Source organism: Streptomyces sp. NPDC001770, from assembly GCF_053596135.1.
The window spans coordinates 229131-284660 of sequence record NZ_JBSFFN010000005.1 but is presented as its reverse complement, the minus strand read 5'-3'; the positions used below and the strand labels follow the sequence as shown (position 1 = coordinate 284660).

The window sequence follows — 55530 nt, the reverse complement described above, 5'->3', positions numbered from 1 at the left end:
GAGGCGTTCACGTCGGACATGATCATGTGGAAGCCATAGTCGATCGCGCACTTCCCCTCGGCCTTCTCGTGCCAGGCGTCGAGTCCGGCCTTGAGCGATCCGCCCCTGGACTGGATGGCGAAGTCCACGATGGTCGTGGTGCCGCCCCAGGCGGCGGCCAGGGTTCCGGTCTCGAAGGTGTCCGAGGCGTACGTGCCGCCGAACGGCATCTCCATGTGGGTGTGGGCGTCCACCCCGCCCGGGATGACGTACTTCCCGGTGGCGTCGATCCTCCGCCCGGTCCAGCCCTCGGCCGTGTCGCTGCCGTGGGCGGCGAGTGCGACGACCCGTCCCCCCTCGATCAGCACATCGGCGTGGATCTCGTCGGACGCGGTGACGACCAGACCGCCGTGGATCACGGTGCGGCTCATATGCCTCTCCTCGCTGTGCCGGGAAGGGACCGGACCCACGGGGACGGGACCCGGTGCGTGGTGAAGAAGGGGGCGGAGGCGACGTGCGGGAGCCGTCTCCTCATCGGGCGGAGGCGACGTGCGGGAGCCGTCTCCGGGCCGGGCGGCGGGTCACGTCACGACCCGCCGCCGTCCGGTCAGCCGGCCGCGCGCAGGGCCTCGCCCAGGATCGACGCGCCCTCCTCCGCCTCGGCGACGGAGAGGGAGAGCGGCGGGGCGATCCGCAGCACGCTGGTGCTGTGCCCGCCGCCCTTGCCGATGAGCAGCCCGCCCTCGCGCGCCGCCTCCAGGACGGCCGCGGCGGCCTCCGGGTTCGCCCGGTCGGTGCCGGGCTCGGCCAGTTCGATCCCGATCATGAGTCCGCGCCCGCGCACCTCGCGTACCGAGGGCACGCGTACGGCGAGGGCCCGCAGGCGTTCGATGAGCAGTCCGCCGACCCGGCGGGCGTTGCCCTGGAGGTCGTGGTCGAGGAGGTACGTGAGGTTGGCCAGGCCGGCCGCCATGGTGACGGGTGAACCACCGAACGTGGAGATGGAGTTGGCGTCCAGGCAGTTCATCACCTCGGCGCGGGCCACGACTCCGCCGATGGACATGCCGTTGCCGATGCCCTTGGCGAAGGTGAGGATGTCCGGCGGGCCGTTCTCCGCGTGTGCCTGCCAGCCCCAGAAGTGGTCGCCGGTACGGCCCCAGCCGGTCTGCACCTCGTCGGAGATCCACAGCACGCCGTGCCGGTCGAGCACCTCGCGGAAGGCGGCGTAGAGGCCGTCCGGCGGCGAGGTGAAGCCGCCGACCCCCTGGATCGGCTCGGCGATCAGCGCTGCGGGCCCGCGGGTGTGCCCGAGCAGGTCCTCCAGGTCGCGTACGCACGCGCGGGTGAACTCGGCGTCGGTCAGCTCCGCGTAGGGCCCCCGGGTGCGCACCCCGCCGTGCACGTACAGGGTCTGGAGCGGGGAGAGGCTGGTGGGCGACCAGCCCCTGTTGCCGGTGACGGAGACCGTCGAGAACGATCGGCCGTGGTAGCTGTTGCGCATCGCGAGGATCTGGTTGGACCCCCGGAACGTGGTGGCGAGCAGCAGGGCCGTGTCGTTGGCCTCGGTGCCGGAGGTGGTGAAGAAGACGCGCGCGTCGGGAATGCCCGAGAGGGTGGCGACGCGTTCGGCGAGGTCCACCAACGGGCGGTTGAGGTAGAGCGTGGAGGAGTGGACGATCCGCCCTGCCTGCTCGCTGACCGCCTTCGTCACCTCGGGGAGCGCGTGCGCGGTCATCGTGGTGAGGATGCCGCCGAAGAAGTCCAGGTAGCGGTTGCCGTCCGCGTCCCAGACGTGCCGCCCCTCGCCGTGGGTGATCTCCAGGGGCCGCTCGTAGTAGAGGGTGAGCCAGTCGGGGCTGACGGCGCGGTGGCGCGCGTGGAGGCCGGTCACGGCTCCACCAGCCCGTCATAGGCGTCCGGGCGGCGGTCGCGGTAGAACGCCCACTGGTTGCGGACTTCCTCGATCAGGTCGAAGTCCAGGTCCCTGACGAGGAGTTCCTCCTCCTTGTCACTGGCGACGTCGCCGACGAACCGGCCGCGCGGGTCGACGAAGTAACTGGTGCCGTAGAAGTCGTTGTCGCCGTACTCCTCCCGGCCGACCCGGTTGATCGCGGCGATGAAGTACTCGTTGGCGACGGCCGAGGCGGGCTGCTCCAACTGCCAGAGGTAGCTGGAGAGTCCGCGCGAAGTGGCGGACGGGTTGTACACCAACTGGGCTCCGTTGAGTCCGAGCTGGCGCCACCCTTCAGGGAAGTGCCGGTCGTAGCAGATGTAGACGCCCACCTTGCCGACCGCCGTGTCGAAGACGGGCCAGCCTGCGTTCCCGGGCTTGAAGTAGTACTTCTCCCAGAACCCCTTGACCTGCGGGATGTGGTGCTTGCGGTACTTGCCGAGGTACGAGCCGTCGGCGTCGATCACCGCGGCGGTGTTGTAGTAGAAGCCCGACTGCTCGATCTCGAAGACCGGCACCACGATGACCATGCCGGTCTCGCGGGCCAGGTCCTGCATCCGGGAGACCGTGGGGCCGTCCGGTACGGGTTCCGCCCAGCGGTAGTGCTCCGGCTCCTGCACCTGGCAGAAGTACGGGGCGTTGAAGACCTCCTGGAAACCAATGATCTTCGCCCCCTGCCGGGCGGCCTCGCGCGCGTGCTCCTCATGTTTGGCGATCATGGATTCGGCGTCGCCCGTCCAGGTCGCCTGGACGAGTGCGGCGCGAACGACGTGGGACATGAGCTGCTCCTTCGACGCGACGTCAGAGCCTCTACGCGTTTTCTACGCGGGTGGACACGGAAGGTAGGAGGAGAACGTAAGCCCCTCCCCACGGCGGGGCAAGACCGTCGCCGTGAACCGGCCGAGTCGATCACGTTTCGCGCCCGAGGCGTGCGCAGCCCCGCCGGGACACGCCGGAAGCAGCCCGTACGGGCCCGTACCGGCCGTGCGTGACGGAGCGTCAGACACCGGGGATGCCCGCGACCCGCAGGGCGTGCACCAGGTCCCACTCCCGGGCCGCCGACACCCCGCGGGCCGCCGCGAGCAGTTGCGGCACGAGGTGGGCCGGCCCCGCCCCGGCGATCCGTGCGGCCTCGTGCGGGGACCTGACGCGGACGAAGGCGCCCAGCAACTCCTCCGCCTCCGCCTCGCGGCCCGCCAGGTCCAGCGCGACCGCCGCGTCGGCGATCTCCTCGGCCGTCCGGGAGGCGCCCTGCCGCAGAAGGTGCCCGCAGTCCTCGTCGCGCCCGGCCTCCGCGAGAGCGCCGACCGCCGCCGCCAGCCCGGTGGGCGGCAGCGAGGACATCTCCCACAACAGGGTGGCCCAGTCGGCGTCGAGGCCGGCGAGCCCCAGCGCCACGGCGAGTACCGGCAGCCGCTCGGCCGGCCAGGCGGCCGCCTCGCAGAGCACGGCGTACGCCTCTCCCGTACGCCCCTCCGCGCGCATCGCCAGGAGCAGCGCGACCACGTCGGCCGCCGCCCGCACCGCCGCCAGGTCGGCGGCGGGGGCCGATTGCGGCGTCTCGGCGCTCTCCTCCGCCTCGCGGGAGGCGCCGCCGAAGCGGGCCCCCCGGGGTTTCGGGGCGGACGGCGCGACGGAGGGCAGCAACGGGAGCATCGAGGGTGCGGGCGCGGCCCCGTCGTCGGCCTCCAGACCGGCGAACCGGGCGCCCCTCGGCTTGGCGCGCACGGGCTTCGGCGCGGGGGCGGCGGGTTCGGGGCCGGTGGGGTTTCGCGGTGCGGGCACGGTGGGAGGCGAACCGGCTTGCTTCGTACGGGCGTTCGCCGTACCCCGTTCCCGTACGGCGGGTCCGGCGGCCTCCTCGTACGGGCTCGCCTCCTCCCGGAACCAGTCGCGAGGGGCCGTGATCGCGGCGAGGCGGCTGCGGAGTTCGGCGCACCGCGCGGAGGCGCGCCTGTGGTCGTCCTGGGCCCAGGCGAGCGCCTGCCGGTCGGGCTGTGCGCCGCCCGCCTCCGCGGCGCGCACCCGCCGGGCGGCCTCCTCCCGCTCACGGGCCATTAACTCCAGCCGTTGGTGCAGCTCTTGGCGCCCTCCGGGGCGCCGGTCGTGGGCCGCCGCCGACGCGGCGTAGAGCGAGGCGGCGCGCACGGACTCCTGTTCGGCGCGCTGCGTACCGTAGGAGGCTGCCAGATCCTGGAGGAGTGACTCGACCACGTCCCAGGGCGGGATCTCGACCCCCTCGAAGCAGGCCCGCATCCCGGCGGGATCGCGTCGGGTGAAGACCCCGTACCAACCGCTTCCGGGGTCCAGACGGGCGGCCAGATCCCCCAGGAACCGCGCGAACACGTCCACTTCGACCACTTGCTGATGCACCGTCATCGCCGCCCTCGTCGGCCCTCGGCTGGAGCCCTCCAGTCAGCTCGCATTCGACCGCAGCCGTGTTACGGCGCGGCTACGCCCGTTTTTCAAGCAGGTGGTGTCCGGTGGATCATGGGCGGGGCCGTGACGTCCGGCCTTGCTCCGCCGGGCACCGCCTCGGGAGGCGCCGGAACCGCGAACCGCACGACAGCGCGGCTGCGCGCCCCGGGGCCGGGCACCCCCTCAGAAGGTCACGGCGATTCCGGTGTGGGGCCGCTTTCCGAGCCGTACGACCATGGCCGGCCAGTCGACCAGCCAGAACTTCCAGGTGTACTTGCGGGACAGCGCCTTGCGTACGGTCGCCATGTCCGGCCCCTCGACGAGCCGGGCGGTCCCCTCCGCGCTCGGCGCGCCTTCGGCGACCCGTCCCTTGACGTCGCAGACGGTGACCCGGACCCGGGAGGTGCGGCGCAGCCGCTTCACCTTCCACGAGTCGGAGCGGGTCCAGACGTAGAGCGTCCCGCCGTCGGCCGCGGCCCATACGGGAGTGGCGACGGGGGTGCCGTCCTTGCGGTAGGTGGTCAGGCTGACGTACTCGCTGCGGGCGAAGTCCTGGAGAGTCACGCCCCGAGCCTACGGGCTGCCCGTCGGACCCGAGCGCCGCCCGTCAGGCCCCCAGCGGCAGCAGCTCACCGGCCGGCACGGCCGGCACCTCCCCCACCGCGCCGGACTCCACCGCGCGGGCCTCCACCGCGCGGGCCTCCTCGGCACCGCCCTCCCCGGCACCGCTCTCTTCGGCACCGGCCTCTTCGGCGCAGCCCGCGAGGATCTCGTCCAGGGTCAGCCCGAGGGCGGCGGCGATGGCCGCCACCGTGAAGAAGGCGGGCGTCGGGGCCCGGCCCGTCTCGATCTTGCGGAGGGTTTCGGCGGAAAGGCCGGCGCTCGCCGCGACGGCGACCATGCTGCGCCCACCGCGAGCCTCACGGAGCAGGATGCCGAGCCGCTCGCCGCGGCGGCGCTCTTCGGGTGTCAGGGGCGTACGAACCATGCCGTCATTCTAATACCGCATTGACCGGTATAGTAATTGGCATGGTGCAACTCAAGACGGACAGGTCCATAGCCGCCATGCGCGAGGCCGGCCGGGTCGTGGCACAGATGCTGAGCGCAGCGCGCGAGGCGGCGCGGATCGGTGTGAGCCTGCGCGAGATCGACGCCGTGGCACACGAGGTGCTGCGCGGGGCGGGCGCGGGGTCGCCCTTCCTCCACTACCACCCCCACTTCGCGCCGGTCCCCTTCCCCGCGGTGATCTGCGCGTCGGTGAACGACGCGATCGTGCACGGTGTCCCGGGCGGCTACCGGCTGCGCGACGGGGACCTGGTCAGTATCGACGCGGGCGCGACGCTGGACGGCTGGGCCGGTGACTCCGCGATCAGCTTCACCGTGGGCCGTGCGCGGCCGGCCGACACCCTGTTGATCGACACCGCGTACGCGGCGCTGGACGCGGGGATCGCGGCGGCCGTCGTCGGCAACCGCATCGGCGACATCGCGCACGCGATCGGCACCGTCTGCCGCGCGGCGGGGTACGGCATCCCCGAGGGGTTCGGCGGGCACGGCATCGGCCGGGCCATGCACGAGGACCCCTCCGTTCCGAACGAGGGGCACCCGGGGCGGGGGCTCCCCCTGCGCCACGGGATGGTGCTGGCGATCGAGCCGATGCTGATCGCCGGCGGCGGGGACCACTTCCGGCCGGACCAGGACGGCTGGACGCTCCGGACCACCGACGGCAGCCGGGCCGCCCACGCCGAACACACGGTGGCCATCACCGACGACGGCCCCCGCATCCTGACGGCGCTCTGACCACCGCGGTGGGTGGCCCGTACGAGGCACGGGCCACCCACCGCAGCCGTTGACCGGCGCCGGTCGTCGATCAGCGCCGGCTCTTGATCAGCGTCGCCCGTCGCTCGGCGTCACCACCATCGCCGAGCCGCCGCCCCGGCGTACCGGCTCGGCCGCCGCCAGCCACCGCCCGTCGGGCAGCCGCTCGACCCCGGTGGCCGCACCGATCTCCGGATTCAGCTTGAACACGTGTCCGAGGGACTCCAGTTGGGCTCTCAAAGGGCTGTCCCAGAGTGCGGGTTCGATCTCGGTGGCCGCCGCGTTGCGCTGACTGGCGCGGGGTGCGGCGATGGCGTCGACGAGCGGCAGCCCGCGGTCGAGCCGGCCGGTCAGGGTCTGGAGCACGGTGGTGATGATGGTGGCCCCACCGGGCGATCCGAGCGCCAGCACCGGCTTCCCGTGGTCGAGGACGATCGTCGGCGAGATCGACGAGCGCGGGCGCTTGCCCGGACCGGGCAGGTTCGGGTCGTGCACGGCCGGGTTGGCGGGCGCGAAGGAGAAGTCCGTCAGCTCGTTGTTGAGCAGGAATCCACGTCCGGGCACCGTGATGCCGCTGCCGCCGGTCGACTCGATGGTGAGGGTGTAGGCGACGACGTTGCCCCACTTGTCGGCAGCCGTGAGGTGCGTGGTGTTCTCCCCCTCGTACGTCGTCGGGGCGGCGGCCCCGCCCGTCGCGCAGGGCGTCGGGGAGCTCGGGTCACCGGGGGCCAGCGGGCTGGTCAGCACGGCGTCGTCGCGGATGAGGCAGGCGCGCGAGTCGGCGAACCGCCGGCTGAGCAGTCCGGCCGTGGGCACGTCCTCGAACGCGGGGTCGCCGACCCAGCGCCCCCGGTCCGCGAAGGCGATCCGGCTCGCCTCGATGAACCGGTGCAGGTACTGCGCCTGGCTCGCCTTGGAGAGGTCGGTGGACTCCAGGATGTTGAGGGCCTCGCCGACGCTGGTCCCGCCGGACGAGGAGGGCGCGATGCCGTAGACGTCGAGCCCCCGGTAACCCACCCTGGTCGGCGCCTGCTTCAGCGCCCGGTACGCCTTGAGGTCCTGGGTACTCAGATCCCCGGCCCGGGCGACACGGCCGGACGCCGGGTCGACGGGAGGCCTCCGCACGGTGCGCACGATGTCCTTCGCCAGGTCGCCCCGGTAGAGCTCCTCGACGCCTTCGCGGCCGAGCTTCTCGTACGTACGGGCCAGGTCCGGGTTCTTGAACACCGAGCCGACGAGCGGGAGTTCGCCACCGGGCAGGAAGAGCTTCGCGGTGGCCGGGAAGTCGGCGAACCGCTCCTGGTTCCCCTCGGTCTGGCTGCGGAAGGTGCTGTCCACGACGAACCCGTCACGGGCGAGGCGCTCGGCGGGCTTCAGCAGGGTGCCGAGCGACTTGGTGCCCCAGGTGTCGAGCGCCTTGTCCCAGGTGGCGGGGGTGCCGGGGGTGCCGATGCTGAGACCGCTGGTGACGGCGTCGTTGAAGGCGAGCGGTTTGCCGTCCTCCAGGAAGAGCGAGGAGTCGGCGCTGCGGGGCGCCGTCTCGCGGCCGTCGATGGTCTGCACGGTACGGGACTTGGCGTCGTAGTAGACGAAGTACCCGCCACCGCCGATCCCGGCCGAGTACGGCTCGCTCACGCCGAGCGCGGCGGCCGTCGCCACCGCCGCGTCCACCGCGTTGCCGCCCTTGCGCAGCACCTCGATACCGGCCGCGGTGGCGTCCGCGTCCACGCTGGCCACCGCTCCCCCGTACCCGGCGGCCACCGGCGTCTTGGCCGGTAAGCCGGGCCGCGGCGACGATCCGGCGGGGGCTGCCGCCCCGACGGACGCCACCACGGCGAGCACTGCCAGGACCGATACGTTCCGTCCGACAGGACGACGCATGCGTACCTCCAGTTGACGATCGTCGGCGCAGACTAACCCTGGGCGGACCGGATCGTCAGGACCGCCTCGAACGGTTACCCGGATGCCCGCTACTGCCTGCGGCCGTGCCTGACGACGCACGCGACGGGCCTCTCTCCCGATCCCCGGGCCACGACCGCGCGGTTGACCGGAGCCACGGAGGGATCGGGGGGGGGAGGCTGACGCCGGAAAACGGCTCAGCGCCGTGCGAGCGGGACCTCCGCCCGGGTGTCCTCGCTTCGCGCCAGCACCTGGTCCAGGGCCCAACGGCCCGGCCCCAGAGCCGCGATGAGAAGAAACGCCCAGCAGAACATCGCGGCCGCCTCCCCACCGTTCTCGATGGGCAGAAGCGCGGACGTCTGGTGGACGCTGAAGTAGGCGTACGCCATCGAGCCGGAGCAGATCACCGCTGTTGCCCGGGTGCCGTAGCCCACGAGCACCAGAATGCCTCCGGCTAACTGGATGAGCGCGGCCCACCAGCCGGGCCACTCCCACAGGCGCGGGGACGCGCCGTGGGGGCCGCCGAACACGCCGAACAGGGCCGCCGCTCCATGGCAGGCGAACAGCAACCCTACGACGACGCGGAACAGACCGAGTACACCGTCACGGTTCTTGTCGAGCAGACCCATTGGTTTCCTCACTCTCGTGTGATCCCGGACCGGGACGTCCGTCCGGAAAGGCGGGGGCCGTCGGGTGCGTTCCGACACCCCACGTCCGACGCGGCATGGAAGGGGCGGCGCCGTGACGGGGCTTCGGCACGGCCGGAGCCCCGTCACGGGCCGACGGGCAGGTACAGCGGATGGATCAGTGGATGGACCAGCCGCCGAGTCAGCTGCTGGATCAGCTGGTGGGGAAGTTGTCGGAGGTGCTGATCCGGCTCTTGAGCAGCGTGCCCGACTCGGTCAGCACGCCACTGCTGCTGTAGTCGCTGCCGTCACAGGTGCCGGGCTGGAACGCCGCACTGCTTTCGGGGGCGTCGCTGTAGGTCCAGTTCGCGTAGCCGATCTTCAGCCGGTCGAGCAGGTCCAGCCAGGCCGTGGTGCTCGTCCGGTCCAGCGCGCCGCCACCGGTGGCGCTGACAGTTCCGAACTCCGTCACGAACATCGGGAGTTGGGTGGCCGCCCGGCTCAGCACGGCACGGTAGTTGTCCTTGTGGCTCGCGGCGTAGAAGTGGAACGCGTACATGATGTTGGCGGCATTGACGGGGTTGTTGACGACCTCGCTCTCACTGGAGCCGTCGGAGACGCCCAGCGAGGACCAGCCGCGGGTACCGACGACGACGACCGCGTCCGGGTCGGCGGCCCTGATCACCGGGATGACCTGCTCGGCGTAGCTCTTGATGGCCGTCCAGCTCACACCGTTGGGCTCATTTGCGATCTCGTAGATCACGTTCTTCTTGTTCGCGTTGCGGGCCGCGACGGACGCGAAGAAGGTCTTGGCGCGCGCGAGGTTGTAGTTCGGGTCACCCGGCGTCAGGGTGTGGAAATCGATCATCGCGTACAGGCCACGGGCTTCGGCCATGTCGACGATGCTGTTCACCCGGCTGGTGAAGCCCGCCGGGTCGGTCTCGTAGCCTTCTTCCTGCACGTACATGGCCACGCGCAGCAGGTCCGCCTTCCAGTCCTGCGCCAGCGCGTCCATGGACGCGCCGTTGTAGCACGCGCTGAACCACTGGATGCCGTGCGTGCTCATCCCCCGCAACTGGATGGGGCGGTTGTACTGGTTGCAGAGATTCACGCCGCAGACGTGCACCGGTCCGTTGATGCCCACGGGGGTGCCGGTGCTCGGATCGGGAGTCGGGGTGGGGGTCGGGGTGGGCGTCGGGGTGGGCGTCGGGGTGGGCGTCGGGGTCGGGGTGGGCGTCGGGGTTCCGCCGCCGATCGAGCCCGTGCAGGCGACGCCGTTGAGCGCGAACGCGGTGGGCTTCGGGTTGGCACCCGTGAAGGAACCGGTGAATCCCACGTCGGCCGCCGCGCCGGTGGCCAGCGCGCGGTTCCAGTCGAGGCCGGCGGCGGTGACCGTGGAACCGGACTGCGCCCAGGTGGCGTTCCAGCCCTGGACGAGCTTCTGCCCCGCGTCCGGCAGAGCGAATGTGAGCGTCCACGCGGAGACGGGCTCGCCCAGGTTGGTGATCTTCACGCCGGCCTGGAATCCGCCCTGCCACTGGCTGGCGACCGTGTAGTCGACCTTGCATCCGGCGGCGGCCACCGCCTGAGGGCTGAACAGAGCCGCGAGGCCCAGGACCGTCGCGCAGGTCGCCAGTAGAGCCAGAAGGCGTTTCACAGCATTTCTCCTCGTGCGCAGGGGGTTACGCGATGGGAGCGCTCCCGCAGCGCGCCGCCCCGAAGGCGGTCCATTCCGCCCGATCAGCGGAACCAGTCCTGGAACGGGACCGTGCGGGCGGACCGCTCGTCGCCGTGACAGCGCCTGCGGGCCGATCGCGCCGGTCTCAAGATCTTCGGGGTGCACCGCTGCGGCAGGCGCGCGTGGTCGCGTACCGGAAAGACTGATGTGGGAGCGCTCCCAATCTCGGGGTCGCGCGACGCACCGTCAAGCTCTTGGACACGATTCGCCGCCGCCCGTACCCGCGAAAAGTTTCGGACCAGGCACTCCACCCCACCCCTCGACCATTCCCGTCCGATGGGTTGTCAGGGGCATGGCGCGCTTCTACAGTGCTTGTGAACCTGTTATGGGAGCGCTCCCAAAACGGGCGGTGGGGGGCTCCCGATGCACTGGTTCGCCCTGTCCAGCCACCCCTCGCATGCGGCTGTCCCACGGCCCGGTCGCCGCGAGCACTCGACGCTGTACCCGCTCGGCCCCGCAGCCTCTTGCCCCGGAAAGCCGCCCCGTGACGAGCACAGGAGACAGGCCCCACTCGAAGGCAACCCCCACCAAGGCACTGGAGACTTCCATGGCTCAACGCAAGAATCGACTCGTCGCCCTGATGGCGGCGCTCGCGACACTGCTCGGCGGGATCACCCTGGTCCTCCTGGGCCAGGGCAGCGCGCAGGCGCACGGCGTGGCGATGGCACCGGGGTCGCGGACCTACCTCTGCTGGCTGGACGCCAAGACCAGCACCGGCTCCTTGGACCCGACGAACCCGGCGTGCAAGGCCGCGCTCGCCGAGAGCGGCGCGAACTCGCTGTACAACTGGTTCGCCGTGCTCGACTCCAACGCCGGTGGCCGGGGGGCCGGTTACGTCCCGGACGGAACGCTGTGCAGCGCCGGTAACCGGTCGCCGTACAACTTCACCGGCTACAACGCCGCTCGCTCGGACTGGCCGCGCACGCACCTGACGTCCGGCAGGACGATCGAGGTCGATCACAGCAACTGGGCAGCGCACCCGGGCGAGTTCCGGGTGTACGTGTCCAAGGCCGGCTACTCGCCCAGCACCGAACTGGGCTGGGACGACCTGGAGCTGATCCAGACCGTCGCCAACCCGCCGGCTATTGGATCACCGGGCACGGACGGCGGCCACTACTACTGGAACACGACCCTGCCGTCGGGCCGCTCGGGTGACGCGGTGATGTTCATCCAGTGGGTCCGCTCGGACAGCCAGGAGAACTTCTTCTCCTGCTCCGACATCGTCTTCGACGGCGGCAACGGTGAGGTGACCGGGATCCGCGGCGCGGGCAGCACCCCGACTCCGACCCCGACGCCCACCCCCACTCCCACGCCCACCCCGACGCCCACCCCCACTCCCACGCCCACCCCGACGCCCACGTCGACTCCGACGCCCACCGACCCGCACACCGGTTGCATGGCCGTCTACAGCGTGACCAACTCCTGGAGCGGCGGTTTCCAGGGCTCCGTCGAGGTCATGAACCACGACACGACGGCGCGTGACGGCTGGGCCGTGAAGTGGACGCCCGGCACGGGCACCAAGGTGAGCCAAGTGTGGAACGGTGCGCTGACCACCGGGTCCGACGGCAGTCTGACGGTCAAGAACGTCGACTACAACCGGACCATCCCGGCGGGCGGCAGCGTCACCTTCGGCTTCACGGCGACATCGACCGGCAACAACTTCCCCATCGGCTCGATCGGCTGCGTCAACCCGTAGCCGCTGAAGGAAGCAGCGCCGGTTCCCGCACCACGCGGGGACCGGCGCTGTCGTGCCCGGGCACCGGGGGTCGCAGGCTCACCGGCCCCGGCCCCCGCCCGGACGGATCGTCAGGACCGCCTCGAACAGGCACCGGGATACCCGTTACTATCCCCGGCCATGACCGACGACGTACGCAACATCGTGCTGGGCGTCATGGCCGCAGGGATAAGCGCCGCTCTCGGCTGGCTCGCGCGCACCTACCTCTGGCGCCGCAAACTCCGCCGCAAGCAGGCCTTCTTCGGGCTTCCTGCCAACTCCGAATGCCTGCTGGTCGTCAACCGGGACCCGGGGACGGACGGCGCGGTGCACCGCCACGACGTCTTCGCCCTGCTGGAGCTGTCGGCGATGATCAAGGAGTGCGGGGCGCACGCGCAGATCCTCTCGCACGACACGGCTCGCCAGGGCTTCGGCGAGCGTACGGAGTACTGCGTCGGCGGTCCGGGCTCCAACCGGCGCATGGCCGCACACCTCCAGTCGCTGCTGCCCGGCGTGCGGGTGAACACCGACCGCGAACCGGGCCCGGACCGGGCCTCCTTCCGCATCGGGTCGGAGTACTACCCCATGGAGAACGGCTCCCTGGAACACGTACTGCTGGCCCGTCTGAGCATCGGCCGGGAGGCGCGTCCGGTATTCCTCCTCTGCGGCCAGCGAGCGATCACCAACCAGGCGGCCGCCCGCCATCTCGCCCGCAACTACGAGAAGTTGGCACGCACCTAACGTGATTCGACCTTCTGCCTGCTGCTGAAGGTCGTCAACTCCGAGGCGTACGGCCCCGACATGGTGGAGTTGGTCGCGGACGTGACGCGCGCCGCGCAGACCCCCCTCCCGGCGGCGGCCCCCGCCGCCGCAGCCACCGACTGAGCGGAGCGGGACAGGCCCGCACACACGGCAGGCGGGCCGTCGTCGTGGCCGCACGACGACGGCCCGGTCACACCGCGTCGGAGCGGCGGCATCCCGCAGGCGGAAGGCCTACGGCGAGGGCGTGGCGGAGGCGCTCCCACAGGGGAGTCCGCCTTGACCGCGCCCGGGTCACCACCTCGCCCCGATGAGTCATGTACTCGTCAGGATCGGGACTCGCCGGCCGAAGTCACGTACCTCGTTCCGAGCGTGGTTCTGTTCCTGTCGAAGAGAGCGTGGTCCCGTCCCTGCCGAAGGCGGACTGGCCGAAGTCGGGGATACCGGCAGCGCCCACACGGCGCGAACGGAGAACGGGCCTTCGTCGTGCATCCCCACGACGACGGCCCGTTCTCCGTCAACGGCACCTTCCGGTACTTCGGTTGGGCAACGCCCCCTCTGCCTTCCGGCGGGTCACCGGCGTACAGCTGACCTTCTTCCCGCAGTGGTCGGCCGGGAAATGGCTTCCCGGGCCCGGCGCGCGGGAGGTGATCTCCGGCTGCTGGCCGGCCAGGGTGTCCGAGCTCGGTCCGCCGGACACCGTCAGGGCAACAGGGGTCCAGGTCCGGCCGCGGAAACCTCCACGGCCTCCGTCTTCGGGTTGCGGCGCTGGCGCTTGGCCATCCAGGTGGCGAACCACGAGAGGAGCATGCACATCCCGATGTAGATGGGGGAGATCACCATCACGACCGGGATGAACGGCAGGTCGTAGTCGAGGTTCGAGGCGATGAGCTTACCCGCGTGGAGGAACTCCTCGTAGGTGATCAGGTATCCCAGCGAGGTGTCCTTCAACGCCACCACCAGCTGGCTGATGATGGTCGGCATCATGGCGCGCACCGCCTGGGGCGCGAGCACGGAGGCCGTGACCTGCGTCTTGCGCATCCCCAGCGCGTACGCGGCCTCCCGCTGTCCGCGCTCCACGGAGTTGATGCCCGTACGGAACACCTCGGCGAGCACCGAGCCGTTGTAGAGGGTCAGACCGGCGACCAGGGCGGGCAGCGGCTGGACCTTCAGCGCCACGAAGATGAAGAAGATCATCACCAGTACGGGCATGGCCCGGAAGAACTCGACCAGCACGGTGGCGATCCACCGGACCGGCCGGTGCACGGAGAGCCGTCCGACCGCGAGTACCGCGCCGAGTGCCAGCGAGAGCACCGCCGCGTACCCGAACGCCTTGAGGGTGTTGGCCAGTCCACGCAGCAGCAGCTCCTGGATTCCCTTGTAGGTGAAGGGATTCCACTTGGCGGCGGTGAACTGGCCGGTGTCGAGGAGGAGGTAGACGACCCATCCGACGAGAGCGGCGACCGCGATCGTGGCGGCGATCCCGTAGAGGAGGTGCCGCCTGCGGGCCTCGGGGCCCGGGATGTCGTAGAGGGCGGTGGCGGCGGGCAGGGCGTGGGTGGTCATCGGGCCACCCCCCAGCGCTTCTCCAGCACGGTGAAGAGCGCGCTGATGGCCAGGGTGATGATCAGGTAGCCGACGGCGATCCAGACGAAGGTCCAGATGATGCTGTAGCCCAGCTCGTTGAGGGTCTTGTAGGTGCCCAGCAGTTCGGTGACGCTGAACGCGCCCGCGATCGCCGAGTTCTTGGCGAGCGCGATGAGCGTCGAGCCGACCGGCGGGATCACCGAGCGGAACGCCTGGGGCAGCACCACCGTGTTCAGGGTCTGCCCGAAGGACATGCCGAGACTGCGGGCTGCCTCCCCCTGGCCGGTGGGCACGGTGTTGATGCCGGAGCGCAGCACCTCGCAGATGAACGCCGAGGTGTAGCAGCCGAGCGCCAGCACGGCGAAGACGTTGAACGGCAGCACGAGGCCGAAGCGCGGCAGTCCGAGGAGGACCGCGAAGAAGAGCAGGGTGAGCGGGGTGTTGCGGAGCACCGTCACCCAGACGGTACCGACGAGCCGGAGCGAGCCGACCGGGGCCACCCGGAAGGAGGCCATGACGAAGCCGAGCGCGAGGGCCAGGAGCGAGGCGAAGACGGTGAGTTCGAGGGTGCCGAGGAACCCTTTGCCGTAGAGCGAGAAGTTCTCTGTCAGTACGTCCATGGTGGCCGGTCCCTCAGTTCGCCGGGTAGCGGTCGATGGGCGGCGGCTTCGGCGCGGGTACGCCGGACAGCCCCAGCGTGGCTTCGAACGCCTTCTTCCAGTTGCCGTTCTTCTCGTTCTCCTCCAGTGCGTCGTTGATCGCGGCGCGCAGGGCGTTGTCGCTGCGCGGCACGCCGATGCCGTACGGCTCCTCGGAGAAGGGCTTGCCGACGACCTTCATCTCGTCCGGCGCCTTCGCCGCGAAGCCCAGCAGGATCGCGTCGTCCGTGGTGACGACGTCGACCTGGTAGGTCAGCAGGTTGTCGACGCAGACGGAGTACGTGTCGTAGGCGACCAGGTCCGCCTCGGGGTAGTCGGCGGCGATGCGCTGGTAGGGGGTGGAGCCTGCGGCCGAGCAGACCGTCTTGCCCGCCAGGTCCTGGGGTCCGTGGATGTCGTTCTCGTCGGTGCGCACCAGCAGTCCCTGTCCGGCCATGAAGTACGGGCCGGCGAACCCGACGAGCTTCTTGCGCATGTCGTTGATGGTGTAGGTACCGACGTAGTAGTCGATCTGGCCGTTCTGCAGGGCGGTTTCGCGGTTGGCCGAGGCGATGGTCTTGAACTGGATCTCCTTCGGACCGAAGCCGAGGTAGGCCGCCACCATGGTGGCGATCTCGATGTCGAATCCGGAGTAGACCCCGGTGGCCGGGTCCTTCTCGCCGAGGTAGGGCTGGTCCTCCTTGGCGCCGATCACCAGGCGGCCCCGCCGCTCGGCCCGGTTCCAGGTCTTCGACGCGGGGAGCCGGAAGCCGGTGTTCACCGTGTAGTGGGGCAGGGCTTCGGCCTTCGGCCCCTTGACCGGCGGGCTGCCCTCCTTGCCACATCCGGCGGCGAGTACCGTCAGCAGCAGACCGGCCAGCAGCGCGGTGATCTTCTTCGTACGCAACGCGGAGCCTCCCGTCAGTGCTTGAGGATCTTGGACAGGAAGTCCTTGGCGCGGTCGCTCTCGGGAGCGGTGAAGAACTCCTCCGGAGTGCGGTCCTCGACGATGCTGCCGTCGGCCATGAACACCACGCGGTTCGCGGCGGACCGGGCGAAACCCATCTCGTGGGTGACGACGACCATGGTCATTCCGTCGCGTGCCAGCTGCTGCATGACCTCCAGCACCTCGTTGATCATCTCCGGGTCGAGTGCCGAGGTCGGCTCGTCGAAGAGGAGGGCCTTGGGGTCCATGGCCAGGGCGCGGGCGATGGCCACGCGCTGCTGCTGGCCTCCGGAGAGCTGCGCGGGGAACTTGTCGGCGTGTGCGGCGAGCCCCACGCGCTCCAGCAGTTCCCGGGAACGGGCGTCGGCCTCCGGCCTCTTCCGCTTGCGCACCTTCATCTGCGCGAGGGAGACGTTGGCCAGCACGGTCTTGTGCGCGAACAGGTTGAACGACTGGAAGACCATGCCGACTTCGGCCCGGAGCTGCGCCAGCCCCCTGCCCTCCTCGGGGAGCGGCTTCCCGTCGATCGCGATCCGGCCCGACTCGATCGTCTCCAGCCGGTTGATGGCACGGCAGAGCGTGGACTTTCCGGAGCCGGAGGGGCCGATGACCACCACCACCTCCCCGCGGCCGACGGTGAGATTGATGTCCCGCAGAACGTGCAACTCTCCGAAGTGCTTGTTGACGTCCCGCAGGTCGATCAACGGATCGACGGCCATACGCTGCCCTGCCCATGTGTCGCTGTGTGTCGGCTCAGCGGAAACTATCCGCATGGGTAAGGGACTTCGCGTCCGACACGCAAACAGGGCAAAAGGCTGTTTATCTAGGTGGCGCCCGGTGGATCGGGGGCGGACACCACCCGGGCGTCACTCCTCGGCCGCCTCCGCGTACACCTGGGACAGTTCGGGGCTGCCGTAGACTGCCCAGTCCAGGCCGGCCCCGACGACGTCCACCTCCCGGCCGGATGCCAGCCGCACGACGGGCTGCCCGCTGGGCCAGACGTCCCACCGGGCGCCGGGGACCGTCCGTACCAGCACGGTGCCGAGGTAGAGGCCCGCGTCGTTCCCGAACCAGGGCGCCTCCTCCGGATCGTCGCGCCAGCGGGGCGGCAGCTGGTCCAGCGCGGTCAACGACGCCGGAGTGTCGTCCAGTTCGAGGCCGTAGTCCACCGTCCGGACACGCAGCAGCTCGCACTCGGCGAGGACTTCCGCGAGGCCGGCGGGGTTGGCCGCGGCGGTCTCCGCCAGCGTCGCCGTGCGCGTATCGCCTTGACGCTTGCGCCAGTTGTCCAAGAAGGGGATGTTCACCTCACAAGGGTCGCACCTTTGTCCCGCCGTACGCCACAGGGCGCGCGCCGTCCTGGTACGCGTGGTACCCGGCCTCGGCGGAGCACCGGCCTGACCATAGGCTGCCGGGATGAACGCACAGAACTATCTCTCCGGACTCTTCTCCCTGGAGGGCCGGACCGCCCTCGTCACCGGCGGCAGCTCCGGCATCGGCCGGGCGATCGCGGAGGCACTCGCCCGCTCGGGCGCGGAAGTCACCGTCGTGGCTCGCCGCGAGTCCGAACTGGAGGCGACGGTGAAGGAGTTGGCCGAGGCCGGCTGCCGCGCCGGCTGGGTGAGCGCCGACCTCGCCACGACCGACGGGGTCCGGCGGGCAGCCGACGCCGTGGTCGCGCGGTCCGGGGAACCGGACATCGTGGTGAACTCGGCGGGCATCAACCTGCGTCCACCGATGGGCGAGCTGGACGAGGACGTCTGGGACACCACGATGGCCATCAACCTCAAGGCCCCCTACCTGCTCGGCGAGCGGTTCGGACCGGGGATGGCGGAGCGCGGGTACGGACGCCTGATCCACATCACCTCGCAGCAGGCGCACCGGGCCTTCGTGAACAGCGGGGCTTACGGGGTCTCCAAGGGCGGGCTGGAGTCGCTCGCCCGGTCCCAGGCCGAGGCGTGGTCGCCGTACGGGGTCACCGTGAACACCTTGGTCCCCGGCTTCGTGATGACCCCGCTGAACGCCCGGCTCTCCTCCGACCCGGAGAAGGTGGCCGCGCTGGCCGCCCGCACGATGGTGGGGCGCAACGGGCTGGCCGAGGACTTCGCCGCGGCGGCGGTGTTCCTGGCCGGTCCCGGCTCGGCGTACGTGACCGGGCAGTCGCTCTTCGTGGACGGCGGGCTCTCGGTCCACTGACGTCCCCCACTTGGATCCAGGGGGCGTCCGCCGGGCGCGGGCACCCCCTGGCCTGGCGGTCAGGCGCCCGGACGGTCGCCGGCGGCCGCGCTCAGCGCCTCGGCGGCCGCTGACGCCGCCTGCTTGTCGATCCCGAGGCCGGTGAGCACCCCGGCGCCGCCCTCGTGCTCCAGAAGTGCCAGCAGGACGTGCTCGGTTCCCACGTGCGGGTGGCCGAGCCGCAGGGACTCGCGGTAGGCGAGTTCGAGGACCTTGCGGGAGCCCGCGTCGTACGGGACGAGCTCGGGAACCTCGTCGGCGGCGGGCGGCAGGGCGGCGAGGGCGGCCGCGCGCACGGCTTCCGGGGTGATCCCCTGAGCCGCGATCACCTGTGCGCCGACGCTCCCGGTGTCGGCGACGACACCCAGCACCAGGTGCGCGGGAAGAACCTCGGCGCCTCCCGCGAGACGGGCCTCGTTGTGGGCGGTGACCGCCACGTTCCGGGCGCGCGTGGTGAAGCGCGCGAACCCCTCCTTGGGATCCGGCTCGGCGGACTCGTCGGGCTTCTTGGGTACGAAGCGCTTCTGGGCCGCCTGCCGGGTCACCCCCATGCTCCTGCCGATGTCGGTCCAGGAGGCGCCCGAGCGACGGGCCTGGTCCACGAAGTGGCCGATGAGATGGTCGGCGATGTCACCGAGGTGGTCCGCCGCGACGACCGCTCCGGAGAGCTGCTCGAGGGCGTCGGTGTGGGTCTTCTTGATGGCCTCGATGAGGTCGTCGAGGCGCACGGGAGGCTTGACTGCTGCCGGTTGCGTCATGTGTCAACCTTAAGTTGACACTCGCGGGAGTGTCAACCTTCGGTTGTCAGTTGTTGTCGGTACGACGGACGGTCGGCGAGCGGCGGGGCGGCGGGCGGGCGGCGGGCGGCGGGCGGCGGGCGGCGGGCTCAGAACTCCAGGTCCACCACGACCGGTGCGTGGTCCGACGCACCCTTGCCCTTGCGCGCCTCGCGGTCGACGTAGGCGTCCTTCACGGCGGCGGTGAAAGGCGCGTTGCCGTAGGCGAGGTCGATCCGCATGCCCCTGTTCTTGGGGAAGCGGAGCTCGCGGTAGTCCCAGAAGGTGAACGGGTGGTCGTACTTCAGGGGGCGCGGCACGACGTCGCTCAGTCCCTCCTCACGCAGTGCGGCGAGGGCCTCCCGCTCGGCGGGGGTGACGTGGGTGGCGCCCTCGAAGAGGGCCGGGTCCCACACGTCCTCGTCGGTGGGCGCGACGTTGTAGTCGCCGAGCACGGCGAAGGGCCGGGAGGCCGCCGCGTCCGCGGCGACGGCGCTCCGCAGCGCTTCCAGCCAGCGCAGCTTGTACGCGTAGTGCTCGTGCGTGACCTCGCGGCCGTTGGGAACGTAGACCGACCAGAGCCGGACGGGACCGCAGGTCGCGGAGATCGCCCGGGGCTCTTCCGTGCCGTCGTACGCGGGACCGCCCGGAAGGCCGGCGACCACGTCGTCCAGGCCCACCCGGGAGATCAGCGCGACGCCGTTCCACCGGCCGGTGGCGTTCACGGCGGAGGCGTACCCCAGCTCCCGCAGTTCGTCGGCGGGGAACTGCTCGGCCGTGCACTTGGTCTCCTGGACACACAGCACGTCGGTGCCGGTGCTCTCCAGCCAGGCCAGCAGCCTCGGCAGCCGGGCGGTGATCGAGTTGACGTTCCACGTGGCGATGCGCATGGAACCCAACCTAACCGGTACCACCGACAGTCGCGGCCCTGAGCCCTGCCGGCCGGTACGGCCTTCAGAACCCCGTGTGCTCCCCCGGCTCCATCCGGCTGTGGTCACTGCCGCCGAGCGCCCCGATCTGCGCGTCGTAGATCGGCCGGGCCAGGTCCGTGAGCAGGGCGTCGTGGATGTCGATGGCCCGGCGCGGCCCGACTTCGCGCACGTAGTCGATGACCTCCGAGATCTTGTTCCAGGGGGCCATCACCGGCAGCATCAGGGTGTCGACCGGCTGCCCGGGGACGGTGAGCGCGTCGCCCGGGTGGAAGACCGAACCGTCGACGAGGTAACCGACGTTGGTGATGCGCGGGATGTCCGGGTGGATCACCGCGTGGAGCTCACCGTGGACCTGGACGTCGAACCCGGCGGCGCGGAAGGTGCCGCCGTGCCCGACCGTGTGCACCCGCCCGGGGAAGGCCGTCGCCAGCCGCTCGGCGACACTCCGCAGCGTCCAGATCTCCGCCGCCGGGTTGGCCTCCATGGCGGCCCTGAGCCGGTCCTCGTCGAAGTGGTCCGGGTGCTCGTGGGTCACCAGAATGGCGTCGGCGCCGACCGCGTCGTCCTCCCCGGAGAAACCGCCCGGGTCGATGACGAGGGCCTGCCCGTCCTTGTCCAGGCGGACGCAGGAGTGCCGCATCTTGGTGAGTGTGAGAGGCGATGCGTTCATGCTCCCCATCCTGCTACGCGGGCGGTGTCGTTTCTTCCTGAATCACGGACTGGGCCACGGCGAACGCGGCCCCGGCGGCGGGAACGCCGCAGTACACGGCGGTCTGGAGCAGCACTTCCTTGATCTCGGCGGGCGTCAGGCCGTTGCGCAGCGCGGCCCGGAGATGTGCGGCGAGGCCCTCCAGCCGTCCGGACGCGATCAGCGCGGTGAGCGTGACACAGCTGCGGGTGCGGCGGTCGAGGCCCTCGCGGCTCCAGACCTCGCCCCATGCGTAGCGGGTGACGAGGTCCTCGAAGTCCTCGGTGAACGGGTCGGCGGCCGCGTCGGCCCGGTCCACGTGGGCGTCGCCGAGGACCTCCCGGCGGATCTTCGTGCCGAGCGCGTGGAGGTCCGTACGCTCCCCGTCGTCGTCCGTACGCGGGGCCGGCGGGGCGATCTCCGCGACGGGGGCGTAGGGGGCGGAGAGCGGCGGGACGGCGGCGGGGGGCGCGCCCAGGGGTACCGGAACGGCGCCGAGGGTGTCCTGCCAGGTGGTGGAGAAGTGGGTGAACAGCAGGTCCATCACGGCGGCCGGCTGCTCGACGGGCGCGAGGTGCGACGCCCCGGGAACCAGCGCGAGCCGGGCGTCGGGGATGCCCGCGACCAGGGTGCGCGCCTCGGCGGGGCCGGTGACCCGGTCCTCGGCGCCGACGACGACGAGCGTCGGTACACCGATGCGGCCCAGTTCGCCGCGGATGTCGAAGGCCGCGAGCGCCTCGCACGCGGCGATGTAGCACCCGGGGTCGGTGGTGCGCACCATCTGTACGGCCCATTCGACGATGGCGCTCTGCGCGGCGGCGAAGCCGGGCGTGAACCAGCGCTCGGGGGCGCTGCGGGCGATGGGCTCCAGGCCGTTGGTGCGGACGATCACCCCGCGCTGGCGGAACTCGTCCGCGCTGCCGAATCTGGGCGAGGTCGCGACCAGCGCGAGCGAGGCCACCCGGTGGGGGTGGCGCAGCGCGAGGTCGGCGCCGACCGCCCCGCCGATGGAGCACCCCGCGTAGCCGAAACGCTGGACGCCGAGGGAGTCGAGGGTGGCGATCAGCCGGTCCCCGAGTTCTGCGACGGAGACCGCGGGCCGGGCGGGGGCACCGCCGTGGCCCGGCAGGTCGTAGCGGAGTACCCGGTAGTGCTGGGAGAGGTCCGGTATCTGGCGGTCCCACATGTGCCAGGTGGTCCCCAGGGACGGCCCGATCACCAGGACCGGAGCATCTTTTGGCCCGTCAAAGCGGTATTGGAGGGTGTTCGATGATGTCTCGCTCACCCGCCCGACCCTCTCATCTCTCACTATCTCTCACCGAACCGGGTCGGCCCTACCGGCTGCGCCCCTTCGTCTGCGGGGGCAGCCCCGCCGCCGGCCCGCCCACCGGACGCCCGTGGAGCCCGTCCCATGTGACGGCGGCAGCGCGCAGGTCCTCCACGCCGGGCTTCACGTAGTACCTCTTGGTCGTACTCACGTTCTTGTGACCGGCCCACCGCGCGAGAATATGGTCAGGCACTCCGTTGTTGGCCAGGAAAGTCAGGCACGACGAGCGAGCGTCATACAACCGGACACGTCGAAGTTCGAGGATTTCCATAATCCTGTACGCGCGCCGACGCAGCTGCTTGCCCGTGAACGCTTCACCGCTTTCGTGCACCGCGACATAGCCGCAATTTGCGTAAGCCTCCCCCAAGGCCATCTTCTCTTTGGCCTGGAGGTGCTTCAATGCCCGGAGTGCCTCGAGAACTGGCCCAGGAAGCGGGAGTTCCCGCTCCCCCGCGAGCGACTTGGTGCCCTTCTCAACGACAGCCCGGTTTCCCATCATCGTGCGTGTGTTGGCGATCGCAATAATGCCTCGGTCCAAGTCAACGTCCTGCCAACGGAGACCGCATACTTCCGCAGGCCGTAGACCCATGAGGGACAGCAGGAACGGCGCGTACAGCCGATCCTCCCGGACCCCCATGACAAATTCCTGGACCTCGGGAACCGTCCAGGGCTTCAAGTCCACCTTTCTGCGGCGGTCCTCTTTCCGCGCCCTGAGTGGGATCGTCACGTTCTCGGCCACGTTCATGACCACCAAGCGACGGGTCACCGCCCGATTCAACGCTTCCTTCAGCCGGCCGAGACTCATCTCGACGGTGGCCACGCTCAGAGGAGTTCCGGCCCTTGGCCCTCGCAGCCGACCGCTCTCAAGGGCCCAATCCCTCCACTCCTCCACCTGCTCCTCGGTGAGTTCTTGAAGGCGAATCCCGCCGAGTCGACCACGCACCCGGTCCAGCGTGACTCTGTAGCTGTAGAGGGTGGTTTCCTCCAGGTCCTGAGACCTTAGAGCGAGCCATTGATCAAGCCACTCGTTCAGGGTGATCGCACTAGAATGAACAAAAGTCCCGTTGTTGCGTTGCTCCGTGACTCTCGCGTATTCTGCCCTCGCTTCCTTCAGCGTGTCGAAAGTTCGAGTGTGCTGTTTGCGTTTCCTCGTCTCTGGATCTACACCAATATTCATTACGAGTCGATAGCGAACCCTTCCACTGGAGTTGGGCGGGAGCTTCCTGATGGGCGAAGACAGCTGAACGCCTTTCATTCCGGCAACACAGTCGCCCCGTGTCTCTGCCATCCACACGAGGCCGCTCGCGTTCTCTCCGACTCCACCGCCAAGCACAGCAGGATGCGAACAACCTTAATGGTCGGCACCTTTGCCGGTTTGGCCAACCGGCAAAGGTCATTTACACTCCCCTCTCGCGCTTCTTCTTGCAGATCGGACACCGCTTCCCGCACGTCGAGCCCAGACGCCGGATGTGGGACTACGTGCGAGCTCAGGCCCGTGGGCGCAAGAACTCCCGGCAACTGGCCGGGTTCGCCGGGCACCCCTCCGCTGAGGACTGCAGCACCTGCTGCCGAAGAGCCGCTGGGAGGCCGACGGGATACGCGACGACCTGCAGGGATGCGTCGCCGAACGCCTCGGCACCGACGAGGGCGTCCTGATCATTGATGAAACCGGATTCGCCACAAGGGGCACCACCTCCGCCGGCGTGCGGCCGACAGTACTCAGGCACCGCCGGCCGCACCGAGAGCTTCCAGATCAGCGTCTTCGCCGCCTACACCGCTCCCCCCGCGGCCACGCTCTCGTCAACCCCGAGCTCTACCTCCCCGAGCCTGGACCGACGACCCCGAACGCTGCCGCGCAGCCCGCGTTCCCGAAAACCGCCCGTTCGCGACCAAGAACGAGCTGGCCGGCACCATGGTCCTGCGCGCGCAAGCCGGCCCCCTGCCCGTCACCTGGGTAGCGGCCGATGCCGCCTACGGACAGGACTCCCGCTTCCGACGCTTCCTGGAGGACGCCAGCCTGTCCTACGTCATGGCGGTTCCCAAATCCCAGCAGGTCCACGGCCCTCGCATCGACCACCTCATCGGCCAGGCACCCAACGAGGCATGGCAACGGCTCTCCTGCGGCGACGGTGCCAAAGGACCGCGGCTCTACGACTGGGCTGCCGCCCGCCTTCCGGCGGTCTGGGAGTTCGACGGCGACGAGCCCACCCCGCAACGCTGGATGCTGGCCCGCCGCAGCATCGTCAAGCCCGACGAGCTCGCCTACTTCCTCGCATCAGCTCCCTTGGACGCCACCGTCGCGGACCTCGTTCAGGTCGCTGGGTGTCGCTGGAAAATTGAGGAGTGCTTCCAGGGCGCGAAGAACGAGTGCGGCCTGGACCAGCACGAAGTCCGCCGCCACGCCGGCTGGGCACCGGCACATCACCCTCGCCATGCTCGCCCACGCGTTTCTCGCCGTCACCGCTGCCCGAGAGCGCCAAAAGGGGGAGTCGGCCACGACACACGCGACCTCGTGGACCTCACCCCGGCCGAGATCGCCGTCTACTGGCAACTACCCACCCACGTCCTGCTCGAGAGGGCAACCATGCGATGAACTGGTCGAGATGGCGCCGACGACACGAAGCCCGATCCCGCCGCTGTCACTACACACGGCGCGGTCATTCCATCGCGGGACAGCCCGATGAACCCGCCCCTCGTCCGGCACCATCCAGCTAAAATCCCCACACTCAAGCCGTTGACCAGGACATACACCGAAGTCCGGGGCTGTCGAACGAGCGGGTCTGTTCCGTAGTCGGTAGTGGCGGAGGGTGTGGTCAGCCCAGGAGGATGCGGTGGCGGAGGAGGGGGAAGCTCGCGCGGCCGTACATCTGGCGCTTGATCAGCTTTGTTTTGTTGTTGACGCCTTCGGTGCCGCCGTTGTGGTGCGGCAGGGTGAGGGCGGCGTCGACTGCGGCGCGGTCCTTCTCGAGGCCTCGGGTGAAGGCATGCAGGTGGGGCAGGTCCTCGGCTTGGACCGAGGTGATCCAGGTGCTCAGCAGGGCGGCATTGCCGTCGGCGGGATCCAGTAGCGCGGCGAAGTGGTGGATGAGGTCGGCCAGAGCGGTCATCTCGTGGCAGGCGGCGCGGGCGGCCTCGATACGTTCTCGCTGGTGGTCCTTGAGGCGGTCGGGGCGGGTGAGCAGGTAGCGGGCCAGGCGCCGGGGAGAGAGTGCGGGCCGGTCGGGCTCTACGCGGCCCTGGTTGATGTAGCGGACGAGCAGGTTCGAGCTGCCGGTGTAGCCCAGCTCCCTGATCTCTTGGAGGAGATGGGTGACGGGGACGGCCGGGTTCTCCAGCCGGCGTCGGCGCAGGTGATCGCGGTAGGGATCCACGAGGTTGGGCCGGTACTTGGGGGCGCGGATGAGGCGCTCGGGCTCGGCGACGCGGTCGTAGCGCTTGACGGTGTTCAAGGCGAGGTTGAGGCGGCGCGCGCACTCCAGAAGTCCCACTCCGCGCTCGCGCAGGGCGTGGACCTGCTGCCAGCGCTCGCGGGTGGTGGCGGCCTGCAGGCCTTCAGCCGGGGGCGGGCCCGCTTTCGCCCAGCAGGTGCTGTGCGCGGCGACCTCCTTGCGGACGGCCTCGGCGAGATTGCGCCACAGGTGCCAGCGGTCGCTGATCTGGACCGCGTCGGGCAGGGCTCGGCGGACCGCCTCGGCGTAGGTGGCCGATCCGTCCCGGCACACGGCCTCGATACCCGGATGCCCCCGCAGCCAGGCTTCCAGAGTGGCGGCTTCGCGGCCGGGCAGTACCTCGATCCGCTGGCCGGTCTCGGTGTTGATGATGATCGTGGCGTAACTGTGCCGGCGCCGCAGAGCGACGTCGTCGACCCCGATCACCTGCGGGATCCGCACCGCCGGCAAGGGAACCCGCCGCAGCAGCCGCAGGGCGGAGGCGTATGAGAGGGGCACGGCCAGTGACCGGGTGAGCCGGGCGGACGCTCGGCCGCACAACTCCTCGACCACATCGGCGAGCTGGGCGGTCAGTCGTGTGGTGCGGCGCTGATGGCGCTCCAGGAGCCCGGGGACCTGCACTCGGAAGGTCTGCCGCCTGCAGCCCAGGACCGGACAGACCAGCCGTCGTATCCTCACCCGGACCACGACCTGCCGGCCGTCGACCGGCACATCCCGCACCGTCCGGCCGTGATACCCGTGGACCCTCCCCGTCACCACCCCGCACAGCGGACAGGGAACGGGAACATCCCGGGTCCGAGCCGAAACCCGGACTATCTCACCACCGTCCGCCACATCCTCGATGACCAACGCAGACAACCCCGAAAACACCGTTCCCACAAGCGTGTTCGCATCGTGCACGCCCAATGATCACAGGCGAACACTCACCGCCACCACCGACTACGGAACAGACCCGAACGTTTTACAGTCCCGTTGACGGGTCGCGATTCCGATGCCGAACGCGGCGGCCAGCTGAGCCTAGGTGTCGCCGCAGCGCGGGTGAGCCAGGACCAGAAGAGCCGCCGGCTCGGCGTGATGCGACGCCATCGGGCGCCGATCTCGCGGCGGTGAGCGGCCAGGCACTGGGCAAGGTAACGAAGGCGTGCACTGGCAAGATCGATCGCCGATGGTAAACAAGCACGCGGAGCTCCTGGTCGGCACGGGCGATCTTGGTCGTGAGCCCGTCTACCAGGAGCTTCGTCTTTCACCTCGCGCAGCGTGCCTCAACTCGTCAGCCCCGCGGTCAGGTTGGAAAGGCTCAGTGCCCGAGCCACGACCACCGAAGCCTGAGTATCAGCATCATGTCGGTGCCTGCCGATATCCTGGCGGTTGCTAACTTCGAGGGGGGCCAGTGTCCACTGTCCGTGGCAGTCGCAAGATCGAGAGGGCGGGCGTCAACGCTCTTCGCGCCCTTCTTGAGGAACACGATCACCTCGTTCAGGAGATCGACGGAGGGAACGATCACGGCGAGGACATGATCGTTAACTTCACGCGCAGTAGCAAGAGGACGCCTTACTGGATCGCCATTCAGGTGAAAAGCGGCAAGAAGTATAAAAGAGTCAATGGGTATGCAATCCCCGTAGATGACCATTTCGACGACTGGGGGCAGAGTCGCATCCCCATCATCGGCGTCGTCTACGACACGAAAAGGAAGGAACTTTTCTGGGTAAACCTTACCGAAAAGTTACGGGCCGCAGATAAGAGTCCAGGATGGGTTCAAGTAGTCAACACCTCGCGGCTCAACTCTGACACGATTGACACCTTCTATGCGGAGGTCGCGGCTTATGCTGGTGATGCCAGGATGCGGATTCGCGCGGCAAATCAGGAGGATGCGCTAACCGAAGCCGTTCGAGCCAGGCGCGGGCTAGATCCCGAGACGGCACCCAACCCGCTATTTGAGGAACTTGCCGACATTGCGCTTCGACATGAGGAACGTCTCCGCGTCCTTCGTAAGGATCTAATTCGATCCTTCCCCATCCAAGTTCTGGTTCTCATCATGCTGTGGGAATGGCCTCGACAAATCCGCTTTGTTGAAGGATCCGCAGACTGGGTGAACCCAGCGGTCTGGGTTCTCAGCCTCTACCACTTCATGCTTTTCATGGCGCTTACTATCTTCTTCGAGTTCAGAGCCGGGCGAGTCCCTCGGGAGACGGGGAGTTGGCTCTCTATCATTGCGAGCAACTTTCTCTGGATTCCAATAATGGATCCTAACGGAGATGATGGATGGTGGGGCACATTTTGGATTTATTCAGGAATCATAGTTCCATCATTTGGGCTCAAATTTCTGATCATTAGTTTCGTTGGGTTCGCCCGCGATCGCAAGAAAAAACAGCTCGAACCCGACATGTAAGCCAATTGCATCTACGCTCCGCCACTTCCGGACCGGTACGGCCGCTCAAGGAGCCTTTTCAAACCTAACGGCGGGGCTGTCGAGTTCGGCCTGGACGGTGAGGCCGGTGCGACTGATGGTCGCGGCGATGGCCTGGCGCATGACTTCGTGGCTGGTCAGGGGCCTGCCTCGCCAGTTCATGGTGATGTGGGAGAACAGCCGATGGTCGATCTTGTTTCACCTTGAGGTGCCGGGCGGCAGGTGGCACACCGTGATCTCAAGTCTGGTCTCGGCGGCGAGATCGGCGAGCTGGGTCTTCCAGCCCCGGGTGCGGTAGCCGTTGGAGCCGCCACCGTCAGCGGTGATCAGCAGCCGGCGGGCGCCGGGGTAGTCGTGCCGGCCGACTGCCTGCCACCAGCGGCAGATCGAGGTGACGGCAAACGCCGCCGTGTCGTGATCGGTGCCGATGCTGACCCAGCCGGTGTTCGCCGTCATGTCGTAGATTCCGTAAGGAATTGCCTTCTCGGCCTGGCCGGGGAACTCGTGCGTCTTGCCCCTCACGGGCTGCGCTACGGGCTGCCATTCGCGCCCGGCGTTCTTGCAGTCGCCGATCAGTTCCTTCTCCTTGCTGTCCACACTGATCACCGGGTCCCCAGCGTCCCTGTGGTCTCGTGCCTGCTCTCTGAGGTAGCGGAACTGGGCATCCCCGTCGGGGTGCTGGGCACCTTCGATGGTCTTGGCGTTGGCCTGTAGGCTGAAGCCTTCCTCCCGCAGCAGGCTGGCGACTGTGTCGGCGGAGACCCGCTGCCCCTGGCGGGTGAGCTCCGCCGCCAGGTTCCGGGTCGACTTCGTCGTCCAGCGCAGCGGCGACATCGGGTCGCCCCGCTCGTGGGCTCGACCAGCGCCAGCAGTGCCGACCGCAGCCCAGAGTCCAGCTCGACCTCCTCCTTCAGCCCTCCGCCGGGATGGCGCACCCGACCCAGCGGGGCCTGACCGGATTCCAGTTCAGCCGCCTCACGCGAGACCGTGGCCTCCCGGACCCCGGCTGCAGCGGCGACGATCCTGATGCCGCCATGCCCCAGCGACAGTGCTTCCGCTCCTATGGCCAGCCGACGCTGACGCTCGTCCAGATGCGGCAACAACTCCAGGAACTTCGCCGCCAGAACGGCCTCGATCCCCTCCAGTCTCCCCACACCAGACCCACGAGCCGAGCCCCACAGCTGGAAGCCACGCCTGAAACGCGGTGGAGGTGCGAGTCGTCCAGCCCGCACTCGGTCGCGCGGGACCACCGGAGCATCTACGAGGCGCTCGTCCGGATCAAAGCCCCATGCTCGTTCCGCTCGTACCTACGGCCTGCGTTCTTCTCGATCTTCCGGGCGACAGCGGAGTCCAGGTCCACGCCGTTCATCTGCGCCACGGCCGTCAGGTAGAGGAAGACGTCGGCCAGCTCCTCCGCAAGGTCGGGCAGCCCTTTGCGCCATGCAGTGAAGGCTTCGGCGGTCTCTGCGTTCAGGAGGCCGAACTCCAGGGCCACGTCGGTGGTGTTGAACCCCTTGAGTTCCTTGTTCTCCCAGGCGAGTTTCTGGGCGTCTCTGATCTGCAAGGCTCCTCCAGCGGCGGTACAGCAGGTGCCCCAGAAGCGTAGCGGGAGCGGTGTGCCTGACGGGCTGGTTTCGTCGACCCGTCACCCTGCCGAAGGGAGATCGCGAAGCGACGTGTCGAGCGTGAGTACGCGGGTGTAGTCGGCGAGGGTGGAGAAGACTCGCTCGTAACCCGTCACCAGTGCGGTGATCTCCTCCAGGCTGATTGCCTCGCCATCGCGGGACAGGAGTCGCTGGTGTATGACGGCGGGGGGAGCGGTCAGGTGGACGAGCAATCCGGAGCGCGTGATGACGCTCTCGGCCAGATCGATCGCTTCGGACCAGTTGATCCGGGACCGTCCGCGGTGAAGTGGGCCGTACACCAACTCGCTGATGAAGCAACGGTCGAAGAGGATTCTTCCGGTCCCGTCCAGGATGGTCCTGTAGCGGCTGGCCAGGTTGAGATGGTCGGGTGTCCTCGGAGAGTGGACCACGGTGAAGCCGTGATGCTTCGAGAGGCGCTCGCCGAGTGTGCTCTTGCCGACCCCGTCACAGCCCTCCAGGACCACGGTCTGGTAACCGGCGATCTCGTCGAGGTTCATGCGACCAGCCAGGACAGGGCGGCCTCGTCGCTGCTGAAGTGGGCGTCGACGGCGTACTGGATCATGAGATTCCGCCAGTTGGGCTCGCGGCCATGAGCGTGCGTGAACGTCGGGTGGGCCTGAAGAGCAGCCACCCGTACGCCGCTGGCCAGCGCGGCGCCGATGAGCAGGGCGGCACCGGGCGGTGTCTCGGGCCCGGAGACGTCGACCAGCAACCGCGCGGCTGAACGAACGGCAGCCAGGTCGGCCAAGGCCCCTGCGATCGGGTCAGGAGCCCTGAAACGCTGGGGCTCCACCACGGTGTGACCGCCGCCCGACAGGCTCTCGGCCAGGTGGTCCATGCGCCGGGGCAGGTACGGCGACGGCTCGACGTATACGGCCGCACCGGGGGCCACCGGGGACCTCGTCGGAAGAGGCACACGCCCCGGAAGGTCGAGCAGGGTGTCGATGGCCGTGTCGATGGCCGTGCTCGTCTGGGCCGCGTTGCGGGCCTGGAAGCCCTTGAACCGGGACTGGCCGGGGGCCGACCGCAGCGGCGACGGTCCGAGCGTGGCCACGCGCACGATGCGGGTGGCCACGGACTGGAGGACGGGGTCGGGGAATTCGAGGCGGGTGCCGGCCTCGGTCATCGAGTAGGTCTGGAAGTCGGTGGTGAGCACGACGACGGGAACGCCGGAGGCGATGGCGTACCCGATCTCCATGCAGACCCCGTCGTCGAGGCTCGGGCCGTGCAGGATGGCGATCATGGCGTCAAGGTGTCCGAGGCGGTCGCGGTCCAGCTCGAACAGGCGGCGTCCCTTGACCTCGGCGACGAGGTCCTCCTCGTCGGTGTCGCAGAACGGCAGGAAGACGCGATCGGGACCGACTTTTATGGCGAGGCGATCGGCGAGATCGGCAGCGAGGGCACGGTCGTGGGCGGCGAAGAGCCGGTGAGCTACGTAGAAGGGCACGGGTAGAGGTCCTCCAGTCGGTAGGTCAGCCGCGACGCGGCGCGGGGATCGGGAGGGAAGGGGCCGCGACGTACCTGGCTGCGGCTGCTGTCGCCTCCGCCAGAGCCTTGGCGGTGGTCGCGCCGCGCGAACGGTAGGCCAGATAGGTGCCGGCGAGGGTGTCTCCGGCACCGGAGACCTCGAAGGCAGTTTGCGGTGGCGGAACGGCGGAGGCTACCTGCCGCCCGAAAGCGTGAACGACAGCGGCCCGGGGGCCGTCGGTGACGACCACTTCCGGCAGCGTGCCGCAGTCGACCGCGCGGTCCAGGAGGCGGTACTCGGCGGCGTTGACGAACAGGGTGGTCGCCGACGGCAGCCAAGGTGAGGCGGCGCGGATCATCACCTCCGCACTTGGCAGGAAGAAGTCCACGCTGAACCGGGCTGAGATCCGCACGAGTTGGCCGAGTACGGCCTCAACGTTCAACGGGCGACGGCAGCAGACGTGAAAAGTAGCGCGGGGATGCGCACTCACGTGCTCCAGCGCGTGTTCGGTCAGAGCCGCTGCCACGCCGTAGTCCGTGTGCACTTGCACCAGTTCGCCTTGCAGGTCGTACTCCAGGTCAAAGGCCGTTGACGTACCGTCGGCCGGACGCCATGCCGACCAGTCGAGCGCGGCGAGGCCGGGCGCCTCGGGTAGGTGGGCGAGATCGTTCCCGAGGACGCAGACGGGAGTCGCCCGGCGGCCGGCCTTCGTCGCCGCCAGCGACACGAACAGGGCCGCACCGCCGAGCCGGGCCCCGCCCCGGTGGTCGGGGTAGCGGGTCAGGTCCCGGCTGATGTTTCCGATCACGTCGAGCCGGTCCATGCACTCTCCCCCATAGGTCAGACCTTCCAAGTCGGGTGCGCGCAACCGACGATCTTCGTGCAGACCGGTCGTCGACGACAGAGCCGCGGGGAGGGCCCGTTGAGATACAGGCGCTTGAAGTAGATCAGGACCAGGTGCACCCACCACGTCGGCTCCACGCCGTCCGGAATGGTGACCCGGTGCTCGTTGGCGGTGACCAGAGAGCGGAATTCGGTCGGGCGAGCGTGAACAACCGCTTCGAGTACGTACCGCATCCGCTCGTGGGCGACGGCGCCCGACGGGAGCTCGATGCCCAGAGCAGGCGCCAGTTTGGCGACCATGCCGGAATCCACCGGGATGATGCCGCAGTGGTACCCGCGAGCGGTGAGCAGTGCGCACTGGGCGACCTTGAAGGACGCACCTCGCACCCGGGTGGCGAAGTCGAGGACCAGGGCGTCGAGATCCGCTGACTCGACCGTCGGATCGATCCCCTCCTTCTCCCAGCACTGGAGGAGCTCGGCCAGCGAGCGCATGTAGTCGATCCGGGCCTGAGGCAGGCCGATGGAGCGCACCATCGAGGCCAATTCGGCGTCCGTGCTCGCGACAAGGTCGTCGAAGCCGCGGGCTTCCGCTGACTTGATCACTCCGGCGTACGTGTCGACCATCCGGTAGGAGACCCGGGTGGACCAGCCGGCGGCGAGCATCCGTACACGCGGGTCACTGATCGTCGTCGGCCACCAGCGGTTCTCGTCGTGATTGGCCTCCACCTCGGCTCGCACGTCCGGCAGGCCGGCGGCACGGGCAACGAGTCGGTGGACGCGACGGATCTCGATTGCTTTCGGCTTCACACGTTCGATCGTCATAGGCCGACTCCAGCAGGAATTCGGGCGGCCAGCAGCGCCATGGCGAGATTCGACGAGAGCACGGGCTTCCCGAACCGGCGCTCCAGCTCGGCGATCACTGGGAGGGTGTGCCACCCCGTACACGACAGGACGATGGCTCCAGCCGCGTCGAGGGCAGCTTGAGGCAGCCGCTCCACCAGGGCCAGCACCTGATCGGGGGTGACGTCGGGGTACCCGTCGGTCAGGCCCATACTCGCGTGGGCCAGGACCTCCATGCCGGCCTTGGTGAACGCTTCGGCTTCGGCTTCGGTCACCGGGCGCGGGTAGGGCGTGGCAAGGACCATACGCGTCACGGCCGCCTCGGTCAGTGCCCGCAGGAGAGCGTCGAAGGCGGTGACCGTGCCGCTCGGCAGCGGCGGACCGCCGGTGAAACCGGCCGACGTGCACGCCAACATCACCGCATCGAGCGGAACGTGCGACAACGAGTCCAGCGCCCGGGCCGATGCCTCGCGCAGCCCGTGCCAGAAGGAGGCGTCGATCGCCGTCGCCCGGGACGCGGGCACGAGCCGCGCGTGGTGAAAGATCGTGTGGCGCAGGCCGAGGCGGGGCAGCTCGGTCTCCACGGCGACGTTGGCCCAGGGCAGCAGCAGACCCGCGCGGACGGTGCGGTCCGCCACCGCGTCCAGGGCCTCCAGCGTCGCGAGTGTCCCGTCAGGAAGCAGATGCAACGCGTTCTCCGAAGATCATGCGCGGCAAGTGGCCGGTCACCACGAGATCACCGGTGGTGCCGAGCGGCACCGCCGTGCCTCGCTCGACGACCTGGATGGAGTACGAGCCCAGCCGCCGCCAGTAGGTGCCCTCTTCGCTGACGAAGTAGGAGTGGAGGCCGGGCACACGGAGGCCGGTCGGGTACACCCGCTCTTTCATCGGCTGATCCCAGGTGTGATCGATGTCCGCCTTCCACGACGCGAAGTGCTCGGCCGATGGCAACGGCGTCTGATCACCGAGTGCGGCGAGCGGGGTGCCGGGGAACGCCCTCGCCAGACGCACGTTCGTCCGGTGGCACAGCAGGCCGGCGTCGAAAATCCCGGCCAGGCCGCGAAGATTCGCCACGTGGGTGCCGTGGGTCTCCCCGGGAAGGCCATAGATCAGGTTCAGGCCCGGAAGGAGCATCGGTAGACCACCGGGGCCGCGAGCGGCACCAGCCGTGTTCACGTGCTCGACAGCGCGCACCAGGATTTCGGGCGTGCAGGTGAGGGTGTTGCGCTCGATGACGGCCGGGTCGAAGCTCTCGATGCCCATCGGCGCACAGTTGCCTTCGGTGCAGAAGTCCGCCACCAGCTTGGCGATGCGCAAGCCGACGGGCGCAGCGACAGCCAGCGGGTCGGCATTGTCGATGTGGAGCACCTCCAGCTCGGGGCAGCGCTCACGGATGCCGCTGAGCAGGGCGCGGATCGCGTCCTCGTCCCGGTGGCGGTAGGAGAAGAAGCAGGTCTGCTGACCAAGTCGGAAGTTGCGGATGCCGGCGACGTAGAGCTGAGCCGCCTCGTCGACGACGTCGTCGACCTCGCGAAAGGCCACGAGGGGTGACTTGGCCGGCTCGTTGCAGAAATCGCAGAACTTACGACGGGTGCAGCCGCGGTACAGCTCCAGCTCGGCGATCGGGCGCCAGGGCATCTGGTCGACGAGGCCGGCGAACGAATCGCGTTCGCGTCGCATCTGCTCGTAGTCGGCCGGACGCCGGCTGCCGAGCAGGAGGTCGCGGGCCGTCACGGTGTGGGTGTGGACGGCGTCGAACAACCCCGCGTACTCCGCGGGTGAGTCCAAGGCGTAGGTGGACAGCGGACCGAGCAGGTACCGGCGGCCCCGCGCACAGGCGAGCGCTCGGGCGATCTCCTCGAACGATCCGTTCACCGCATGGAGATGGACGGACGGAACCGCGTCTCCGGCGATGACGAGCACGATCTCGGCGTCGCGCAGGAGCTGAACAGCGTTGTCCCGGTTGACGGTGGTGGAGTAGGTGAGCCGGTCGCTCAGGGGTGGTTCGACGGTGGGCTCGCCTCCGGCCAGGCACCAGCGGACGTCGTCGATGGTCACGTACCGGACCTCGGCGTCCGGCCGAGCCCGCCGCAGTGCCGACCAACCGTTACGAACGTACGTCGACAAGTAGGGCGGTACGCCGAGACCGCTCGGCTCGACGGTGAAGCAGTCCAAGATCACTACAGGCTGCATGGTTCTCCCTCCAGTGCCGAGGGCTCGGTGGCTCTCCAGCGGCGTCGTCGCCGGGAAGGCCCGTGGGCCCGACAGCCCCTCCAGTGTCAGTGTTGGCACGGCTCGGGAGGAGGGAGTGACGGGGTTGTTCGGTTGTACGGAGGTTGCACTTCCATGGCTCTGTGTCCGAAGACTGGGACGCAGAGTGATCCACAAGGCATCATCAGCACATGAGCAGTTCGAAGAAGAGCGGCGAGGCCAACGCCGCGCTCGCGGCAGTGCTGGAGGAGGCCGGCTGCTCGCACGCCGCCCTGGCGCGCAAGGTCAACGAACTGGGCGCGCACCAGGGTGAGGTATCCCGTTACGACAAGGCATCGGTGTCCCGATGGCTACAGCGAGGAATGACCCCCAGAGGCCGCACCCCCGAGTTCATCGCCGCAGCCGTGTCCGGGTTCTTAGGCCGCCTCGTATCACCTGCGGACATCGGCTTCGCCGAGCAGTCGCAGCGTCCCGTGGTCGCACGGGCCTTGACGTACCGTGAAGATGTGGGTGAAACACTTCATACGCTCGCGGAGCTCGGGTCGACGGACATCTCGCGGCGCAGCCTTCTCGGCGCTGTGCCGTACGTTGCGGCTGCCCTCGTCGATCCCCAACGGCATTGGATACTTTGGCTCTTGGAGGACGAGCAGGCACCTCGTCTCGCCGTGGTCGCTGACAGCGGCCCCGTCGAGCAGGTCCAGGCGATGATCCAGATGTTCGACGAGATGGACAACCGGTTTGGCGGTGGTGGGGTTCGAGCAAGCATCGTGCACTACCTCAGTACCGAACTCTCCCCCATGCTCCAGCAGCGCAACATGCCCTCACACCAACGTCGGCTTCTCTACACCTCGGCCGCGAAGTTGGCGGCGATGGCCGGCTGGTGCTCGTACGACTCCGCCGACTACGGACTCGCGGAGCGCTACATGATTCAGGCGCTGAGGCTGTGTGCCGAGGGCGGCGACCGTGTGCTCGGCGGACAGATCCTGGCCGGCATGTCGCACCTCGCTACTAGCCTCGGCAGCCCCACTGAAGGAGTCGCCCTTGCGAGAGCCGGCATCGCGACGGTCAAGTCCGCGGGCAGCCCGCTCGGGCTGATGCGCCTGCACGCCATGGCTGCCCGCGGATACGCCGTCCTGGGCGACTCTCAGCGGGCGACATCATCTCTCCTGGCAGCCAACAAGGGCTTGGAGGCCAGCCGGGGGCCTGCTGAGGAGTCGCCGTGGGTCCGCTTCCTGGACCATCACTATCTCGAAGCCGAGGCCGCTCTGGTCCACCGTGACCTCGGTGAAGCAGGGCAGGCCGAGCGCCTCGCCCTGGCATCCGTCGAAGCCAACGGCGACCGGCGGCGTCGGCAGGCCATCAGCCGCTCGGTGCTCGCGACCGCGTTCCTCCAGCAGAACAGGTTGGACGAGGCGGTCGCAACCGCGAGTAATGCCGTCGATCTACTCGTCGGCGTCCACAGCGAGCGGTCTGTCCAGGCGCTACGCGACTTCCGCGCGCGGCTCGCCCCTCACCGAGGTGAAGCCGCCGTCCGTGACTTCGAGCGGAAAGCGAGGCCGATACTCGGCGCAGCGGCCTGACGAGTACGGTCAGTACCCCTCCGGCGTCGGTGCATTCTGGCCCCTGTCGACAGGCAGGTTGATCCCAGTCACTGCTCGGGACTGGTCAGAGAGCAAGAACGCGATCACATCTGCCACCTCTTCCGGCCGTACCAGCTCGCCCCCGGGGAACTCCGCGCTGAACCGCTCGAAGGCCAGAGGGTCTTCGCGGCGCATCCGGTCCCACCGCTTGCCTGGGATGAGCATCGATCCCGGCGAGACCGCGTTCACGCGGATGCCGTCGGGGGCCAGCTCTCTGGCCAGGGACGCCACCATGTGGATCTGGGCCGCCTTCGCCGAACCGTACTGAGCCTGCGGTCCAGGCTTCCATCCGGAGACCGAGGCCACTACGACGATCGATCCGCCTCCCGCCTCCCGAAGGTGCGGACTACTTGTCGAGACCAGCCGGGCGACGTGGCCGACGTTCATCCTCCAGGTAGCCGCCCAGTCCTCGGCAGACGCCTCGGCGATCCCCCGTCCCTGCGCCCCTCCCGCACATGCGACAACACCGTCCAGCCCACCCAGCGTTGAGACTGCGTCCTCCACGAACCGCTCCAGCAGCTCGGGCACGGACACGTCCAGGGCCCGGACGAACAGATCAGCCGGGGCGTTCAGCGAGCTGTGGAGCGTCTCCAGGTGCTCAGGCCGGCGGGCGCACGTCGCCACCCGCGCTCCTCCTGACAGGAGCAGGCGCACTACGTGCTCGCCCAACCCTCTGGAGCCCCCAGTCACCACGAAGCGACGTCCTGCGAACTGCCCCGTCCCTCCCTGTCGCTCAAAGTCATGCCCGGTGTTCGTCATCTGCGCACCCCTTGTACAACCGTGCCAACCCTCATGGTCGAAGACATCCTGCCTGCACCCTTCTGACCAGGGCATCGCAGCGGTTCCCTTATGGACGTACCCGGCTCTGGGCCAACCGTTGCAGCGGCGATCAGCCGGCATCGACGCAAAGGGTCTGGTGCCGAAACGACTCCGGAACGGCAGCTCACCATCTCAGCCGTCGACCCGGGATCAGGCGGTTCCCCACACGAAGCGAGAGTCAGCGGCACCCCGCGCTCCTCTCCCGACTCGGGAGGCACCATGTCCGAGGCACTACCCCCGCGAGACACCCTCAAGCTGGCCGACACCCCCAACGCCGTGGGACTGGCGCGGCTCCACACGACCAACGTCCTCTCCCGCTGGGGAGTGCCGGCCGAGGTCGTCGAGACGGTAAAGCTCATCGTCTCGGAGCTGACCACGAACGCGGTACGGCACCCGAAGGAGGCGGGCGAGGTGTCCATCTACTCCTCGCAGTTCAACGTGCAGACCTTCGAGCTGGCGTTGGAGATCGATGGTGATGCCGTCCGGGTGTCCGTGTGGGACCACGACGCGAGGCCGCCCGTGCTGACGGAGCCTGGGGTGGAGGCGACGAGCGGGCGGGGGGGTCCTCATCGTTGCCGCGGTGAGCAACCGCTGGGGCCACCACCCGGTCCCGGGCCTCCCCGGCAAGGTGGTGTGGGCCGAGGTCGGTCTTTCCGCTGCGCGTGAGTGCCGGGAACAGTCGATGGGACGGCCGCCTTCGACCGAGCGCGGACGCCCCCGTAACGACCCGAACCTGCTCGGCCGCGTACTCGTCGGCGTCAGGGAGCTCTGAGCCGTGGACGCGGATCGCGGAGCCGAGTCGGCTTTCCCGGAGCGGGAGCTGTACTTCTGGGAACGTCGCCTGTTCGATGGGGTGCGCATGGTGAGCGCGGAGGAGCGAGCGGCGATGGCCGCGACCCCCCGTTCCCCGTCGGTTGAGGGAGCGTCGGTCAATGAGCCTCACTGGTACGGCCAGCGTCTGAGCGGTACGGCCGGCGCTCACCGCGACGCATAGTCGTGTGCCGCCCTTCACCGTTGGTTGCCGCCGACGGGGGCCCTCGGGGAACGGTTCTGCCTCTGCCGGAGGGCACAGCACCCCGGTCGCCGGGAGGATCGCCCGCGGCTCAACACTGCTCCGATCTCCGCCTCCGGCGCCATCGACTCCACCCTCGCGAAGAGCGAGTGAGTGGGGAAGCTTGCCGGCTTCCCCGCCCGCCGCACCGCTTCCTGACCATCCTTATCCCCGGGGATTCCCATGTGTCCGCATCAACCGCCCTGTCCTGTCGCTGAGTCTCCCGCCCATGAGGCGGCCCGCCTGGTCGTCTATCGACCCGAGCAGGGGTGGGGCAGGCGGTGCAACGGTGCCTTGTGTTTCGAGGACACCGGCGAGCTGCTGCCCAACGGGCAGATCATCGCTCCGCACCGTCCCATCCCCAAGGCGGCAGCATGAGCGCGCTCGCCAACCAGCCCGCGCCCAGCACCAGGCTCCTCGACCGATCGACGGAGATCGCCGACTGGGTGATCACGCTGATCCGGGCCGGGGTGTACCCGCCCATGTCCCAGCTGCCCGCGCGGGCGAAGCTGGCCGTGGCCATGGTGTCCGACCAGAATGCCGTCGCCAGGGCCGTCCGCTTGCTGCGCGAGAGGGAGTTCATCCTCGTGGAACGCGGGGCGCGCCCGGTCGTGCTCGCGCACCTGCCCGTGCCCGTGACGGCCCCTCCCGACCTGAGCAGTCTGCTCGTGCGGTTGGAGCCGCTGGCTCTGCCCCGCACGGACCTCAGCGGGACCGGCATCAAGGAGATGTGCCGCAGAAGCCGGGCACGGTGGGCGACACGGAGCTTCTCCTTCCCTCGGGAGCGCAGCGAGATCTTCGGGGCCCTGGCCACGGCCGCGCATCACCTCATCCCGCTTGTCGCGGAACAGCATGCGCACCACCTCGCCACGGAGGACATCACCGCCATGACCACCACCACCGCGGACCTGCCGGTCGTCGTGATCGGCGCCGGCCCGGCCGGGCTCGCCGCCGCCGCCCACCTCACCGAGCGCGGCCTCGTACCGCTCGTCCTGGAAGCCGGCACCACCGCCGCCGCGGCGGTGCGCGACTGGGCGCACGTGCGCCTCTTCTCGACCTGGGGCGAGGTCCTCGACCCTGCCGCCGAGAAGCTCCTCGCGCCCACCGGCTGGACCCGCCCCGACCCGGACACCTACCCCTCCGGCGGCGACTGGGCCGAGCAGTACCTCCAGCCGCTCGCCGACGTCCTCGGCGAGCGGGTACGCCTCGGCGCCCGGGTCACCGGTGTCTCGCGCACCGGCCGCGACCGGATCGTGGACGCCGACCGCGACCAGCAGCCCTTCGTCGTGCGCCTCACCCGCGCCGACGGCCGCGAGGAGCGGATCTTCGCCCGCGCCGTCATCGACGCCTCCGGCACCTGGGCCACCCCGTCCCCCGCCGGCGGCAGCGGACTGCCCGCCCTCGGCGAGAAGGCCGCGGCCGACCGCATCACCTACCGCGTCCCCGACCTCAAGGACCCGGCCGTCCGCGCCCGGTACGCGGGCAAGCGCACCGCCGTCATCGGCTCCGGCGCCTCCGCCTTCACCACCCTCGCCTACCTCGCCGACCTCGCCACCTCCGCAGACGGCGCGGGCACGAAGGGGGTGTGGATCCTGCGCCGCGGCATCTCCGGCTCCACCTTCGGCGGCGGCAGCGCCGACCAGCTCCCCGCCCGGGGCGCCCTCGGCCTGGCCGCGAAGGCCGCCGTCGACAACGGGCACGCCGACGCCGTCACCGGCTTCCGCACCGAAGCGATCGACCGCGACACGGACAACCGCCTCGTCCTGGTCGGCGAAGACGGGCGCCGCCTCGACCCGGTCGACGAAGTGATCGTGCTGACCGGCTTCCGCCCCGACCTGTCCTTCCTCGACGAACTCCGCCTCGGCCTCGACGAGCGCCTCCAGGCCCCCACCGCCCTCGCCCCGCTGATCGACCCCAACCAGCACTCCTGCGGCACCGTCTACCCCCACGGCCACCGCGAGCTCGCCCACCCCGAAACCGGGATCTACCTCGTCGGCATGAAGTCCTACGGCCGCGCCCCGACCTTCCTCGCCATGACCGGCTACGAACAGGTCCGCTCCGTCGCCGCCGCCCTCGCCGGAGACCTCGAAGCCGCCGACCGCGTCGAACTCACCCTCCCCGAGACCGGCGTCTGCGGAGGCGCCGGGCTCTTCGACGACCCCGCCGCCGCCCAGACCGACAGCGCAGGCTGCTGCATGACGCCGCAACCCGCCCTGGTCCAGCTCACCGTCGGCGCACCGGCCCCGACCGTGGTGGATGAGGCGCCGGCGGGCGGCTGCTGCGGCTCGTGACCAACCTCAGCACCCCTGCGCGCGGGGCCGCGACCGGAACGGGGGTCCGGTCGCGGCCCCGCGCCGCGCTCCCCAGCCTCTGCGTCAACCCACTGGTGGGCCCGGGGCAAACGTCTTCGCTCAGCACACGACGCGGCGAGAATCCAGCACCACGAACGAGAAGCAGTGAGAATCCGACAACTCACTGCGCCAGGACACTCTCGCCCCGCTGACAGCGCGAGACCGCAGTCGGGGTGGTGACAGATGCCGTGCTCAGGTGACAGTTATCGCGCTCCGGCGCACCAGCACAGAGACGCCGTGGCCGTCAAGATGCACACAAATTCGAACACATGCTCTAATCGATCCATGGCCACCGTAGACCACCTCCCCGACGATCTCGTCCGGACCGAGCACGAGCGGCACGCCGCGTACCGTGCACTCGCCTCCTGCCGCCCCACCCAGAACACGGCACTGCGCCGTCGGCTGCTCAGGCTGACCGCACAGGTCTGGTGGCACCCCTTCTGGGAGACGAAGACCGGCCGCATGTCGGCGGCCCGGGCGGAACTCAGAACACAGGCACGACGCCCTGAGCAGAACGGCGGCCCGGCATGAGCGGCAAAGACTGTCCATCCTCATGACGGGTGACGGGTGACGGCGCCAGCGACGCGGGTCCCGAACTTCCGCACGCCGACGGCCCCTGGTCGGCGTGACACTCCCGGACGGGCAGCACCTGTACGCCGTGGTGAAAGGCAGGCGGAAGGAGGCCGACAAGACTTGGTGGTACGACCTCCAAATACACCTGCCCAACCAGAGCGGCGAGCAGGGCCGACTCGTGGTCCTGCCCGCCGCCGTGACATTCCGAGCACCCGCCGTCCTCTGCGAGCCGGTCGACGGACAGCCCTACGACGGGATACCGACCGAGCAACACGGAGTCGCACCGGACTGGAAGGTGGAAAAGCCCCTCCACGCCGGCGCCGGCCCCTCTCTCCTCGTGCACCGCGGGGACTGCCGGGCCCAAGGCCCCTACCGGCCTGCGACCGCCCGGGAAGCACGCGCAGCACTCGACCGTGCCGACGCCAGGCCCTGCCGGACTTGCCGCCCCGACCGGCCGCTTAACCGGGCCACGTAGCCAGCTCCTGCCACGCCATGCCGCGCGATCGTGGGCCCGGTAGACCCGTACGAGCCACCCTCGCCGCGGTCGCCACGTGCGCGACCAGCCGCCGCACCACCGTCACCGACCTCCCGCCCACCGCGCCGCACCGAGGTCCTCGGGTGGTACCGCGTCCAGCAGAAGCTGGATGACGTCGTGTCTGTTGCCTGGGGCTTTCAGCCGGAGGCCGCCGCGTGCTCGGCGGGCTTCGGCCGGCCGCCGGGGTGGCGGTGGCGCCAGGTCCAGAACACGGCGCAGGAGACGAGGGCCCAGGCGGCGAGTACCAGGTAAGGGAAGAGGAACTGGTGCCCTTGGTAGTAGACGGCGGTGTGCTGGGCGTTGACGGAGGCGCCGGGTGGCAGCCAGCGGCCGATGTGCCCGAGCAGGGAGGGCAGCAGCGGCCAGGAGACGGCGCCGCCGGAGGAGGGATTGCCGAGCAGCACCATGACACCCCAGGTCGGGAGCATCGCCCAGCGTCCGATGAGGGTGTTGAACATGGTGAAGACCATGGCGCTGGTGAACATGGTGAACGCCAGGATCAGCCAGGACTGGGCGAACGGCAGGTCGAGTGCGCCGAGTCCCCAGTCCACGACGGCGGCGATGGCGAAAGCACCCAGGAGCGCGTGGGCGACGGTGAAAAGGATCCGTTCCAGCGGGGTCAGGGTGCGGGCGTGGATGCTGAGCTGGATGGCCCCGACGAAGCCGAGGATGACAGCGGCGAGCGAGATGTAGAAGAGCGCGAGTCCACGTGGGTCGCCCGGCTGGAGCGGTTTGACGTCCCGGACAGTGACCGGCACCCCGACCGCCTTGCCCACCTTCTCCCCCGCCTCGGCGAGGAGTTGGGCAACGGAGGCCCCGGAGGCGCCGGCGACATCGAGGCGCACCCGGTCGTTGTCGGCGCGCAGGATGGTGAAGACACGTTGTTCCTGGAGCGCCTCGTCGGCCCCGGCCATCGTGTCGTACTCGTGCAGGACCAGCGAGGAGTCCAGGGCCCTATCCATCCCCGCCACAAACTCGGTGCCGCGCGGCGAGGCGGGCACACCGATCACGGCGGCGGGGATCCGGTGCGGGGTGGGGTTGGCCATGGCATAGGTGTAGGAGCCGGCGAAGAGGCCCGCAGTGGCGGCGAGGATGAACAGCAGCACGATCGCGGGGAAATAGGGCGATTCCCGGAAGGTGTGCCACTTGTCGCGCGGGCTAGGCGGCCTGCCGTGGGCGCCATGTGGTGAGCGCGCGGGCGTGGCGTCGGACGTGCCTTCCCCGGTGTGCTCCGGGTCGTCGCCCGTCGGCGGCGTCTGTTCGCCGCTCATACGTCGGTCACCGGCCTTCCACCGCCCGATCCATCGTCGTAGCAGGCAAGGCTGATCTGCACGCGCTTGGGATCGCCGGGCATCTCCGGCGGATAGGGCAGGTAGCCGTACTCCTGTTCTTGCTCGTCGCGTTCGGCGAGTCCGAGCAGGAGGCCGAGGCGGAAGATCTGCTCGGCCACGCCTCTCTTGGTGTAGCCCTTCTCCGGGCAATACCCTTGTCCGGGTCGAACAGCCGAACCGGTTGTTCGACCGTGTCGAGGTCTACCGTAGCTGTCATGTCGGTCACCGTAAGCTGGCTGCGCAAATGCCGCACATCGAAAGATGGGGAACGGTGACGCCGTGGTGGATGAAGAAGGCGTGGGCCCGTTGCGCCTGCCGCCGGCCAGTCCGAGGCGCTGAGCTTGTTCGACACGGCTTCGAAATCACGGTGTCGCGACGATCATGGTGGCGCCGGTTCACCGCGCTGGCACGGCCGGATCGGCCAGGTCGATCCCCCAGGCTTCTCGCACGAGGTCGTGACCGCTGTGCGTGACGTTCAGGCCCCGCCCGGAGTGGTGCCGCACCACCCATCCGGCTTCAAGAAACCGTCTGCCGACTGCGGCACCCAGGGCCCCGGCCAGGTGCGCGCGTCGTTCCGTCCAGTCCAGGCACCCCCGGGTGGTGGGGCGACGGGCCTGGATCGCGCTGTCGACGTCCACCCCGACCCCGCGCAGCCCGTCAGCGCCGGCCCCGGTGAGGGAGAGCGACTCGTCGTCGGCCAGCCATCCCTGACGGGTCCAGGCATCCGTCAGCGCGATGCCGAGCTGCCCGGCGAGGTGGTCGTAGCAGAACCGCGCTGCGGCCAGGTGCTGCATCTGGCGGCTTCGTCGGTACCCCGAAACGGGCGTCGGCGCGGCGAGGACGCCGAGCGCTTCCAGGGCGGTGGCGACTTGCGCGTCGGCAAGCGAGTAATAGCGGCGCCGCCCGCTCGACTCGCACGTCACCAGGCCGGCAGCGACGAGCACCGCCAGGTGTTCGGAGGCAGTCGACGCGCTCACCCCGGCCCCCTGGGCCAGTTCGCCCGCCGGCCGTCTGGTGCCGTCCATGAGCAGGTTCAGGAACGCCGAGCGCGCGGGTGCGGCAAGCGCTTTGCCCACGCTCGTGAAGTCACGGTCTCTGCTCATGGAAGAGACGATACGACGACGACGCTTCGGTCGGCGCCGAAGCGTGCCGAACCTAGGGTTCGGTCATGAGCACACACACCTACCAGGCCCGTCTGCACTGGGACGGTTCCACCGGCACCGGGGTCCGCGGCTACTCGCGCGACCACACCGCTGTCGCTGCGCCTGCCACCACCCAGGTGGGCCTGAGCGCGGACCCGGCCTTCCGCGGCAACCCCGACCGGCTCAACCCCGAACAGCTCGTGGTCATGGCCACCTCGTCCTGTCAGATGCTGTCTTTCCTGGGCGCCGCCGCACGGGCTCGGGTGGATGTCCTGGCCTACGACGACGAGGCCACCAGCCGCCTCGACCTCACCGCCGAGCCCGTCCGCTTGGCCGCGATCCATCTGCACGTGACCGTCAGGGTTGCCGCCGGGACCGACGAGAGCAGGGTCCAAGAACTCGCCGTGCAGGCCCACCGCGACTGCTACATCGCCAACAGCCTGTCGGTCCGCGTTGAGGTCACCACCACCGTGGTGGCACCGTGAGCGCCCGTCTGCAGGACATCGAGGTCCACCTGCCGAACCGGCCCGGTGCGCTGGCCGACCTCGGCCAGGCGCTCGGCAGCTCTGGGGTGAGCCTGGAAGGCGGCGGTGTGTTCACGCGCAACGGGCATGCTGTCGCCCACTACCTCGTCGACGACGGCCCCGCTGCCCTGGCCGCTGTCACTGCCGCAGGGCTGGGTACCACCGTCGTGCGCGATGTCGTCATAACCCGGTTGGACCAGGACAAGCCCGGACAGCTCGGCGCGCTCGCCCGCATGCTCGGCGACGCCGGCGTCAATGTCCTCGTCCAGTACAGCGACCACGCCGGCAACCTCGTCCTGCTCGTGTCAGATGACCACACCACTGTGTGCCGCGACACCATCGTTCGATGGGAGCAGGGCTGACCCGGCATCCTGCACGCCACCTCACGCCGCCGCGCACCCGCCTTCCGTGCCCCGGGCAAACTGCGCTACACCGTTGAGCAGACCTGCGCCCTGCTTCACCAGTTCAAGCACCTCACCGCCGGAAGGCAGCGGCATCCAAATAACGAGCTGTCTGCAATACGCGATGTCGATCACTTATCGAGAGTCAGTCCGGTGCCCGCCAGGCAACCGTCGATCACCTCTGGCCGGTACTGCAGCATCTTGAGCTTGCGCTTCACGGCGCAGGTAGCCTGTCCAAGGTCGGCGGCGGCCAGGTTGCCGATGTCGCGTCTGACCAGGGACCAAATGCCCTCCTGTGGATTGAGGTCGGGGGCATAAGCCGGTACGACGCCGTCGAGACAGCCTGGGGGACGCGGCTCCTCATCGGTGACGTGCAGGGCAAAGGCCTCTCGGCGGTCGGCACTGCCTTCGCCGTCTTCGGATCGTTCCGGGAGGCCGCACACCGGGAGTCCGACCTGACCGCACTCGTCGTGGCCATGGACTCGTCCGTCGCTCTGCACAACCGGTATGCGCTACAAGCCGGCGAACAGGAGCGGTTCGTCACCGCCCTGGTCATCTCCATCGACGGCGGTACAGAGGCCCGAGCGGTGAACTGCGGAAACATTCCCCCGTACCTGCTGAAGGACGGCACTGTCTCCGCCCCGGTGCTCGATACGGGCCTCCCCCTCGGCCTCGCCGCCCTGTCCGACGAGCCGGTGGCCGTCGGACATTTCCCGTTCCCCGACAACGCGACACTCTTCCTCACCACGGACGGCGTCACGGAGACCCGGGCGAGCGACGGCTCCTTCTACCCGTTGGAGCGCCGACTGGCCGATCCGGCTGTCTCGCCCGCCGAAAACGCACCCCGCGTCCTGTACGAGGACACCCGCGCCTTCGCCGGCTCTACGGGGCCGCACGACGACGTCGCGATCCTCACCGTGCGCCGCGAGTCCCGGTAGGCAGATCTACGGCCGAGGTCGGAGCGAGAGGCACCAGGGATGCTGAACCGGCAAGGCGCGTGGTGGGCGGTCAGCCTGCTCCCCCGCAGTGACGCAGGCGGTGCAAGCCCCCCTCCGGAGGTGCTGGGGAGGCCCGCGCTCAGGCCGCCGACGCCGAAGGGGGATCGAGGACCGCTGAGGCTGAATCCACCACCCCGCACCGTCACGGACCGTCCGCATGCGCAGGGCGTCCCCCCGCGTCCGACCGCGTCCGGCCGGAAAGACCGCCGAGGACCTCAGGCCGACGCGATGCCCAGCACCAGAGGCGCCACGGAGAACAGCATGATGATTGCGGGCGCGCCCACACCCTTCTTGTCACCCGCCCGGAGGTGCGTGATCACAGCACCCAGGAAGTACAGGACGACACCGATCCCCGCAGCGATGCCCAGCGGCCGGTAGGCGATACCTACGAGCAGTCCGAGCGCGCCGGCGATCTTTATGAGGCCCAGCGGGAGGAACCAGCTGTCGCGCACTCCGATCGCCTTGAGCTGATCCGTGATCTTCGGGTCGCGGGTGATGTCGCCCCGAGCGGACACGAGCAGCAGCAAGGAGAGCAGGACAGCGACAACGACGTAGGCGATGAACATGAAGAACTCCGAAAGTGGGTGGGGACGTGGACCGCCGACCGGCCCAGAAGGCCCGAGGCCACGACACAGCAGATAGTGAACCGCGACAGATAATGTAAGTCCATCAACGATTCACGGCAACCAATCATTCTCGTGCTTGCTACGGTCGAACCATGGCCCGCGAACAATCCGGCGGCACCGCCTCCGTCACCAGCACTCCCATCAGCGCTCCCACCTGCGAGGAAGCGGTCACAGCCGCAGGTCCGGAGTCACGCCTCTCCCTGCTCCTGGCACGGCACGGAGGCGTCACCGAGGCGTGGATCCGTGAAGCGCTCACTGCTTCCGGGGTCACCCCCCGCCATGCCATCGTGCTCATGCACCTCGATGACTGCCGGCTCAGCCAGCGGGACCTCGGAACCCGTCTGGGGGTCGACCCCAGCGTCCTGGTCACCCTCCTCAACGCGCTGGAGGCTCGCGACCTGGTACGACGACGCCGGGATCCGGTCGATCGACGTCGACACATCGTGGAGATCACCGACGCCGGCACGGCCGCGGTCCGCAAATTCGACGACGCCATCCGCCGCGTGGAGAGCGACCTCTTCGCCGACCTCACCCCGCAGGAGTGCGACACCCTGCGCTCGCTCCTGGCCCGCATACGCACCGATCACGGTGGTCCCTGCGATGGCACGTCGGACGCCGACGACGCATAGGGCTCGGTCGGGCAGCAAGCGTGCGCGGCCGACCCTCTTCATCGCAGGATCGTGCTTACCAGTCACACATCGACGTAGCCGCGCCAACCCTTGCCACTGTCGCCGTCGTCGACGGGGAATTCAGTGAGCCGGCGGCGTAGCCGGTCGTTCCAGCAGGGCCGAACACGGGCGGGAGTTGCCTCCGCATACAGCTCGGGGGTGGAGCCGGGCCCGCATCCGCCGCGACATCAGACGACTCGGAGGACCTGTCCGATGTAAATCCTGTCCGGGGCCGCTCAGCAGCGGCTTGCCGGATTCGAAGGGCTGGTTGAACTTTACGCGCCTCCGTATGCCGTATGGGCGATGGAGTCGGGGGTGTTGCCCTTCTTCGCGGTGACGGACTGAGGCGCCTGTAGGCGGGCCGTCGCGCTGCTCGTCGTACTTGTTTCAGTTGTTCGCGGGCCGCAGCTTCGCGGTCGTTCGTGCCAGCCCGTCGAGCATGGCCGTCGCAGCCTCCTCCAGTCCGGCATCCTTGACGACTTCGCCGCCGGAGGTGACCTTCTGCATCGCGAAGGGGATGTTCACCGACTCGAGCACCGGTACCATCCTCAGAGTCGTGACGACCTGCTTGAGCTGCTGGACCGCTCGGGTGCCGGCGCCCACACCCCCGTAGCTGACGAATCCGACGGCCTTGTCGCCCCATTCATGACGTCGCCGATGGTCTCCGGTTCCAGTCCACTAGGTGCTGTCCGGCGGATCATGTGACCTTCCGATCGGTCGCTCGTTAGTTCGTGTATGGGTCGGGGGGATCTCACGAATCACGAGTGGTCACTTCTGGAGCCGCATCTCCCGCCGCGGGGTCGTCGCGGCGGCCGGTGGAGTAATCACCGCTTGGTGGTGAGCGGGATCCTGTTCCGGGTCCGGACCGGGGTGCCGTGGCGTGATCTGCCGGAACGCTACAGGGTCCTGGGAGACCGTCTATGAGCGCCATCGCCGCTGGTCGGCGGACGGGACCTGGGACCGGATCCTGCAGGCGGTCCAGGCTGACGCCGATCTCGCCGGCCGCGTTGGCACCGCCCCGCGTCCCGGCCTCTCCCTCGTCGGCGCCCCCGGGCGAACGGCTCCTCACGGTAGGCATTGCGTGGAGAGGGCCGAACGGGGAGGCATCGCCCACGCCCTAGGTGTCGGTGGTGCTGTTTAGGGTGGCCGCAAGATCACGGCGCCGTGCGGTGCTGCGTAGGAGGCAGGGGGCGGATTGTCATGGGCTGGTGGAACAAGGAGCCTGATAATCGGCGGCAGTGGGTGCTGGATCCGTTGGCTGGGGTTGGTCCCTTGCGGTTCGGTATGAGTCCCCACGAAGTCGAGGCGGCCCTGGACGGGGCGAGGGCCCCAGTGATCCAGGGTTCGATGGAGTCACGACGCTGGGAGAAGTACAGCGACGAGTGCGTGACCGCGATCTACGGACCGGAGCAGCGGCTGGTCGCGGTGGCGATCGACGGGCTGGGCGGGCCGCAGGTGCGGGTCGGGGATGTCGAGCTGATAGCCCGGGCACCGTCCGAAGTCCGGGCGGACATCGGTGAACTGGCGCACCGGCAGGGCGCGGAGGTGCGGGTGAACTGGAGCGGTGACCCGGAGATCGAGGCCTGGGGTGTGTCGATGGGCACCGTGCAGGAGTGGGTCCGGCACGCCGAGGGGTATCTGGAGCGGTCGGACAGGGTGATCAGCGGGGCGCTGCTGGTTGCGTCGGAGCTGGCCGGGGATCCGTACGGGGCCGGCCCAGTGGTTGCCTGGCGGGATGTCCGCGAGAAGCCGGCCAATCCCGGGGCGTGGCCGGTGCGGCCCGTGGGGGGCCGGCCGCGCTGGGAGTGGACACCGCTCCAGAGCGTGGGGCCGCTCCGGTTCGGGATGAACCCGCTGCAGGTGGCTGCCGCGCTGGGCGGCGAAACACCGGCAGCCCGTCAGGGTCACTTCCCCTACGCCGTCTACCGGAGATCCGGGCACTGGTATCTGAGGGAGGACGAGTTCGCCGAAACTGGGTTGACCGCGCACTACTGGTACCCGGGCGGTGTCCCCACTCTGGGGGCCGTGACTGTGCACGGACGTACCGGCCCCCAGATCCCCTACGACGGCCTCGACCTGATCGGCGGGAGTGTAGTTGCCATCGACGGTGCGCTGATGCAGCGTGCGGAGAACGACGAAATGGGCCTGGTCATCGGATGCGGAGGCGACATGGGGCCGGCCGAGCTCAACATGTACGTGCGGGCCACCCGAGCCGGTGATGCCGTCGTCAGCGAAGCACGCTTCTGCGCGGCCGAATGGGAAGATCACGGCTGATGTCGACTGGCAGTCCGCTTCACGTGCGCGCAGTGGCTGGCCGACATCGACCGCCGTGCAGTGCGGAACCCACCGTCTCCACCTCGGCGACGGCTGCGCCGTGGGCACCCTCCTTGCCGCCCGTGCTCGAGGCCGGGGCCCTATGCGTCCGTGCGGTCAGAGCCGACGGGCGTCCGCTGACGGCCGCGGGCCGACGGTAGGCCGACGCAGGACCACCGCAACGGCCCGCTCGGCCCAGTCCGCGCTGTAGAACTCTTTGAAGGCCCCGTAGTCGACGGAGACGGCCGGGGCGGCCTCACTGTCGGCCGGCGGGGTGACCACGACGACCAGGTCGTCGACGAGCGGCTCGCCACTGACGTCCTGCGGGACATCCACCTTCACGCCCCAGCTGCCGGCCGGGTCGGCAGCGACGGCGGGGACGTCCGACGCCGGGGTCTCGGCCGGGACATCCACCGCGATGGGTACCACCGCGTCCGCCTCGGTGACGGCGACCATGTCCCCCGCACCGAGGGCGTCCTGGACGGTCGAGGTCGCCGCGTCATCGACCGGTGTCTGCGGCTCGACCGCCTCGTAGTCAGCGTCGGGAACGTCCGCTTTCGCCGCCCAGGGCGAGGGCACACAGAGTGGCGGCCAGCCTCCCTGCGCGGAACCTGTTCGGTGGGCGGTGGGTTCTACTGGATCTCACGATGCTTCCCCATTGGCGCGGATCTGGCTGCTCTACAGCGTGGGTTGCGGGTGGACCAGACGGACCGAGTGGGTTTCGCGTCGTCCTTGTGGCTCGGACCTGACAGCCTGGGTTCGGGTCGACGTGTCGGCTATAGCCCGACAAGGGGGAGCGCGCTTCCGCACGGGTGGTCGCGTACGGAAGCCCGATCCGCATGCAGCCCGTGGCGTTGCGCGCTCCCCGCTCGTCTCCGCACGTCTCGCGCCGCTCCAAGCGGCTGGTCGGCCGCGAACCCGCCTTCTGACCCACAAGCTCGGCCAATCAGTCACATGTTCACAATTTTGCGCGCGGTGCGGAGAGAACGGCTTCTCCAGACCTCCCGGTCGGACCCTCGGCCCGGTGTAGTTGAAGGGCGCGACTGCGACAGCGGGCCTGCAGCAGCAAGGCCCGCCGCATACGGCCGTGAACTCCACCCCGCGCGGAACGTCGCCCGGATGGGGTGCCTCCCTCCCCGTCCCGACGGGCCAGGAACGCTCGCGGTGGAACCCCGCTGGAGTGAATCCGAAAGCGGCCGGTCGCGGGGTCCGTGGTCGCGCGGCCCCTTCAGAAGCACCCGAGCCACGAGCGAGAAGGTGACATGAACTTACTGGAGAGTCCCGACTTCGCGCTGATCGACGACATGGAGGACGTACGCGTCCTGCGGGGCGGTGAGGTGACGGTCATTCAGATCAACCGTCCCGACCGCCTCAACGCCTTCACCAGCGACACCATCGATCATTTGAACACAGCGGTGAACACGGCCCGTTCCGACCGTGCCACCGGGGCGGTCGTCCTCACCGGAGCGGGAGAACGGGCCTTCTGCGCGGGAGGCGACCAGAAAGTCCGTGCCCGGGAGGGCGACTACGGATCCGGGGCTTCCGGGGCATTGGCCACCGAGGAGCTGTACCGGAACATCCGGGCCTGTCCCAAACCCGTGATCGCGGCGGTGAACGGCTACGCCTTCGGCGGGGGGCACGTCATGCAGCTGGTGTGCGACCTGACCGTCGCGGGCAGCAAGGCTGTGTTCGCCCAACCGGGCCCGCAGGTGGGATCGTTCGACGCCGGTTACGGCTCCGCTTTCCTGGCGCGCGTCGTCGGCGAGAAGCGGGCGCGGCAGATGCTGCTCCTCGCGGACCGCGTCGACGCACCCACCGCTCTCGCCTGGGGTCTGGTCAACGCGGTCGTCGAGCCCAGCGCGGTGGTGGCCACCGCGATCGAGTGGGCACGGAGGTGCTGCGCCCTCTCCCCCACCGCGCTGGGGGTGCTCAAGCACTCACTGAACGCCGACACCGAGCACATCGCGGGGCTGGGCCGGGCGTGCTTCGACGCCCTGAGCCTCTTCGGGCACACGCCGGAAGCCCGGGAGGGGTACACCGCATTCGCAGAGAAGCGGGTGCCCGACTTCAGCCGGTTCCGCACCGGAGTGGCGGTCGGCGACCGTGGGTAGCGCGGGACATGACGACGGCTTCGGAGGACTGTACGCCCGGGGCCGGGAGACGTTCGCAGGACTGCTCCCGAACGGGGGAGAACGCCTCGACGCGATCTTCGCGCTCTCCCCCGAGCTGGCCCGCGTCGCCGTGGGCACCGTGTACGGGCACCTCCACCATCGCAGGGCCCTCGACGCACGGGCCCGTGAGATCGCGGCCCTCGCAGCAATCGTCTCCTCGGGGGTGTGCGGAACACCGCTGGTCGTCCACACCCGCTCGGCCCTCGCCGCCGGAGTCGCCCCGGCGGAGATCGTCGAAGTTGTTCTGGAGTGCGCCGCGTTCGCCGGCTTCCCGAGGGCGGTGAGCGCGCTGCCGACCGTCGAGAAGGTCTTCACCGAGGCCGACATCGCCTCCCCGCCGCAGCCGTCGCCCAGAGAGGTCGTCCTGGAAGCGCTGGACACCGCGCGACGCCGGGCATCCAACGGGGAGAGTTCGCCGGAGGACGGGGCGTTCGCTGCGGCGCTGCGGCCGGGGACCGGCACGGCGGTGTACACGCTCGCCCCGGACCGGGCCCTCGTCCTGTGCACGCCGCCGGGCCCGGCGAAGGGCGGTGGCGACGCCCTGGACATCCGTGTCGCCGACGGTCGCGTGGTCGCGACGACCGTGCTCACCGAGAGCACCTACGCGGCCGGTCAGGCCGGTGCCGGAGGCACCGCCGGAACGGCGCGTCACACCCTGGTGCGGTTCCTGCGCGACCTCGACTCGGTGCGCCACGGACCGGCCGCCGAGTTCGTGCTCGGCGGGCCCGAACTGCTGGACGAAACGGCTCCTCTCCTCGAGCCGCTGGCGACCGGTGTCCACCCGCGGGTGTACGGGCTCGGTGAGGAGTGCGCCGCGGCGGTCTTCGAGGGCCCCGGCCCGTCCGGCCCGGTGGTCGCGCTCGCCTTCTGCGAGGGGGGCCAAGTCCTCGGCCTGCGGGTGGTGGCGGGCGACCGCGCGGGCACGGGCCCCGGACCGGGCCCTTACGACCGCTGACAGCGAACGAAAGGAACCACGCATGCCGCTGTACTCCTTCGAAGGGCGCTTCCCCGAGATATCGCCGACCGCCTTCGTCCATCCCGACAGTGTGCTGACCGGCGACGTCCGGGTAGGCGGCCACTGCTACCTGGGCCCGGGGGCGAGTCTGCGGGGCGACTTCGGCCGGGTCGTCGTGGGCGAGGGGGCGAACATCCAGGACAACTGCGTGCTGCACTGCTTCCCCGGACGCGAGGTGCGTGTCGGCGAGGACGGACACGTCGGGCACGGCGCGGTCCTGCACGGCTGCCGCCTGGGCCAGGGCGTCCTGGTCGGCATGAATGCCGTCGTCATGGACGACGCCGAACTGGGCGCGGGGGCGGTCCTCGGCGCCGGCTGCATGGTGCCGGCCGGCATGGTCGTCCCCGAACGACACCTCGCCGTCGGGGTGCCCGCCAGAATCGTACGGGAGCTCACCCCGGACGAGCTGGAGTGGAAAGCCAGGGGCACGGCCACCTACCAGGAACTCGCCGCCCGCTGCTTGACGGGGATCACGGCCGTCCACCCGGAATCCGGTCGCCTGCCCGGCGCAGGACCGGCCGACGACGCCGGATGGAAGCACGTGCCCCTGCACGACCACCGGGCAGGAACCTACGCACCCCGGGGCACCGGCACGCCGCCACCGCTCGACGACACGGGCCCGAACCGCGGTTGAACCGCCGATTCCCGGCCGCGGCCGTTTCACCACCACAGCACCACGGAGCTCACCATGGCCGACCAGCCCTCACCCTCTGGGCACCACCGCAGACGAAAACTCATCGACGACATGGACGCCCGCCTCATCCGGCTCATCAACGAGCGCCGGACGGTCTCGGAGGAAATACAGAACGAACGTCTCGCCGAGGGCGGAACGCGCACGGACACCGGGCGGGAGATGTACGTCATCAGCCGCTACCACGAGGCGTTCGGTCCGCCGGGCAGGGACATCGCGCTCAGCCTCCTGCGCCTGTCGCGGGGTGAGCTTCTGCCGGTGGGCAGGCCCTCGGCGCCGGACGCGTTCCTCGGTCCCACCGACAGCTACAGCGGCGTCGCCCACCGGCAGTTCGCCGGCTCCGGCGGCCCCGTGCTCCTCCTCGACAGCGCCACCGACGTGCTGGACGCCGTGCGGCGGGGACGGGCGGCATCGGGGACCGTACCGGTGCACAACACCACGGCGGGCCCGGTCGCCGAGGTGATGGACGCCCTCGCACTCGGTGCTCCGCTGAGCGTCACCGGTGAACGGCGCCTTCCCGTGACCCTGGTCCTGGCCACCGTGCGGCCAGGACCGCCCGACGCCGTACGCACGGTGCACACCCACCCCCACGCGTTCGCGCAGTGCGCCTCCTGGTTCGCCGCCCGCCTGCCGGGAGTCCGGTGCACCGCCGCCCCGTCCACCGCCGCGGGCGCGGAGGCCGTGGCCCGGGAAGGGGACGCGTCGCTGGCCGCCCTGTGCTCTCCGGCGACAGCCAAGCGCCTGGGGCTGCATCCGCTGGCCGACAACCTGACCGGAACGCCCCCCGCGGTCACCCGGTTCCTCCGGGTCGTTCGTGCCGCGCCATCTCGTCCGCCCACCGGCCGTGACCTGACTACACTCGTCGTGCCCGCCTCCCGCATCCCTCTGCTCACCGTCGTCCGCTCACTCGCGGTGTCGGGCGTGCACGTCCAGGACCTGCACCCGGGCGGGCACCATCCAGACGGGTACCTGTGGATGGACGTCGCCGGACACCGGGACCAGGCGCCCCTGGGTGAAGCCCTCGACCGACTCCGGCGGGAGAGCGATCGCGTCCGGATCCTCGGCTCGTACCCAGAGGCATCCGTGCGGGCCGTTTCCGGAGAAAACCTTTGAAGTCCTCCTCACGTTTGCGGGAAGCCGAATGTTCCGGTCCAACCGGGCCGTCGGATGCCGAGGTCACCTCAAACACCCTGGGACACAGGTTTTCTTCCAGAAGGAGAGGCCGTGCCTCGCACGCCCAACGAGCAGCTGCACGCCCTCGTGCGGCGCAGCGGCTGGAGCCATTCCCAACTGGCCCGCGCCATCCGGCTGGTGGCAGCCGAACACGAGAGACCGGTCCTGTGCGACCACACTTCGGTGTCGCGCTGGCTCGCCGGGACCCAACCCCGGCCCCCCGCGTCCACCTTCCTGCTCGAAACGCTGTCGCGGAAGCTGGGCCGCCAGATCACGGCCCAGGAGGCCGGACTCACCCGTGCCCCAGCAGCCCCGCTCACCCTGTCCTGGCAGGATGACCCGCTGCACCGCCTCGGGCTGCTCGTCGAGCTCGAACTCGACCCGTCCCGTGTCCACCTGCTGGAAGCCGGCACGTACCGCCTCAGCGCCCTGTCACTGCCCGACCTCCGGGGGCCGCTCGGCCCATCCAGGACGGCCCCGGGCCCGGCTACCGGCCGCGTCGGTAGCGCGGAGGTAACCCAGCTCCTCTCGATGACACAGCTGTTCGCCGCCAGTATCGCCCAGCACGGAGGGCAGGCGATCAGGCCGGCCCTGGCCGCCTACCTGGCACACGCCG

54 protein-coding genes and 7 pseudogenes (2 of these 61 running past the window's edge) are annotated in these 55530 nt (G+C 69.5%); 24 read left to right on the top strand and 37 right to left on the bottom strand.

The window, feature by feature from the left end:
- From hydA to ACWCSV_RS07705, 6 genes and pseudogenes are all read right to left on the bottom strand, one after another.
- Nucleotides 1-410 carry the 5' end (the start) of a dihydropyrimidinase gene (hydA, locus tag ACWCSV_RS07730; RefSeq protein ID WP_451139521.1) on the bottom strand. It extends 988 nt beyond the left edge of the window, so the window shows 410 of its 1398 coding nt (coding positions 1-410); it begins with the start codon at nucleotides 408-410; its stop codon lies beyond the left edge, outside the window.
- Between the two features lie 176 nt (nucleotides 411-586).
- A complete protein-coding gene (locus ACWCSV_RS07725; RefSeq protein WP_451139519.1) occupies nucleotides 587-1870 on the bottom strand; it encodes an aspartate aminotransferase family protein in 1284 nt (427 codons plus the stop codon).
- Nucleotides 1867-2709: a nitrilase-related carbon-nitrogen hydrolase gene (locus tag ACWCSV_RS07720; protein WP_451139517.1), complete on the bottom strand. Its 843-nt coding sequence runs from the start codon at nucleotides 2707-2709 to the stop codon at nucleotides 1867-1869. Before ACWCSV_RS07720 ends, ACWCSV_RS07725 begins: the two co-directional genes overlap by 4 nt.
- Nucleotides 2710-2929: 220 nt before the next feature.
- Nucleotides 2930-4309, bottom strand: coding sequence for a hypothetical protein (locus ACWCSV_RS07715; RefSeq protein ID WP_451139515.1), 1380 nt, complete (start codon nucleotides 4307-4309; stop codon nucleotides 2930-2932).
- 222 nt (nucleotides 4310-4531) lie between these two features.
- Nucleotides 4532-4912, bottom strand: a complete 381-nt coding sequence (locus ACWCSV_RS07710; protein WP_451139513.1) for a PPOX class F420-dependent oxidoreductase — start codon at nucleotides 4910-4912, stop codon at nucleotides 4532-4534.
- A 178-nt stretch (nucleotides 4913-5090) separates the two neighbouring features.
- Nucleotides 5091-5336 (bottom strand): annotated as a pseudogene (locus tag ACWCSV_RS07705) (helix-turn-helix domain-containing protein); the annotation flags it as partial.
- A gap of 41 nt (nucleotides 5337-5377) precedes the next feature.
- Between ACWCSV_RS07705 and map the strand changes: the two are divergent.
- The gene (gene map / locus ACWCSV_RS07700; RefSeq protein ID WP_451139511.1) at nucleotides 5378-6145 is read left to right on the top strand and encodes a type I methionyl aminopeptidase; all 768 of its coding nucleotides are present in this window, start codon (nucleotides 5378-5380) and stop codon (nucleotides 6143-6145) included.
- An 87-nt stretch (nucleotides 6146-6232) separates the two neighbouring features.
- Here the strand turns inward: map and ggt are convergent, their stop codons facing one another.
- The 3 genes from ggt to ACWCSV_RS07685 form a co-directional block, all read right to left on the bottom strand.
- A complete protein-coding gene (gene ggt, locus ACWCSV_RS07695; RefSeq protein WP_451139509.1) occupies nucleotides 6233-8044 on the bottom strand; it encodes a gamma-glutamyltransferase in 1812 nt (603 codons plus the stop codon).
- A gap of 215 nt (nucleotides 8045-8259) precedes the next feature.
- Nucleotides 8260-8691 carry a DoxX family protein gene (locus ACWCSV_RS07690; protein WP_451139507.1) on the bottom strand — a complete coding sequence of 144 codons (432 nt, stop codon included), beginning with the start codon at nucleotides 8689-8691 and terminating at the stop codon, nucleotides 8260-8262.
- A 211-nt stretch (nucleotides 8692-8902) separates the two neighbouring features.
- A complete protein-coding gene (locus tag ACWCSV_RS07685) occupies nucleotides 8903-10345 on the bottom strand; it encodes a cellulase family glycosylhydrolase (protein WP_451139505.1) in 1443 nt (480 codons plus the stop codon).
- A gap of 628 nt (nucleotides 10346-10973) precedes the next feature.
- Between ACWCSV_RS07685 and ACWCSV_RS07680 the strand changes: the two genes are divergently transcribed.
- Together ACWCSV_RS07680 and ACWCSV_RS07675 are read left to right on the top strand one after the other, a co-directional pair.
- Nucleotides 10974-12122, top strand: a complete 1149-nt coding sequence (locus tag ACWCSV_RS07680) for a lytic polysaccharide monooxygenase auxiliary activity family 9 protein (RefSeq protein WP_451139503.1) — start codon at nucleotides 10974-10976, stop codon at nucleotides 12120-12122.
- Nucleotides 12123-12281: 159 nt separating this feature from the next.
- A pseudogene (locus ACWCSV_RS07675) lies at nucleotides 12282-13025 on the top strand (hypothetical protein).
- A gap of 576 nt (nucleotides 13026-13601) precedes the next feature.
- On the opposite strand, the gene ACWCSV_RS07670 reads toward ACWCSV_RS07675, so the two are convergent.
- From ACWCSV_RS07670 to ACWCSV_RS07650, 5 genes are all read right to left on the bottom strand, one after another.
- Nucleotides 13602-14465 carry an amino acid ABC transporter permease gene (locus tag ACWCSV_RS07670; RefSeq protein WP_451139501.1) on the bottom strand — a complete coding sequence of 288 codons (864 nt, stop codon included), beginning with the start codon at nucleotides 14463-14465 and terminating at the stop codon, nucleotides 13602-13604.
- The gene (locus ACWCSV_RS07665; RefSeq protein ID WP_386892440.1) at nucleotides 14462-15106 is read right to left on the bottom strand and encodes an amino acid ABC transporter permease; all 645 of its coding nucleotides are present in this window, start codon (nucleotides 15104-15106) and stop codon (nucleotides 14462-14464) included. The genes ACWCSV_RS07670 and ACWCSV_RS07665 overlap by 4 nt, the downstream gene beginning before the upstream one ends.
- Before the next feature lie 13 nt (nucleotides 15107-15119).
- Entirely contained in the window at nucleotides 15120-16031 is a 912-nt protein-coding gene (locus tag ACWCSV_RS07660; protein ID WP_451139499.1) for a glutamate ABC transporter substrate-binding protein, read from the bottom strand.
- A 14-nt stretch (nucleotides 16032-16045) separates the two neighbouring features.
- Nucleotides 16046-16789, bottom strand: coding sequence for an amino acid ABC transporter ATP-binding protein (locus ACWCSV_RS07655; protein WP_451139497.1), 744 nt, complete (start codon nucleotides 16787-16789; stop codon nucleotides 16046-16048).
- Between the two features lie 147 nt (nucleotides 16790-16936).
- The gene (locus ACWCSV_RS07650; RefSeq protein ID WP_451139495.1) at nucleotides 16937-17377 is read right to left on the bottom strand and encodes a DUF6278 family protein; all 441 of its coding nucleotides are present in this window, start codon (nucleotides 17375-17377) and stop codon (nucleotides 16937-16939) included.
- A gap of 109 nt (nucleotides 17378-17486) precedes the next feature.
- Between ACWCSV_RS07650 and ACWCSV_RS07645 the strand changes: the two genes are divergently transcribed.
- Nucleotides 17487-18266 (top strand): SDR family NAD(P)-dependent oxidoreductase, encoded by a 780-nt coding sequence (locus ACWCSV_RS07645; protein ID WP_451139493.1) that lies wholly within the window; start codon nucleotides 17487-17489, stop codon nucleotides 18264-18266.
- A gap of 59 nt (nucleotides 18267-18325) precedes the next feature.
- Here ACWCSV_RS07645 and ACWCSV_RS07640 read toward each other — a convergent pair whose 3' ends face one another.
- The 5 genes from ACWCSV_RS07640 to ACWCSV_RS07620 all read right to left on the bottom strand — a co-directional run bounded on the left by ACWCSV_RS07640 (nucleotide 18326) and on the right by ACWCSV_RS07620 (nucleotide 23205).
- Nucleotides 18326-19063: a Clp protease N-terminal domain-containing protein gene (locus ACWCSV_RS07640; RefSeq protein WP_451139491.1), complete on the bottom strand. Its 738-nt coding sequence runs from the start codon at nucleotides 19061-19063 to the stop codon at nucleotides 18326-18328.
- Nucleotides 19064-19191: 128 nt separating this feature from the next.
- Nucleotides 19192-19971, bottom strand: coding sequence for an exodeoxyribonuclease III (locus ACWCSV_RS07635; RefSeq protein WP_451139489.1), 780 nt, complete (start codon nucleotides 19969-19971; stop codon nucleotides 19192-19194).
- 64 nt (nucleotides 19972-20035) lie between these two features.
- A complete protein-coding gene (locus ACWCSV_RS07630; RefSeq protein ID WP_451139487.1) occupies nucleotides 20036-20683 on the bottom strand; it encodes an MBL fold metallo-hydrolase in 648 nt (215 codons plus the stop codon).
- 13 nt (nucleotides 20684-20696) lie between these two features.
- Nucleotides 20697-22010 (bottom strand): bifunctional 3-oxoadipate enol-lactonase/4-carboxymuconolactone decarboxylase PcaDC, encoded by a 1314-nt coding sequence (gene pcaDC / locus ACWCSV_RS07625; protein ID WP_451139485.1) that lies wholly within the window; start codon nucleotides 22008-22010, stop codon nucleotides 20697-20699.
- Between the two features lie 25 nt (nucleotides 22011-22035).
- The gene (locus ACWCSV_RS07620) at nucleotides 22036-23205 is read right to left on the bottom strand and encodes a tyrosine-type recombinase/integrase (RefSeq protein ID WP_451139483.1); all 1170 of its coding nucleotides are present in this window, start codon (nucleotides 23203-23205) and stop codon (nucleotides 22036-22038) included.
- Nucleotides 23206-23581: 376 nt separating this feature from the next.
- On the opposite strand from ACWCSV_RS07620, the gene ACWCSV_RS07615 reads away from it, so the two are divergent.
- Nucleotides 23582-23986 (top strand): transposase, encoded by a 405-nt coding sequence (locus ACWCSV_RS07615; protein ID WP_451139589.1) that lies wholly within the window; start codon nucleotides 23582-23584, stop codon nucleotides 23984-23986.
- Nucleotides 23908-24621, top strand: a pseudogene (locus ACWCSV_RS07610) (IS701 family transposase); the annotation flags it as partial. The gene ACWCSV_RS07615 and the pseudogene ACWCSV_RS07610, both read left to right, overlap by 79 nt.
- A gap of 220 nt (nucleotides 24622-24841) precedes the next feature.
- Here the strand turns inward: ACWCSV_RS07610 and ACWCSV_RS07605 are convergent.
- On the bottom strand, nucleotides 24842-26377 hold the full coding sequence (locus tag ACWCSV_RS07605) for an ISL3 family transposase (RefSeq protein ID WP_451139481.1): 1536 nt from the start codon (nucleotides 26375-26377) through the stop codon (nucleotides 24842-24844).
- Between the two features lie 490 nt (nucleotides 26378-26867).
- Here ACWCSV_RS07605 and ACWCSV_RS07600 point away from each other — a divergent pair, with 490 nt between their 5' ends.
- Nucleotides 26868-27866 (top strand): DUF4365 domain-containing protein, encoded by a 999-nt coding sequence (locus tag ACWCSV_RS07600; RefSeq protein WP_451139479.1) that lies wholly within the window; start codon nucleotides 26868-26870, stop codon nucleotides 27864-27866.
- 45 nt (nucleotides 27867-27911) lie between these two features.
- Here ACWCSV_RS07600 and ACWCSV_RS07595 read toward each other — a convergent pair.
- The 8 genes and pseudogenes from ACWCSV_RS07595 to ACWCSV_RS07560 form a co-directional block, all read right to left on the bottom strand.
- Nucleotides 27912-28844 (bottom strand): annotated as a pseudogene (locus tag ACWCSV_RS07595) (ISAzo13 family transposase).
- A gap of 298 nt (nucleotides 28845-29142) precedes the next feature.
- Nucleotides 29143-29448, bottom strand: coding sequence for a MazG nucleotide pyrophosphohydrolase domain-containing protein (locus ACWCSV_RS07590; RefSeq protein ID WP_451139477.1), 306 nt, complete (start codon nucleotides 29446-29448; stop codon nucleotides 29143-29145).
- An 81-nt stretch (nucleotides 29449-29529) separates the two neighbouring features.
- A complete protein-coding gene (locus ACWCSV_RS07585; RefSeq protein ID WP_451139475.1) occupies nucleotides 29530-30027 on the bottom strand; it encodes a hypothetical protein in 498 nt (165 codons plus the stop codon).
- Nucleotides 30024-30977, bottom strand: coding sequence for a nucleoside 2-deoxyribosyltransferase (locus ACWCSV_RS07580; RefSeq protein ID WP_451139473.1), 954 nt, complete (start codon nucleotides 30975-30977; stop codon nucleotides 30024-30026). The genes ACWCSV_RS07585 and ACWCSV_RS07580 overlap by 4 nt, the downstream gene beginning before the upstream one ends.
- Before the next feature lie 25 nt (nucleotides 30978-31002).
- A complete protein-coding gene (locus ACWCSV_RS07575; RefSeq protein ID WP_451139471.1) occupies nucleotides 31003-31821 on the bottom strand; it encodes a PfkB family carbohydrate kinase in 819 nt (272 codons plus the stop codon).
- 17 nt (nucleotides 31822-31838) lie between these two features.
- Entirely contained in the window at nucleotides 31839-32648 is an 810-nt protein-coding gene (locus tag ACWCSV_RS07570; RefSeq protein ID WP_451139469.1) for a hypothetical protein, read from the bottom strand.
- A gap of 11 nt (nucleotides 32649-32659) precedes the next feature.
- On the bottom strand, nucleotides 32660-33370 hold the full coding sequence (locus ACWCSV_RS07565; RefSeq protein WP_451139467.1) for a maleate cis-trans isomerase family protein: 711 nt from the start codon (nucleotides 33368-33370) through the stop codon (nucleotides 32660-32662).
- Complete coding sequence (locus ACWCSV_RS07560) at nucleotides 33354-34739, bottom strand: radical SAM protein (protein ID WP_451139465.1); 1386 nt, start codon at nucleotides 34737-34739, stop codon at nucleotides 33354-33356. The genes ACWCSV_RS07565 and ACWCSV_RS07560 overlap by 17 nt, the downstream gene beginning before the upstream one ends.
- 344 nt (nucleotides 34740-35083) lie before the next feature.
- Between ACWCSV_RS07560 and ACWCSV_RS07555 the strand changes: the two genes are divergently transcribed.
- The gene (locus tag ACWCSV_RS07555) at nucleotides 35084-36472 is read left to right on the top strand and encodes a hypothetical protein (RefSeq protein WP_451139463.1); all 1389 of its coding nucleotides are present in this window, start codon (nucleotides 35084-35086) and stop codon (nucleotides 36470-36472) included.
- 9 nt (nucleotides 36473-36481) lie between these two features.
- Here ACWCSV_RS07555 and ACWCSV_RS07550 read toward each other — a convergent pair whose 3' ends face one another.
- Nucleotides 36482-37291 (bottom strand): SDR family NAD(P)-dependent oxidoreductase, encoded by an 810-nt coding sequence (locus ACWCSV_RS07550; protein WP_451139461.1) that lies wholly within the window; start codon nucleotides 37289-37291, stop codon nucleotides 36482-36484.
- Between the two features lie 279 nt (nucleotides 37292-37570).
- Here ACWCSV_RS07550 and ACWCSV_RS07545 point away from each other — a divergent pair, with 279 nt between their 5' ends.
- From ACWCSV_RS07545 to ACWCSV_RS07525, 5 genes are all read left to right on the top strand, one after another.
- The gene (locus tag ACWCSV_RS07545) at nucleotides 37571-38017 is read left to right on the top strand and encodes an ATP-binding protein (RefSeq protein WP_451139459.1); all 447 of its coding nucleotides are present in this window, start codon (nucleotides 37571-37573) and stop codon (nucleotides 38015-38017) included.
- 568 nt (nucleotides 38018-38585) lie between these two features.
- Entirely contained in the window at nucleotides 38586-38780 is a 195-nt protein-coding gene (locus tag ACWCSV_RS07540; RefSeq protein ID WP_451139457.1) for a DUF5999 family protein, read from the top strand.
- 509 nt (nucleotides 38781-39289) lie between these two features.
- Nucleotides 39290-40693 (top strand): NAD(P)-binding domain-containing protein, encoded by a 1404-nt coding sequence (locus tag ACWCSV_RS07535; protein ID WP_451139587.1) that lies wholly within the window; start codon nucleotides 39290-39292, stop codon nucleotides 40691-40693.
- Between the two features lie 345 nt (nucleotides 40694-41038).
- The gene (locus tag ACWCSV_RS07530; protein WP_451139455.1) at nucleotides 41039-41284 is read left to right on the top strand and encodes a hypothetical protein; all 246 of its coding nucleotides are present in this window, start codon (nucleotides 41039-41041) and stop codon (nucleotides 41282-41284) included.
- 94 nt (nucleotides 41285-41378) lie between these two features.
- Entirely contained in the window at nucleotides 41379-41801 is a 423-nt protein-coding gene (locus ACWCSV_RS07525; protein ID WP_451139453.1) for a DUF6233 domain-containing protein, read from the top strand.
- A 197-nt stretch (nucleotides 41802-41998) separates the two neighbouring features.
- On the opposite strand, the gene ACWCSV_RS07520 is transcribed toward ACWCSV_RS07525, so the two are convergent.
- The 3 genes from ACWCSV_RS07520 to ACWCSV_RS07510 form a co-directional block, all read right to left on the bottom strand.
- Nucleotides 41999-43132 carry an ABC transporter permease gene (locus ACWCSV_RS07520; RefSeq protein WP_451139451.1) on the bottom strand — a complete coding sequence of 378 codons (1134 nt, stop codon included), beginning with the start codon at nucleotides 43130-43132 and terminating at the stop codon, nucleotides 41999-42001.
- A complete protein-coding gene (locus tag ACWCSV_RS07515) occupies nucleotides 43129-43311 on the bottom strand; it encodes a hypothetical protein (protein WP_451139449.1) in 183 nt (60 codons plus the stop codon). Before ACWCSV_RS07515 ends, ACWCSV_RS07520 begins: the two co-directional genes overlap by 4 nt.
- Before the next feature lie 276 nt (nucleotides 43312-43587).
- Entirely contained in the window at nucleotides 43588-44295 is a 708-nt protein-coding gene (locus ACWCSV_RS07510) for an ArsR/SmtB family transcription factor (protein ID WP_451139447.1), read from the bottom strand.
- A gap of 65 nt (nucleotides 44296-44360) precedes the next feature.
- Between ACWCSV_RS07510 and ACWCSV_RS07505 the strand changes: the two genes are divergently transcribed.
- Together ACWCSV_RS07505 and ACWCSV_RS07500 are read left to right on the top strand one after the other, a co-directional pair.
- A complete protein-coding gene (locus tag ACWCSV_RS07505) occupies nucleotides 44361-44819 on the top strand; it encodes an OsmC family protein (protein ID WP_451139445.1) in 459 nt (152 codons plus the stop codon).
- The gene (locus tag ACWCSV_RS07500; protein WP_451139443.1) at nucleotides 44816-45220 is read left to right on the top strand and encodes a hypothetical protein; all 405 of its coding nucleotides are present in this window, start codon (nucleotides 44816-44818) and stop codon (nucleotides 45218-45220) included. Before ACWCSV_RS07505 ends, ACWCSV_RS07500 begins: the two co-directional genes overlap by 4 nt.
- Before the next feature lie 21 nt (nucleotides 45221-45241).
- On the opposite strand, the gene ACWCSV_RS07495 is transcribed toward ACWCSV_RS07500, so the two are convergent.
- Both ACWCSV_RS07495 and ACWCSV_RS07490 read right to left on the bottom strand, forming a co-directional pair.
- Nucleotides 45242-45394 (bottom strand): hypothetical protein, encoded by a 153-nt coding sequence (locus ACWCSV_RS07495; protein ID WP_451139441.1) that lies wholly within the window; start codon nucleotides 45392-45394, stop codon nucleotides 45242-45244.
- Nucleotides 45391-45585: pseudogene (locus ACWCSV_RS07490) on the bottom strand (IS630 family transposase); the annotation flags it as partial. The pseudogene ACWCSV_RS07490 and the gene ACWCSV_RS07495, both read right to left, overlap by 4 nt.
- Between ACWCSV_RS07490 and ACWCSV_RS07485 the strand changes: the two are divergent.
- Nucleotides 45553-46197: a PP2C family protein-serine/threonine phosphatase gene (locus tag ACWCSV_RS07485; protein ID WP_451139585.1), complete on the top strand. Its 645-nt coding sequence runs from the start codon at nucleotides 45553-45555 to the stop codon at nucleotides 46195-46197. The pseudogene ACWCSV_RS07490 and the gene ACWCSV_RS07485 sit on opposite strands and share 33 nt — an antisense overlap.
- Nucleotides 46198-46472: 275 nt before the next feature.
- Here the strand turns inward: ACWCSV_RS07485 and ACWCSV_RS07480 are convergent, their stop codons facing one another.
- Complete coding sequence (locus ACWCSV_RS07480) at nucleotides 46473-46823, bottom strand: DoxX family protein (protein WP_451139439.1); 351 nt, start codon at nucleotides 46821-46823, stop codon at nucleotides 46473-46475.
- Between the two features lie 152 nt (nucleotides 46824-46975).
- On the opposite strand from ACWCSV_RS07480, the gene ACWCSV_RS07475 reads away from it, so the two are divergent.
- Nucleotides 46976-47512 (top strand): MarR family winged helix-turn-helix transcriptional regulator, encoded by a 537-nt coding sequence (locus ACWCSV_RS07475; protein ID WP_451139437.1) that lies wholly within the window; start codon nucleotides 46976-46978, stop codon nucleotides 47510-47512.
- 426 nt (nucleotides 47513-47938) lie between these two features.
- Here ACWCSV_RS07475 and ACWCSV_RS07470 read toward each other — a convergent pair.
- Nucleotides 47939-48196: pseudogene (locus ACWCSV_RS07470) on the bottom strand (NADPH-dependent FMN reductase); the annotation flags it as partial.
- A 90-nt stretch (nucleotides 48197-48286) separates the two neighbouring features.
- On the opposite strand from ACWCSV_RS07470, the pseudogene ACWCSV_RS07465 reads away from it, so the two are divergent.
- A pseudogene (locus tag ACWCSV_RS07465) lies at nucleotides 48287-48560 on the top strand (IS5 family transposase); the annotation flags it as partial.
- 191 nt (nucleotides 48561-48751) lie between these two features.
- Complete coding sequence (locus ACWCSV_RS07460; protein ID WP_451139435.1) at nucleotides 48752-49825, top strand: hypothetical protein; 1074 nt, start codon at nucleotides 48752-48754, stop codon at nucleotides 49823-49825.
- Between the two features lie 156 nt (nucleotides 49826-49981).
- On the opposite strand, the gene ACWCSV_RS07455 is transcribed toward ACWCSV_RS07460, so the two are convergent.
- Complete coding sequence (locus ACWCSV_RS07455; protein WP_451139433.1) at nucleotides 49982-50443, bottom strand: hypothetical protein; 462 nt, start codon at nucleotides 50441-50443, stop codon at nucleotides 49982-49984.
- 683 nt (nucleotides 50444-51126) lie between these two features.
- Between ACWCSV_RS07455 and ACWCSV_RS07450 the strand changes: the two genes are divergently transcribed.
- The 5 genes from ACWCSV_RS07450 to ACWCSV_RS07430 form a co-directional block, all read left to right on the top strand.
- Nucleotides 51127-51975 (top strand): enoyl-CoA hydratase-related protein, encoded by an 849-nt coding sequence (locus tag ACWCSV_RS07450; RefSeq protein ID WP_451139431.1) that lies wholly within the window; start codon nucleotides 51127-51129, stop codon nucleotides 51973-51975.
- Complete coding sequence (locus tag ACWCSV_RS07445) at nucleotides 51968-52990, top strand: carboxymuconolactone decarboxylase family protein (protein ID WP_451139429.1); 1023 nt, start codon at nucleotides 51968-51970, stop codon at nucleotides 52988-52990. The genes ACWCSV_RS07450 and ACWCSV_RS07445 overlap by 8 nt, the downstream gene beginning before the upstream one ends.
- 22 nt (nucleotides 52991-53012) lie before the next feature.
- Nucleotides 53013-53684 (top strand): gamma carbonic anhydrase family protein, encoded by a 672-nt coding sequence (locus ACWCSV_RS07440; protein WP_451139427.1) that lies wholly within the window; start codon nucleotides 53013-53015, stop codon nucleotides 53682-53684.
- 54 nt (nucleotides 53685-53738) lie between these two features.
- Complete coding sequence (locus ACWCSV_RS07435; protein WP_451139425.1) at nucleotides 53739-54854, top strand: chorismate mutase; 1116 nt, start codon at nucleotides 53739-53741, stop codon at nucleotides 54852-54854.
- 111 nt (nucleotides 54855-54965) lie between these two features.
- A protein-coding gene (locus ACWCSV_RS07430) for a hypothetical protein (protein ID WP_451139423.1) crosses the window boundary here: on the top strand, nucleotides 54966-55530 show its 5' portion. It continues 773 nt past the right edge of the window; only the first 565 of its 1338 coding nucleotides appear in the window; its start codon is at nucleotides 54966-54968; its stop codon lies beyond the right edge, outside the window.

Coding starts and splice junctions, on each gene's coding strand:
- ACWCSV_RS07555 (WP_451139463.1), top strand. CDS start 35,084: ATGAGCAGTTCGAAGAAGAGCGGCGAGGCCAACGCCGCGCTCGCGGCA.
- ACWCSV_RS07655 (WP_451139497.1), bottom strand. CDS start 16,789: ATGGCCGTCGATCCGTTGATCGACCTGCGGGACGTCAACAAGCACTTC.
- ACWCSV_RS07545 (WP_451139459.1), top strand. CDS start 37,571: ATGTCCGAGGCACTACCCCCGCGAGACACCCTCAAGCTGGCCGACACC.
- ACWCSV_RS07510 (WP_451139447.1), bottom strand. CDS start 44,295: ATGAGCAGAGACCGTGACTTCACGAGCGTGGGCAAAGCGCTTGCCGCA.
- ACWCSV_RS07440 (WP_451139427.1), top strand. CDS start 53,013: ATGCCGCTGTACTCCTTCGAAGGGCGCTTCCCCGAGATATCGCCGACC.
- ACWCSV_RS07630 (WP_451139487.1), bottom strand. CDS start 20,683: ATGAACGCATCGCCTCTCACACTCACCAAGATGCGGCACTCCTGCGTC.
- ACWCSV_RS07620 (WP_451139483.1), bottom strand. CDS start 23,205: ATGAATATTGGTGTAGATCCAGAGACGAGGAAACGCAAACAGCACACT.
- ggt (WP_451139509.1), bottom strand. CDS start 8,044: ATGCGTCGTCCTGTCGGACGGAACGTATCGGTCCTGGCAGTGCTCGCC.
- ACWCSV_RS07635 (WP_451139489.1), bottom strand. CDS start 19,971: ATGCGCATCGCCACGTGGAACGTCAACTCGATCACCGCCCGGCTGCCG.
- ACWCSV_RS07535 (WP_451139587.1), top strand. CDS start 39,290: ATGACCACCACCACCGCGGACCTGCCGGTCGTCGTGATCGGCGCCGGC.
- ACWCSV_RS07575 (WP_451139471.1), bottom strand. CDS start 31,821: ATGGACCGGCTCGACGTGATCGGAAACATCAGCCGGGACCTGACCCGC.
- ACWCSV_RS07665 (WP_386892440.1), bottom strand. CDS start 15,106: ATGGACGTACTGACAGAGAACTTCTCGCTCTACGGCAAAGGGTTCCTC.
- ACWCSV_RS07680 (WP_451139503.1), top strand. CDS start 10,974: ATGGCTCAACGCAAGAATCGACTCGTCGCCCTGATGGCGGCGCTCGCG.
- ACWCSV_RS07460 (WP_451139435.1), top strand. CDS start 48,752: ATGGGCTGGTGGAACAAGGAGCCTGATAATCGGCGGCAGTGGGTGCTG.
- ACWCSV_RS07690 (WP_451139507.1), bottom strand. CDS start 8,691: ATGGGTCTGCTCGACAAGAACCGTGACGGTGTACTCGGTCTGTTCCGC.
- ACWCSV_RS07550 (WP_451139461.1), bottom strand. CDS start 37,291: ATGACGAACACCGGGCATGACTTTGAGCGACAGGGAGGGACGGGGCAG.
- ACWCSV_RS07435 (WP_451139425.1), top strand. CDS start 53,739: ATGGCCGACCAGCCCTCACCCTCTGGGCACCACCGCAGACGAAAACTC.
- ACWCSV_RS07505 (WP_451139445.1), top strand. CDS start 44,361: ATGAGCACACACACCTACCAGGCCCGTCTGCACTGGGACGGTTCCACC.
- ACWCSV_RS07715 (WP_451139515.1), bottom strand. CDS start 4,309: ATGACGGTGCATCAGCAAGTGGTCGAAGTGGACGTGTTCGCGCGGTTC.
- ACWCSV_RS07480 (WP_451139439.1), bottom strand. CDS start 46,823: ATGTTCATCGCCTACGTCGTTGTCGCTGTCCTGCTCTCCTTGCTGCTG.
- map (WP_451139511.1), top strand. CDS start 5,378: ATGGTGCAACTCAAGACGGACAGGTCCATAGCCGCCATGCGCGAGGCC.
- ACWCSV_RS07475 (WP_451139437.1), top strand. CDS start 46,976: ATGGCCCGCGAACAATCCGGCGGCACCGCCTCCGTCACCAGCACTCCC.
- ACWCSV_RS07640 (WP_451139491.1), bottom strand. CDS start 19,063: ATGACGCAACCGGCAGCAGTCAAGCCTCCCGTGCGCCTCGACGACCTC.
- ACWCSV_RS07450 (WP_451139431.1), top strand. CDS start 51,127: ATGAACTTACTGGAGAGTCCCGACTTCGCGCTGATCGACGACATGGAG.
- ACWCSV_RS07645 (WP_451139493.1), top strand. CDS start 17,487: ATGAACGCACAGAACTATCTCTCCGGACTCTTCTCCCTGGAGGGCCGG.
- ACWCSV_RS07720 (WP_451139517.1), bottom strand. CDS start 2,709: ATGTCCCACGTCGTTCGCGCCGCACTCGTCCAGGCGACCTGGACGGGC.
- ACWCSV_RS07540 (WP_451139457.1), top strand. CDS start 38,586: ATGTGTCCGCATCAACCGCCCTGTCCTGTCGCTGAGTCTCCCGCCCAT.
- ACWCSV_RS07520 (WP_451139451.1), bottom strand. CDS start 43,132: ATGAGCGGCGAACAGACGCCGCCGACGGGCGACGACCCGGAGCACACC.
- ACWCSV_RS07670 (WP_451139501.1), bottom strand. CDS start 14,465: ATGACCACCCACGCCCTGCCCGCCGCCACCGCCCTCTACGACATCCCG.
- ACWCSV_RS07585 (WP_451139475.1), bottom strand. CDS start 30,027: ATGAACCTCGACGAGATCGCCGGTTACCAGACCGTGGTCCTGGAGGGC.
- ACWCSV_RS07530 (WP_451139455.1), top strand. CDS start 41,039: ATGGCCACCGTAGACCACCTCCCCGACGATCTCGTCCGGACCGAGCAC.